Here is a 57130-nt window from a genome sequence, read left to right as displayed (position 1 = left end):
CCGACGATGAAGTAGGCGGCCTGGAGGGCGGCGTTCAGCACGGCGGACTGCTCGCGGACCGGGCGCTCCGAGAAGAACATGTCCTTGGCCTGCGGGAAGTGCGGGAGCAGGGCCGGGAGCTCCTCGTGGAACTCGTTGTCGGCGGAGAGGATCGCGACCAGCGGGGCGGTGGCGGTCTTCGCCTGGTTGCCCTCGGCCATGTGCTTGACCAGGCGCTCGCGGGCCTCGGGGGAGCGGACCAGGGTGATGCGCAGCGGGGTCTGGTTGAACGCGGTCGGACCGTACTGCACCAGGTCGTAGATCGCCTGAACCTGCTCGTCGGTCACCGGCTCGTCGGTGAACGTGTTGGCGGTGCGGGCCTCACGGAAAAGGAGGTCCTGGGCGGCGGGGTCAAGGGCGAGAGACATGCTGCGTACCTTCCGGACTGCGGATCAAGCGATGTCCTCGACAGTACGCGCATGATTGGTGAAACTTCAACTAATCCATCCGGATAGTGATCCGCTTCACTCCCGAGTCTACGCCAGGACCCGCAGGGCACCGGCAGGACCCGGCAGCACCGGCAGTGCCCGGCCGGCAGGACCCGGCAGGGCTACTCCTCTCCGCCCGAGCCCCCGCCCGCCGCCTCCGCCTCGGCCGCGCGCTCCGCCGCCAGGGAGGCGTCCAGTCGGGCCCGCGCGCCCTCGAGCCGCCGCCGGCAGACCTTCGCCAGCTCCTCGCCGCGCTCCCAGAGCGCGAGGGACTCCTCCAGGGACGTCCCGCCCGCCTCAAGCCGCCGTACGACCTCGATCAGCTCGTCCCGCGCCTGCTCGTACCCGAGCGCCGCCTCTTCCGTACCGGCTGCCATGTGTCCCGCCTTCCGTGTCGCGTGTCGCTTGTTGCTTCGCTCTCGATGATCTTCAAGCCCTGATCAGGGGGCCAGGGCGCAGGGTGGGGTCAGGCAGGGCCGGCCACGTCCCCGCCCACGCGTCGCACCGCGAACTCGCCCTCGGCGACCCGGGCCCGCAGCTCCTCGCCCTCCGCGACCTCCTCGGAGGAGCGGACCACCGCGCCGTCCGCCCGCTGGAGCACCGCGTACCCCCGCTCCATGGTCGCGGCGGGCGACAGTGCCCGGACCCGCGCCCGCGTGTGCGACAGCTCCGAGTCGGCCCGGTCCAGGAGGTGTCCCAGGACCCGCCGGCTCCGCGCGAGCAGCGCGTCGATCTCGTCCTCGCGGACCTCGACCATCCGCTGCGGATGCTCCATGACGGGCCGCGCGAGCGCGTGCGCGAGACCGCGCTCCTCCCGCTCCAGGAGCCCCCGCACAGTCCGCAGTGCCCGGTCCCGCAGCCCGCGCACCCGGTCGAGCTCCTCCCCGACGTCCGGTACGACCTTCTTGGCGGCGTCCGTGGGCGTCGAGGCCCGCAGGTCGGCCACCAGGTCGAGGAGAGGCGAGTCCGGCTCGTGCCCGATCGCGGAGACCACGGGCGTACGGCAGTCGGCGACGGCCCGCACGAGCCGCTCGTCCGAGAACGGCAGCAGGTCCTCGACGCTGCCGCCGCCCCGGGCGACGATGATCACGTCCACGTCCTCGTGGGCGTCGAGCTCCTTCACCGCCTGGACGACCTGCGGGACCGCCTTCACGCCCTGCACCGGGACGTTCCGCACCTCGAAGCGGACGGCCGGCCAGCGGCGCCGCGCGTTCTCCAGGACGTCCCGCTCCGCCGCCGAGGCGCGTCCGCAGACGAGCCCGATCAGATGGGGCAGGAACGGCAGCGGCTTCTTCCGGTCGAGCGCGAAGAGCCCCTCGGCCGCCAGGCTCCGCTTCAGCTGCTCGAGCCGGGCGAGCAGCTCGCCGATGCCGACCGGCTTGATCTCCACGGCCCGCAGCGACAGCTGCCCACGCGGTGCGTACCACTCGGGCTTGGCGTGCACGACGACCCGGGCGCCCTCGGACACCAGGTCCGCGACCGAGTCGAAGACCTGGCGGTAGCAGGTGACGCCGATGGAGATGTCGTGCGAGGGATCCCGCAGGGTCAGGAAGACGACCCCGGCGCCGGGGCGCCGCGACAGCTGCGTGATCTGCCCCTCGACCCAGATCGCTCCGAGCCGGTCGATCCAGCCCCCGATCAGCCGGGAGACCTCACCGACGGGAAGCGGTGCTTCGGCGGACGTAGTCAGAGCCATGGACCGAGCGTAACGGCGCGGTACGACAACGTGTACGACAACGGGGCGGCAGCGCGCACGAGAAGGAACAGGGCGCCGCCGCCGGCCACGCGCGCGCCCGGCGGCGTCAGCGCCGCGCGGGAGTCCGTGTCGTGCCCTGCACGGCCAGGACGATGAGCCCGACCCCCAGCCACACCACGCCCACCACCTGCGCGGCGACGGAGGCCTCCACGATCACCGCGATCAGGATCACCGCCCCCACGACCGGCATGACGACGTGCTTCAGCCAGTTCGGCGGCCCCTCCGCCCTCCGTACCGCGAACCACCCCACCACGCTCGCGTGCAGCAGCACGAACGCCGTCAGCGCGCCGACGTCGACCACCGACACCAGGTGGTCGAGCCCGTCGTCCCGCCGCGCCGCCCACACCGCCGCGACCATCGTCACCGTCGCCGCCACGAGCAGCGCCACCCTCGGCACGCCCGAGTCCGTACGGGCGAGCACGTGCGGCAGCCGCCGGTCGCGGCCCATCGCGAAGAGCAGCCGGGCGCCCGCGGCCTGCCCGGCGAGGGCGGCGAAGGCCGCGCCGATCGCCTTCGAGACGGCCACGAGATCGTGCAGCCAGCTGCCGACCGACACCTCCACGGCGTCGTAGAAGGCCGAGCCCTGCTTCACGGGATCCGCCGCGAGCTCGGCCGACGAGACCGGTTCGAGGAGGGCCACCAGCCAGGTCTGCGCCACGAACAGCGTGCCCGCGAGCGCCAGGCAGAACAGCACCGCCCGCGCGACCTTCGCCGAACCGCCCGTGACCTCCTCCGCGAAGGAGGCGATCGCGTCGAAGCCCAGATAGGACAGCACGGCCACCGACACCGCGCCGAGGACCGCGGCCGCCGAGAACGTGCCGTCGCCGGTCAGCGGCGACCACCAGTCGCGCTGCGCCCCGTCCCGTACGAGCACGACCACCGCCGACACGACGAAGACCAGGAGGACGACGATCTCCATCGCGAGCACGGCGAAGCCGACCCGGGCCGCGGCCCGGACGCCCCACAGGTTGAGCAGGGTGGTGACCACCACGGCGATCCCGGTCCACACCCACCGGTCCACCTCCGGGACCAGCGCCTCCATGGCGATGCCCGCGAAGAGATAGGCGACGGCGGGGATCAGCAGGTAGTCGAGGAGCGCCATCCATCCGGCGACGAAACCGGGCCCCTCGCCGAGCCCCTTGCGGGCGTACGTGAAGACGGAGCCGGCCTGCGGCGCGACCCGGATCATCTGGGCGTAGCTGAACGCCGTGAACGCCATGGCGACGGTGGCCACGACGTACACCAGTGCGACGGCCCCGTGGGACTTGGCGTCGAGCGTGCCGAAGACGCCGACGGGTGCCATCGGCGCGATGAAGAGGAGGCCGTAGACGACCAGGTCACGGAAGCCGAGGCTCCGACGGAGATCGGTGTGCTCGTCGCGGGCAGCCACCTGCGGTTCCTCGGCCATGCGGCCAGTCTCGGCCACGGTGCCGATCAAACCGCTCACCGACGCGGCCTTACGATGGGACGCATGACTGCAACGCCCGCGCCGACGCCCGAGTCCGCCTCCGCGACGAACCGCCCGAAGCGTGTCCTGCTCGCCGCTCCCCGCGGCTACTGCGCGGGCGTGGACCGTGCCGTGATCGCCGTGGAGAAGGCCCTGGAGCAGTACGGGGCGCCGATCTACGTACGCCACGAGATCGTCCACAACAAGTACGTGGTCCAGACGCTGGAGCGGAAGGGCGCGATCTTCGTCGACCAGGCGACCGAGGTGCCGCCGGGCAACATCGTGATGTTCTCCGCGCACGGCGTCGCCCCGACCGTCCACGAGGAGGCCCGCGAGGGCCGGCTCGCGACGATCGACGCGACCTGCCCGCTGGTCACCAAGGTCCACAAGGAAGCCGTCCGCTTCGCCAACGACGACTTCGACATCCTCCTCATCGGCCACGAGGGCCACGAGGAGGTCATCGGCACCTCCGGCGAGGCCCCCGACCACATCCAGCTGGTCGACGGCCCCGGGGACGTCGCCAAGATCGAGGTCCGCGACCCCTCCCGGGTCGTCTGGCTCTCCCAGACGACGCTCTCGGTCGACGAGACGATGGAAACGGTCGACGCGCTGAAGGAGAAGTTCCCGCAGCTGATCTCCCCGCCGTCCGACGACATCTGCTACGCCACGCAGAACCGCCAGATCGCGATCAAGGAGCTCGCCGGCCAGGCGGAGCTCGTGATCGTCGTCGGCTCGAAGAACTCCTCGAACTCGATCCGCATGGTCGAGGTCGCCAAGCAGGCCGGCGTCCCCGCCGCGTACCTGGTCGACTTCGCGAGCGAGATCGACGAGGCCTGGCTGGAGGGCGTGACCAGCGTCGGTCTCTCCTCCGGCGCCTCCGTCCCGGACATCCTGGTCCAGGAGGTCCTGGAGTGGCTCGGTGAGCGCGGCTACGCGGACGTCGAGATCGTCAAGACGGCGGACGAGTCCCTGACGTTCTCGCTGCCGAAGGAGCTCCGCAACAAGGACCTGCGGGCGGTGGCGGAGCAGCTCGGCAAGACGGAGCCGGTCGCCGCGGCCAAGGAGTGACTCCTTGTCACTCCACGAGGAGTAAGTCCCGGCCACAGCCCTTACCGTGGGTCCATGAACGTCTTCGGAGTGGACATCGGCGGCTCGGGCATCAAGGGCGCTCCTGTGGACCTTGAGCGCGGAGCGCTCGCCGAGGAGCGCCACAAGGTACTGACCCCGCAGCCCGCCACACCCGACGGTGTGGCGGGCTGCGTCGCGGAGGTCGTGGAGCACTTCGGCTGGACCGGACCGGTGGGGGTGACCTACCCGGGCGTGGTGACGGGCTCCACGATCCGTACGGCGGCGAACGTCGACAAATCGTGGATCGGCGTGGACGCGGGCACCCTGCTGAGCGAGCGCCTGGGCGGCCTCCCGGTGACCGTCCTGAACGACGCGGACGCGGCGGGAGTCGCGGAGATGACCTTCGGCGCGGGCCGGGGCCGCAAGGGCACGGTGATCCTCCTGACGCTCGGCACGGGCATCGGCTCGGCCCTCTTCGTCGACGGCCGGCTCGTCCCCAACACGGAGCTGGGCCACTTGGAGCTGAAGGGCCACGACGCGGAGACGCGGGCCTCGACGAAGGCCAAGGAGGACGAGGACCTCACCTGGGAACACTGGGCGAAGCGCCGGCTGACGAAGTACCTCGCGCACGTGGAGATGCTGTTCTCGCCGGAGCTGTTCATCATCGGCGGCGGGGTGAGCCGCAAGGCGGACAAGTTCCTCCCGCTCGTCGAGGGCATCCGCGCGGAGATCGTCCCCGCGGAGCTGCAGAACAATGCGGGGATCGTGGGCGCGGCGATGGCGACGGGCGGGTCCTGAGGGGTACGGATTCGGCGGGCGCCGCGGAATCCGCACGAGCGCGGCGAAGCGAGGGGGCTACGCGGCAGGGCTACGAGACACAGGGCTAGGCGACAGGGCGCCGGCCGGGCGCAGCAGGCCGCCCACCGGCCTTCTCACCCGCGGGGGCACCGCTGCCGCTGCCACTGCCACTGCCATGGCCACTGGCACTGGCGGCGCGCTGCTGGCGGCGCCCCATGTCCCGTACCTTGCGCACGCTCGTGATGAGCCCGGCGACGAGGGTGCCGCCGTACAGCCACCCGGCGTGCACGGCGAGCGCGGTCACGACGGCCATGGCCTGGCCGCCGAGCCCACCCGTACCGCCGGCGATGGGGACGACCCCGACGGCGAAGGCGATGGGCACGCTGATGGGGGCGGTGACGAGGTCGGCGGTACGGACCCACAGCGCGGTGAGGGCGCTGACCGGCAGGAACAGCAGCCCGAAGGCGATCGGGGAGCCGTCGAGGATCAGCCGGTCGAGGAAACCGATCACCAGCATGGCGGCGGCGGCGAAGAGCCCGGCGCCGAGGCCGGTGAGACGGGGAGAGGGGAGCCGCCGCAGGGCGAGGACGACGGGCGGCACCGGCCGTGTTCCGGGCGCCGTTCCCGGCCGCCCGGAACCGCGCCCGGGGACGGCGCCCGCCGCTCCCGCGGCCCCGGCCCGCTGCACGCGGGCGCCCCTGCCGGCCCTGCCGGTCACGCGGTAGACGGCCACGCCTTCCACGGCCACGCCTTCCACGGCCACGCCTTCCACGACAGCGCCCTCCACGAGCGCGCCGGGCGGCGTCACGGGCGGCGTGCCGGGCTTTTGCGGCCGTCGGCGGCCTTGCGGCTGACTTGTCCTGTGCTGCTCCACCCCACCAACGTAGGTCGGGAACGGGCGGGAACCGGGTCCGGGACACGCCCTTTGGGTGACCTTGCCCCCGAGATCGACCGAAGGTCGGCGTCACTGGCCGGTTCGCCCCGCCCGTAAACTGGGGGATCGGCCCACCATCCACACTTCAGGAAGTCGCCACCGTGTCGCTCACGATCGGAATCGTCGGTCTGCCGAATGTCGGCAAGTCGACCCTGTTCAACGCCCTGACCAAGAACGACGTGCTGGCGGCCAACTACCCGTTCGCCACGATCGAGCCCAACGTCGGAGTGGTCGGTGTCCCCGACGCCCGCCTGGCCGTCCTCGCGGGCATCTTCGGTTCGCAGAAGATCCTTCCCGCGACGGTGGACTTCGTCGACATCGCCGGCATCGTGCGCGGCGCCTCGGAGGGCGAGGGCCTCGGCAACAAGTTCCTCGCGAACATCCGCGAGTCGGACGCGATCTGCCAGGTCATCCGCGCCTTCAAGGACGAGAACGTCGTCCACGTCGACGGCAAGGTCTCGCCGAAGGACGACATCGAGACGATCAACACGGAGCTGATCCTCGCGGACCTCCAGTCGATCGAGAAGGCGGAGCCGCGCCTGACGAAGGAGTCCCGCCTCCAGAAGGAGAAGGTCGCGGTCCTCGCGGCCGTCCTCGAGGCCAAGAAGATCCTCGAAGCGGGCGACACCCTCTTCTCGAAGGGCATCGCCAAGGGCACGGAGCAGGGCGACCTCCTCCACGAGCTGCACCTCCTCACGACGAAGCCGTTCCTCTACGTCTTCAACGTGGACGAGGACGAGCTGACGGACGAGGCCTTCAAGGACGAGCAGCGCGCGCTGGTCGCCCCCGCCGAGGCGATCTTCCTGAACGCGAAGCTGGAGCAGGAGCTCATCGAGCTGGAGGACGACGAGGCCCTCGAACTCCTCCAGTCGGTCGGCCAGGAGGAGCCGGGCATGGCCACCCTGGGCCGCGTCGGCTTCGCGACCCTGGGCCTCCAGACCTACCTGACGGCAGGCCCCAAGGAAACCCGCGCCTGGACGATCAAGAAGGGCGCCACGGCCCCCGAGGCGGCCGGCGTCATCCACACCGACTTCCAGCGCGGCTTCATCAAGGCGGAGATCATCTCCTTCGCCGACCTGGTCGAATGCGGCTCGGTCGCAGAAGCCCGCGCGAAGGGCAAGGCCCGCATGGAGGGCAAGGAGTACGTGATGCAGGACGGCGACGTGGTGGAGTTCCGCTTCAACGTCTGATCGCAGCAGGAAGGGGCCGGACTCCGACGAGTCCGGCCCCTTCCGCGTGTCCGGGCGGGCCTTCAGGCAGTGCGGGGCGGCGTGAGACTGCCGAGGTCCAGGCTGATCGCGAAAGGCACCGGGCGCTGGAGGGTGCCCCGGAAGATACCCGCGGGCGCGTAGGCGCCAGTGGGTTCGTCGAGCTCGTAGACGTGGACGACGGGTGACCCGTCCTCATCTTCGATGCACCAGTAGTGCGGGATGCCGGCCTCTGCGTACTTGCGAAGCTTCACGGTGCGATCGCGGTGGGCGGACTCGGGGGAGACAGCTTCGACGACGAGTTTCACGTTCTCCGGGGCGTACCAGGTGCGGTCCGGGTCGTAGGGCAGGTCCGTCAGCAAGAGGTCCGGCTCGGGGCGGTTGCGGGCGTCGAGGCGGATCGTCATCTCCCGCTCGACCTCGAAGTCAGCTGGCGCCTGTGCCATGAGTGTGGTGGTCAGGGCGGTGACGAGGCGGCCGTGCCAGGCCCGCTGGGGCGACATCATGAAGACGAGTGCACCGTCGATGAGCTCGGTGTGGCGGGGTGCCTCGGGGAGGTGGTCCAAGTCCTCCGCGAACCAGCCCTCCGCGCGTGGCGGGCGCATCCAGTCGGGCAGTGCGGTCATGGGACAACCCTAGCGATCGTGGCTGTCATGGGGAGGTGTAGTACTGCTCATCGATGGCGACAGGTCCTGCCGGTGTGCCATGGATTTCTCCGCCTCGGCGTACCCAGGCCGGAAGCCCGGGGGCCGGCGTGGGTACGCCGAGGCGGCTCCTCGGGGTCTCCTGGGCGCCGGTCTCGGAGCGATCACGGGGGTGCGGGCTGACATACTTCGGCCGGATCGTCGTGACGGAGGTGCGGGACCTTGAAGCTTGCCGAGGCGTTGGCGTTGCGGGCGGACGCCGCTCGTCGGGTGGAGCAGTTGCGGGCCCGGGTCGTCAGTAGTGCCCGGTATCAGGAGGGCGAGGAGCCGGCCGAGAACGCCGGGAGTCTGCTCGCCGAGGCCGGCGAGGTGCTGGACGAGCTGGAGGGGTTGATCCGGCGGATCAACCGGACCAATGCCCACGTCGTCATCGACGGGGGCGGCACCCTCACGGACGCGCTCGCGCGCCGGGACGTGCTGCGGCTGCGGCACTCCGTGATCACCGACGCGGCCGACGCCGCCGCCGGACGGGACCGGCACGGCGGGGTGCGGCAGTTGCGGTCCGAGCTGAGGATGCTCGCGACGCTTCCGGTCGGCGAGCTGCGCGCGCAGGCGGACGTGCTCGCCCGGGAGATCCGGGAGACCGACGTACTGATCCAGCGGTCGAACTGGGAGGTCGATCTGCTGGACTGAGCCGGGTTCGGCGTGGAGTCGGTAGTCGTCACGAAGGCGTGCACAAGCCGCGGGCCGACGGTCAATTCGGTCCTACCTGGTGCGTGGAGAGCAGCGCAGGGGTTCGATTCCCCTTTTACACAGCAGCTCAGCACACCGCACAGGTGATGGTGCACAGCGCACAGTTCACCACCATGTGCAGATTCGGACGGCGAGGGCGGGATCGGGGATCTCCACGTCGCGGTTGACTCCCGCGGCCCACGTATCCTCGATTGCTGGGGATCGGGGGACGGGGGACAAGGGATCGCGGAGGTATCAGGTGGAGTTCCGGCTGCTCGGCTCCGTTGCGCTGGTGACGGAGGACGGCGACGTAGCCCTGGGGCCCGCCAAGCGGTCCAGTCTGCTCGCCATGCTCCTCCTGCGGCCCAACGGCGCGGTGAACGTGGGGCAGCTGATCGATGCCCTGTGGGAGGACGAGCCGCCTACGCACGCCAAGACCGTCCTCCAGGGGCACGTCTCGCGGCTGCGGGCGCTGCTCGCCGAGCACGGGGCGGAGGAGTACGGGGTCGAGCTCGCCACCCAGGGTTCGGCGTACGTGCTGCGCATCCCGGAGTCGCTCGTCGACGTCCACCGCTTCGAGGAGCTCGTCGCGCTCGCCGGGGTGCAGCGTCATCCCGGTGACGCCGTGCGGATGTTGCGCGAGGCGCTCGCGTACTGGCAGGGGCCCGCGCTCACCGGGACCGTGCACAGCAGGCCGCTGGAGGCGGCGGCCGGGGGGCTGGAGGAGCTTCGGCTGGCCTCCGTGGAGGCGCTGGCCGCGGCGTACGGGGCGCTCGGCGAGCACGGGCGGGCCGCCGCCGTCCTCCGTACCGAGGCCGTCGCCCACCCCCTGCGCGAGTCCCTGGCCGCCGCGCTGATGCTCGCGCTCGGCCGCGCCGGGCGTCAGTCGGACGCCATCGACTGGTACCACCGCACGCGGCGGCTGCTCGCGGAGGAGCTCGGGGTGGACCCCGGCGAGGCGCTCGCCGAGGCGTACGCGACGCTCCTCCGCTCCGCCGAGCCCGCCGCCCGCGTCCCCCGCCCGGCCCTGCCGGTCGAGGCGTCCGTCGCGTTCGCCGCGCCGGAGCAGCTGCCCCGCGCGCCGCGCGGCTTCACCGGCCGGGGCGCCGAGCTGGCCGCGCTCGACCGGGCCGTCGGCGGCGTCGTCGCGCCCCTCTGTCTCGTCACCGGACCCGCCGGCGTCGGCAAGTCGGCCTTCGCCGTCCACTGGGCGTACGAGCGGCGCGCCGGCTTCCCCGATGGTCGACTTTTCGCCGATCTGCGCGGCTTCAGCGACACCCCGGCGCCCGAGACCGCCGCCGTCCTCCGCGAGTTCCTCCTCGCGCTCGGCGTCCCGGCGCTGCGGATCCCGGAGGCCGCCGACGCGCGCGGCGCGCTCTTCCGCTCCCTCACCGCGGGCCGCCGGCTGCTCGTCGTCCTCGACAACGCACGCTCCTCCGAGCAGGTCAGGCCCCTGCTCCCCGGCGGCGACCTCTGCGCGACGGTCGTCACCAGCCGCGACCGGCTCAGCGGCCTCATCGCCTCCGACGCCGCCCGGCCCGTGCCGCTGGGCCATCTGCCGCCCGCCGACTCGGCGGCCCTGCTCGCCACCGTACTCGGCGAGGCGCGGGTCGCCGCCGAGCCCGCCGCCGCCGAGCGCCTCGCCGGACTCTGCGACGGACTGCCCCTCGCACTGCGCGTCACGGCGGCCCGCCTCGCCGAACGACCGCAGTGGACGCTCGACGTCATGGTCGGTGAACTCGCCGACGAACAGGTCCGGTTGACCCTCCTCGACGTGGAGGACGTCGGAGTGTCCGCCGCGCTGCGCCTCACCGTGCAGCAGCTGCCCGACTCCGCCGCCCGGATGTTCCGCGCGCTCGGCCTGCACACCGGCTCCGACCTGGACCGCTTCGCGGCGGGCGCGCTCGCCGGCACGTCCCCCGCGCACGCCTCCGGCGACCTGGACCGCCTCGCCGCCGCCCACCTCCTCGCCGAGGCCGTCCCCGGCCGCTGGACCCCGCACGACCTGGTGCGCCTCTACGCCCGCAGCGTCGCCCCGGAGGCCGACCCCGAGGGCCTGCCCCGCCTCCTCGACCACTACCTCTACACGGGTCTCGCCGCCGACGCCGCCGCCGAACCGGGCTCCCAGCCCTGCTACTCGCTGCCCGCCGACGCCCGACGGCCCGCCGCGACACGGGAGTTCGAGGACCGCGCGGCCGCGCTCGACTGGTACGCGGCCGAGCGCCCCGCCCTGGAGGGCGCGGTGGCCGCCGCCGCGGCCCTCGGCCTGCACGACCGGGCCTGGCGCCTCGCCCTCGTGCAGTGGCCGCTGATGCTCATGCGGATCGGGGACGGCTGGACGCCGCTCCTGGAGGCCGGGCTCGCCTCCGCCGAGCACGAGGGCGACCTCGACGCGCAGTCGCGGACGCGGGCGCTCCTCGGCTGGGTGCTGCACGAGGAAGGGCGGGACGCCGAGGCGCTCGTCCATCTGGAGAAGGCGCCGATCCTCGCCGCCCGCGCCGGGGACGCGGTCAGCGAGGCGATCGCGTACGTCAACTACGCCGCCGTCCTGGACGCGACCGGCGAGCACGAGCGGGCCGGACTGCTCATGGTCCACGCGGTCTCGCTCGCCGACCGCACCGGTCATCCGTCCACCCAGGTGCTGACCCTCCACCACCTGGCGACGCACTGTCTGAAGGCAGGGGAGTACGACGAGGCGCTCGCGCACACGGTTCGCGCGGGGGAACTGGTCACCCCCGACGCGGTGGTCGTCCTGGCGCAGTTGCAGATCGTCCGGGGTGAGGCACTGGCCGGCATAGGGCGCCTTGAGGAGGCTGCTGACCAGCTGAAACGGGCGATCGCGGCGGCCGACGCGGCCGGGTTCACGGAAGGTTCCGCGCGCGCTGCGGAGCGGCTTTCGCGGCTGTCAGCGGATCGTTAGCGGTACGCAAGCGGGACGGCAGCGCCGGGCCGGAAGCTGGATACAGCACGCGGACGTACCTGCGTACCGCGTCGACCAACGCTTCACGGGGGAGAACCATCATGCGCACCACCACGCGAACCACCCACTACAAGACCACCGTCCTGGCCGCCGCCGCCGTCACCGCCCTCTCGCTGGGCCTGACCGCCTGCGGCGGCGGCACCGCCACCGGCACCGGCGCCAAGGACGCGGGGAGCGCGAACAGCTCGCAGCAGGCCGCCGGTACGGCGGGCACCAGCACGGCGGACTCCGGTACGGGTGCGACCGGGGGCGGCGAGGCCGGCTCGGGCGACACCACCGGTACGGCGGGCCAGGCTTCGGTGAAGGGTTCCACCACCGGCGGAAACCCCACGAGCAAGTCCGACACCACCACCAGCACCACCGGCTCCACCAGCGGCAAGGCCTCCGCCAAGGCCCTCGCCTGCGCCCACGGCGACATCAAGATCACCGCGGCGAAGGCCGACGAGGTCCCGACCGAGCACATCGTCCTCACCGCCACCAACACCTCCGGCCGCTCCTGCACCCTCCTCAAGTACCCGCTGATCGCCTTCGGCGACATCCAGACGGCCAAGGACGTCCCGGCCGTCGCGAAGAGCAAGCCGGCCGCCCCGGTCGTCCTGAAGCCCGGTGCCCTCGCGTACGCCAATGTGCGGGTCGCGCTCGGCGGCGTCGATGAGGAGAACAAGGTCGTGAAGAGCTTCAACGTGAACCTCTTCGCCGCCGACGGCCCGGCCGAGGGCAGCGTCGTCGTCAACGCCCCCGCCGGCGGCATCGCGGTCGACGAGGCCGCCGCCAAGACGGGCTACTGGACGTACGAGCTGCGCAACGGCGCCGACGAGTTCTGATCGTTCAGCGGGCTCGTGGGTGCTTTTACCGCGCCAGACCGGTCTTCGCGCCCGCCCCGCACAGCGGCACCACGGTGAGGCCGGGGCGCGGCGGGGCGGCGCGGACCGCCGCCCAGCACGCCACGCCCGTGGCCTCGACGAAGAGGCCGCGGGCCGCCAGGTCTCTCTGTGCCTCGCGGATCCGGTCCTCCGTCACCGTCAGGAACGTCCCGCCCGTCTCGCGTACCGCCCGGAGGATCTGGCGGGCGCGGGGCGGCGCGGGGATCGCGATGCCCTCGGCGAGGGTGGGGAGGGCGGGGGCGGGGCCGTCGAGGTCGTCGGCGCCCGCGTGGAAGGCGGCAGCCAGGGGGGAGACGGCCTCGGCCTGGACGGCGACGAGTGCCGGCCGGGTGTCCGTGAGGCCCTGCCGGCGCAGTTCGTCGAGGGCGAGGGCGGCGCCGAGGAGCAGCGTGCCGTTGCCGACGGGGACGACGATCGTGTCGGGGAGCCGGCCGCCGAGCTCCTCCCAGAGCTCGTACACGTAGGTCTTGGTGCCGTGCAGGAAGTACGGGTTGTACACGTGCGAGGCGTAGAACGTGCCGGGCTCTTCGGCGGCCTCACGGGCCGCCCGGGCGGCGGCCTCGCGGTCGCCGGGCACTTCGACGACGCGGGCTCCGTGCGCCCGGATCTGCTCCAGCTTCTTCGGGGACGTCCCCTCGGGTACGTACACGAGGCTGTCGAGCCCCGCCCGCGCGCCGTACGCGGCGATCGCCGTGCCCGCGTTGCCGCTGCTGTCGGCCACGACCCGGTCGAGGCCCCCGGCGCGCGCCAGGCGCAGGGCGTGCGCGGCGAGCATCACCGCGCCCCGGTCCTTGAAGGACAGCGTCGGCATGAGGAAGTCGAGTTTGGCCGAAACCGACTCCGTGAGGGGGACGAGGGGCGTGCGGCCCTCCCCGAGGGTCACCTCGGGTCCGTACGGCATCGGTGGCAGTGCCTCCGCGTACCGCCACAAGGAATTCACACGTGACGCGAGGGACGCGAGTGGCGGGAGGGACGCGAGTGGCGGCGTGATCTCCAGGTCCCAGGGGCCTCGGCACTCCGGACAACACCAGGTGAGCGCGTCCGTGGGGGAGTGGACGTGGCACCGGGGGCACACGTAGGCGGTCATGGGGCCAGGATGTCAGCCGTGTGACACGTGCGTGTCGGGCACGGCATGACCCTTGTGTGATTCCTATGGATCCGTCAATCTTTCGCTCGGCAGCCGGACTTACAAAACGGCGCGGACGTCTCGCGTCGTCTTGTCATGTTCATGCCTTCCCCCACAGCAACGCACCACCAATGAGGAGGACCCCTCACATGTCAGTGATGCGTGACTCACGTCGCCGAATAGCCACCGCCGCGGCCATCGCCGTCGCCGCCCTCGCCCTCGGCTCCGCCTCCACCTTCCCGGCCGCCGCCTCGCCGGCCGCCGCGGAGGGCGTCATCGAGAACGCCGGAGCCGAAGGCACCATCGCGGGCAGCTACATCGTCACCCTCGACGAGTCCGCTCAGGCGGAGACCGCCGAGGGCCGGGCGGTCGCCGCCAAGTTCGGTGCGAAGATCAAGCGGACGTACACCTCGGCGATCAACGGCTACTCCGTCGAGCTCTCCGAGGCGCAGGCGAAGAAGCTCGCGGCCGACCCCGCCGTGAAGTCCGTCGTGCAGAACCGCGTCTTCACGATCGACGGTACGCAGCCCTCCCCGCCGTCCTGGGGCCTCGACCGGGTGGACCAGAAGGCCCTCCCGCTGAACCAGAGCTACAGCTACCCGGACAGCGCGGGCCAGGGCGTCACCGCGTACATCATCGACACCGGTGTCCGCATCAGCCACAGCGACTTCGGCGGCCGCGCCTTCAACGGCTTCGACGCCATCGACAACGACAACACCGCCCAGGACGGCCACGGCCACGGCACCCACGTCGCCGGGACCGTCGGCGGCACCTCCTACGGTGTCGCCAAGAAGGCCAAGATCGTCGGCGTCCGCGTCCTCGACAACTCCGGCTCCGGTACGACCGAGCAGGTCGTCGCGGGCATCGACTGGGTGACGCAGAACGCCGTCAAGCCGGCCGTCGCCAACATGAGCCTGGGCGGAGGTGTCGACACCGTCCTCGACGCCGCCGTCCGCAACTCGATCGCCTCCGGCGTCACGTACGCCGTCGCCGCGGGCAACGACAGCTCCAACGCCTCCAACTACTCGCCGGCGCGCGTCGCGGAGGCCATCACGGTCGGCTCCACGACCAGCACCGACGCCCGCTCCAGCTTCTCCAACTACGGCACGGTCCTGGACATCTTCGCCCCGGGCTCCTCCATCAAGTCGGCGTGGAACACGAACGACACCGCCACCAACACCATCTCCGGTACGTCGATGGCGACCCCGCACGTCGCGGGCGCCGCCGCCGTCTACCTCGCCGGCAACCCGACGGCGACCCCGGCGCAGGTCTCCACGGCCCTGACGACCGCCGCCACTCCGAACGTCGTCACCAGCCCCGGCACCGGCTCCCCGAACCGGCTGCTCTTCGTCGGCGGCGGCGGCACCACTCCGCCCACCGGCCCGAAGTTCGAGAACACCGCGGACTTCGCCATCGCCGACAACGCGACCGTGGAGTCCCCGGTCACCGTCAGCGGCGTCACGGGCAACGCCCCCGCCGCCCTCCAGGTGCCGGTGAACATCGTCCACACCTACATCGGTGACCTCCAGGTCCAGCTGATCGCCCCCGACGGCTCGGCGTACACCCTGAAGGCCTTCGGTACGGGCGGCAGTGCGGACAACATCAACACCACGTACAGCGTGAACGCCTCCTCGGAGGTCGCCAACGGCACGTGGAAGCTGCGGGTCACGGACAACGCGAACGCCGACATCGGCAAGATCGACTCGTGGGGCCTGCAGTTCTGACCCCGTCTCCGTAGCCGAACGGTGAGGGGCGGTCGCCTGCGGGCGGCCGCCCCTTCGGCGTACCCCCGGGTCGATGGATGCAGGGGCCGACCACGTACGATGCGCGCTCGTTCGTCTGTTCGCACCAGCCGCCCGAAGCCGCCCCAACAGGAGCACGTCAGCCGTGGAGCCGACCCAGCCGCCCCAGCAGCCCTCGTCGCCCCAAGGGGGCCCGCAGCAGCAGGGCTGGCCCGCCCCCGGCCCGTACACCTCCCCAGGAGGGCCGTACGCGACCGGTCCCTACGGCGGCCCGCCCGGCATGCCCGGCGTGCCCGGCGTGCCCGGCGTCGGGCCCTACGGGCAGCCCAGGCGCTCCACCAACGGGCTCGCGATCGGCTCCCTCGTCTCCGGCATCGTCTGCTGCCTTCCGCCCCTCGGACTGGTCCTCGGCCTGATCGCCCTCCCGCAGATCAGGAAGAAGGACCAGGCGGGCAAGGGGCTCGCGGTCGCCGGCATCATCCTCTCCGCCGTCAGCTGCCTGCTGCTCGTCGTCGGCCTCGTGACCGGTGCGATCGGCTCGGCCGTCGACAGCTTCGAGAAGGGCGTGGACGAGGCGTCGCGCACCAAGTCCCCGTTCGCGCTGCGCACCGGGCAGTGCTTCGGCGACGACGGCAAGCTGGAGGACTACGCGACGGACGTCGAGATCATCGACTGCGCGAAGCCGCACGACGGCGAGGTCACCGGCAGCTTCAAGCTCACCGGTTACGGCAAGAAGTGGCCCGGCGAGTCCGAGATCGAGGGGGTGGCGGAGAAGCGCTGCGACACGATCAACTCCGCCTACGCGCTGGACACCTGGGCCGTCCCCACGGACGTGCTGGTGTACTACTACATGCCGAGCGGTCAGAGCTGGCGCCTCGGCGACCGGACCGTGACCTGCGCGTTCGCGAGCGAGGAAGGGTCCTTCGCCGGTTCGGTGCGGTCCGACGCGAGCACCCTGACGGCCGACCAGGAGCACTTCCTGAAGTCCGTCAACCCGATCGACACGGTCGGCTACCGCGAGCCGGACGACGACCCCGACGAGGACTTCGCGGCCAACAAGGCATGGGCCGGGGAGATGCTGGCGGCGATCGACGGCGCGCGCGCCGGCCTGGCGAAGCACCACTGGCCCGGCGCCTCCACGGCCCCGGTCGCGGCGCTCGGCAAGGAGCTCGACGCGGCCGCTGAGCAGTGGCGGAAGCTGGCGGGGGCGGCCGACGCGGACGCCTACTGGGAGGCGTACGACACGGCCTGGGACGCCGTGCCCGCGGACCTCGGAGCGAAGGCGCGGACCGGGCTCGGCCTGACGGACACCCTGCCGGTGGAAGAGGGCCCGAGCAGCTCGGCCTGAGAGCCGGTGGAGCGCGTACGGGGACGAGTACGGGAGCCGCCGGGTACGGGTAGGGGTACGCGTACGGGACCGGGTCTCCTTCGAGAGGCCCGGCCCCGCGTGCGTCTCAGCGCCGGGTCAGACCCCGGTCGATCGCGGTGATCAGCTCACCGTCGGGGGTGTCGCCGTCCAGGGACCAGACCATGGCGCCGCCGAGGCCCCGCTGGCGGACGTAGGACGCCTTGGTGCGCAGCACGGTGGGGTCGTCGTAGGTCCAGAGGGTCGTGCCGTCGAAGAGCCAGGCGTGGCCGTTCCGGTAGCCGCGGTGGAGCGTGTACGTACCGGAGGCGGCGAGCGTCTTGAGGTGCTTGTAGTCCTCGGAGCCGGCGGCCCAGGTGGCGGGGGCGGGGCCGGTCGCCGGCCGGCCGAGGCCGTCGCCGCCTCCGGTGACGCCGGTCCAGCCCTGGCCGTAGAAGGGCATGCCGACCACGAGCTTGTGCGCCGGGGCCCCGCGCCGCAGCCAGGACTTCACGGTCCCGTCGACGCTCCAGTCGTTCTTGGCGAAGAGCGCGGACTGCTGGGCGGTCGTCGTCTCGCCGGAGACGTGGAAGTCGTAGCCCTGGAGGTTCACGAAGTCGAAGTCCCGCATGATCTTGGCGACTTCGAAGCCCGCGTCGATCTTGGCGGGGGCGGTGGGCACGTACGCGCTGAGGTCGTAGCGCTTGCGCTGGGGCAGCGAGCGTCCGTAGGCGTCGAGCTGGGTGCGGAACTCCCGTACGAGCTTGGTGAAGTTGGGCTTGTCCTCGGGGCGGATCACGTTCCCGGGGGCGCCGTCCGAGCCGGGCCACTCCCAGTCCAGGTCGATGCCGTCGAAGAGGCCCGCGGCCGCTCCGGCGCCGCCGCGGGCGCCGTCGGCGGGGAGGTTGCCCTTGATGTACGTGTCGATGCAGGAGGCGACCAGCGTCTTGCGGCCGGCGTCGGTGCGCACGGCGTCGGAGAAGTGGGCCGATCCGCTCCAACCGCCCAGCGAGATCATGACCTTGAGGCCGGGGTTCTTCGCCTTCAGCTCGCGCAGCTGGTGGAAGTTGCCGGCGAGGGGCTGCTCGGCGGTGTCGGCGACGCCGTCCACCGAGTCGGCCGCGTCGACGGGGCGCACGTAGTCGGCCCACGGGTCGGAGCCGGGCATGTTGCCCATGAGGCACTTGCCGTTCGAACCGACGACGCCGAAGGCGTAGTTGATGTGGCTGAGCTTTGCTGCGGTGCCGCTGGTCTCCAGGTCCTTGACCTGGAAGTCCCGTCCGTAGATGCCCCATTGGGTGAAGTACCCGATGCGCTTCAGCGCGTGGGTGCGGGTGGGGGAGGGCTGGTGCGCGTCGGCCGTGGGGGCCAGGGTGGCGAGGAGGCCGAGGGTGGCCGCGGCGGCGGTGCCGAAGGTCAGCTTGGTCAGGGCTCTGGGGCGCATGGGCTCGTTCCTGTGCGAGGCGGGATGGCGCGTGCGAGGTGGAGGGCCGTGCGTGATGGCGCGTGTGTGACGGCGTGTGCGAGGAGGTCCGTGCCGTGAGCGGTCGTGCAGGCAGGAACGTATTGGTCTGTACCAATAGAGGTCAAGGGGTGCGACATCGCTCGGCCGGCCACCTACTCCCGGTGACCGTGGGTAGCAAGGCCTGCGACCGGCGCGTCATCACTTCGAGTGAAACTTTGGCCCATGCTTGCGGATCGCGACCCTCGGTCGTCACTCTGTAGCTGTCAGTCAACCTGAGGGGAGTGTCCAGTGACATTCGGTGAGCAGCCCGCCTACTTGCGCGTGGCGAGCGATCTGCGGGAGAAGATCGCCAACGGCTCGCTTCCGCCGCACACCCGTCTCCCGTCGCAGGCGCGCATCCGCGAGGAGTACGGGGTGTCGGACACCGTCGCGCTGGAGGCCCGCAAGGTGCTCATGGCCGAGGGGCTCGTGGAGGGCCGGTCCGGCTCGGGGACGTACGTGCGGGAGCGCCCGGTGCCGCGCCGGATCGCCCGCTCCGGCTACCGCCCGGCGTCCGGCGCCACGCCGTTCCGGCAGGAGCAGGCGGCCGAAGGGGCCCGGGGGACCTGGGAGTCGAGCAGCGAGCAGGAGCCGGCGAGCGCCGAGGTGGCCGCCCGGCTCGACATCGAGCCGGGGGAGCGCGTGATGCGCACGCGGTACGTGTACCGGGACGGGGGCGAGCCCATGATGGTCTCCACCTCCTGGGAGCCCCTCGCGGTCACCGGCCGGTCGCCGGTGATGCTGCCCGAGGAGGGCCCGCTGGGCGGCTGCGGTGTCGTCGAGCGGATGGCGGCCATCGACGTGGTCGTGGACAACGTGGTGGAGGAGGTCGGCGCCCGCCCCGGCCTCGCCGAGGAGCTCCTCGCGCTCGGCGGGGTCCCGGGCCATGTGGTGATGGTCGTCGAGCGGACGTACTACGCGTCGGGGCGGGCCGTCGAGACGGCGGACGTCGTCGTGCCGGCCGACCGCTACCGCATCTCGTACCACCTGCCGGTCCGGTGAGCCGGCCCGTCGTGTTCCCGCCCCCGGGTCCCGGGGGCGCGCGCCGACCGATGAGCGGGTCCGGCTGTCCGGGCGGTGTGACCGGGAGTTAACGGCACGTCAGACCGTGTAACCGCCCGGCAATCGCGGACCGCGACAAGTCGTCACGCCCGGCTCCTACCTTCCTGCTCCGTACCCGCGAACCGGTCGGACGACAGGAACCCTCATGACGGACACGGTCACCACACCCACCCCGGAGCCGGGTGGGGGCACCTCCCCGGCGCTTCAGGCGCGGGGGGAGGTCGCGCCGCCGCAGGGGCCCCGCCGCAGCTACGCCAAGCTGGCCGCGGACGAGAGCCGCGAGGACTACTCGCTGCGCTACGCACCGCACTCCTTCCGGCGCTGGTCGCCCGCCACCGTGGCCGGTACCGCCCTCGGAGGCATCGCCTACCTCGCCGACTTCGCGATCGGTGCCTCGATCGTCTTCACCTACGGCTTCGGCAGCGGCCTCGCCTCGATCCTCACCGCCGCCGCGATCATCTTCCTCACCGGCATCCCCATCGCCCGCGCCTGCGCGAAGTACGGCCTGGACATGGACCTCATCACCCGAGGTGCCGGCTTCGGCTACTTCGGCTCCACCCTGACCTCCCTGATCTACGCCTCCTTCACCTTCATCTTCTTCGCACTCGAAGGCTCGATCATGGCCCAGGCCATGCACCAGGCCGTCGGCCTCCCGGTCGAGATCGGCTACCTGGTCACGACCCTGATCGTCATCCCGATCGTCTTCCGCGGGATGGGCGCGCTGGCCAAGGTGCAGGCCTGGACCCAGCCGATCTGGATCATCGGCATGGTGCTGCCCTTCGTCGTCCTGGCCTTCGAGGCCCCCGACGCCTGGGGCGCCTTCAGCTCCTTCGGCGGTACGGAGGGGGCCGGCGCGGGCTTCTCGTGGATCGGCTTCGGCCTCGGCACGGGCGTCGCGCTCTCCCTGATCGCCCAGATCGGCGAGCAGGCCGACTACCTGCGCTTCATGCCCGCGAAGACGGAGTCCAACAAGCGCCGGTGGAACCTCGCCGTGCTCGCCGCCGGACCCGGCTGGGTCCTCATCGGCGCGGCCAAGCAGCTCGGCGGCGCCTTCCTCGCCTTCGTCGCCCTGGAGGCCGTCGGCAAGACCCATGCCCTGGAGCCGATCGCCCCGCAGATCGAGGCGCTCAAGCCCTGGCTCGGCACGTTCGCCCTGCCCGCGGCGGCCCTCTTCGTGATCGTCTCCCAGATCAAGATCAACGTCACCAACGCCTACAGCGGCTCGCTGTCCTGGTCGAACTTCTTCTCCCGCGTCACCCACCGCCACCCCGGCCGTGTCTGGTACATCTTCCTGAACCTCGCCATCGCGCTGACGCTGATGGAGATGAGCATGTTCGCGGCCCTCAACAAGCTGCTCGGGTTCTACTCCAACGTCGGCATTGCCTGGATCGTGGCCGTCGCCGCCGACCTCGTCATCAACAAGCGGGCCGGCTGGAGCCCCCCGTACATCGAGTTCAAGCGCGCCTACCTGTACGCCGTGAACCCGGCCGGCTTCGGGGCCATGGTCATCGCCTCGGTCGTCTCGATCCTCGCCTTCTTCGGTCTCTTCGGTACGTACGCGGAGGCGTTCTCCACGTTCATCGCGGCCGGTCTCGCCCTCGTCCTCTGCCCGCTGATCGCCTGGGCGACCAAGGGCCGCTACTACCTGGCCCGCCCGAACCCGGTGAACGGACCGGGGGCCGCGGTGGCCGACGAGCGGGCGACCCACACGTGCGCGGAGTGCGAGACGGCGTACGAGCTGCCCGACATCGCCGACTGCCCGGTGCGGTCCGGACCCGTCTGCTCCCTCTGCTGCTCGCTCGACGCCGATTGCGGCGACGTCTGCCGCAAGGACCCCGGGGGCGCCGGCGCCCCCGTCCTGATGCCGCTGCCGACCGTTCCCCGGGCGGCCTCCGGGGCGTGAGCTTCGGCCTCCCTCCGTCGGTTACCGGCCGATCCGTATCTCTTTGTGAAAACTCATATCCGCTGTGTGAAGGTCAGGCGTAAGCTCCGGCATATGCGGATTGCGGTTTCCCGGAGATCGTTGGAGATGCCCGGACCGGCGGAGGGAGAAGCCTGATGAGCGACAGCGGCGCTGTTCTTCCCTGGCTTGTCATACGGCAGGACGACAACGGCAACCGCTACCGCGTGGGGCGGTATGCGACCAAGGACGAAGCCCAGAAGATCGCGGACAGTCTCGACGACCGCGGCCACAAGCAGCTGTACTGGGTCGAGCACATCGGCACCCCGGCTCTGTGAGCCCGGCGGGTGCCGCCCGCCCCGGGCTACGCTCGCGCCCATGACGGAACGCACCACCGACCCCACCGCTCCCCACGGGCACCACCACGGCACCGACCCCGGTGTCGTGGTCGTCGTCGCGGGGGCCGTGTACGACCGAGGGCGCCTGCTCGCCGCGCGCCGCAGCGCCCCCGCCGAGCTCGCCGGCCGCTGGGAACTCCCCGGCGGTAAGCTCGAACCGGGCGAGAGCCCCGAAGAAGCCCTGGTCAGGGAGTTGCGCGAGGAGCTCGGCGTCGAGACCGAACCGGGTGAGCGCATCCCCGGCGAGTGGCCGCTGAAGCCCGGATACGTCCTGCGGGTGTGGACCGCCCGGCTGCTCTCCGGTGAGCCCCGCCCGCTGGAGGACCATGACGAGCTGCGCTGGCTCGCCCGGCACGAGCTGGACTCGGTCGACTGGCTCGACCAGGACCGCCCGGCCGTCGCCGAGGCCGCGCTGCGGCTCCCGACGGCTCCCGCAGACGGAGCGCGCGACTGAGTCTCTACGCCGTTCGTGCCACCGTGCGCCCATGGCTGCGCCCGACACGATATCCCGCACCAAATAGCGGGTATGTCCTGATTGATCCCCTGGAAGGGGACGTGGGCCTTCCTGCTGACACACGGCTGGGGAAGTGATCGGGTGTGATCGACACCGACGGCGACTGTGCCGAGTGGTACTTCCCGGCAGAGGCCAATGCCGTGCGTACCGCCCGCCACGCGGTGCGCGAGACCCTGCGGGCCTGGGAGCTCGACGCGGCCCTCGGTGATGTGACCGTCCTGCTGGTCAGCGAGCTGGTGACCAACTCCCTGCGCTACGCCTCCGGCCCCATCGGTGTCCGTCTGGTCCGCCCCCGACTCGACGGAGCCGAACCCTCCCCGCACCCTGCGCTGCTCGTGGAGGTATCGGATCCACTTCCGGATCCCCCGACGGAACGACCCGCCGGACCGGAGGACGAGGGGGGCCGCGGACTCGGTCTGGTGGCCTGTTCCGCACGGCGCTGGGGGACCCGTAAAGGAAGGACGGGCAAAACCGTATGGTTCGAGCTGGCTCTCCCTGGTGAGTAAACAGGGTGGGACAACGATCACCTGCACTCGGTCCGAAGCGAACGAGACCACCCTGTGATCGTGAACGTCGTGCCGTCGGGGCCTGCCGTATTGAATACTGCGGGCATGGCCGGTCCGGTGCGGTGAGCTGGAGGGGACGGTCGCGTGAGCGAGATATCCGAGACGGCGAGCGGCTTCGTGTGGCAGAGCAGCCCGCCCGGCTCCATCTATGACTACATCCGGGTCGCGTCCTTCTCGATCGGGCCCGACGGCCTCGTCGAGCAGTGGAGCAGGCGAGCCGTGGACCTCTTCGGCGTGAGCGCCGAGGAGGCCAGGGGCAAGGACCCGGTCGAGGCCTTCATGCCCGCCGACCTGCGCGAGCGCGGTCATCGGCGGGTCAAGGAGATCCTCGACGGCAAGGAGTGGACGGGCCTCGTCCCCTTCCGCATGCCCGGCGAGGAGCACCCCCAGGGCATCGCCGAGATGTACGTCATGCCGAGCGAGACCGAGTCGGGGGAGCGGGCCGCGCTGTGCATCGTCGTCGATGTACGCGCCCTCCGCCGCATCGAGACGGACCTCGCCGCCTCCCAGGCGATTTTCGGCCAATCTCCCTTCGGTTTTCTCCTCTTCGGGACCGACCTCACCGTGAAGCGGGCCAACCAGCGCTTCGCCACGGTCTTCGGCGGCTCGGCCGACGACCACCGCGGCCGGACCGTCCACGACTACCTCGCCCGGTCCGAGGCCGACCGGATGACCAGCGCCCTCCGACGGGTCCTGGAGACCGGGGAGTCCGTCACCGACCTCCAGATCGTCGGCGCCGCCCCCGGCGCCCGCGACCGCCGCCACTGGTCCATCAACCTCTACCGCGTGCACAGCGGCTCGGGCCGGCCGATCGGCGTCGCCGGCCTCGGCATCGACGTCACCCGCCGCCACAACGCCGCCCGCGAGGCCGCCAGCGCCCGCCGCAACCTCGCCCTCCTCAACGAGGCCGGCGCCCGCATCGGCAACTCCCTCGACCTGGAGGCCACCGCCCGCGAACTCCTCGACGTCGCCGTCCCCGGCTTCTGCGACCTCGCCTCCGTCGACCTCTACCAGGGCCTGCTGACCGGAGACGAAGCACCGCCGGGCAGGTGGGGCAGCTCCCACGACGTCGGCTACGGCGCGGGCAGCGCCGAACTCCGCAGGGTCGCCTTCGCCAGCGCCGTCGCCGACACCCCCCTCAGAACCGACGAGGGGCACGGACCGGGCAGCGGCTGTTGCGGACCCGTACCGATCGAGGTCGGGGCCGTCCACCGCTACCCGTTCAACTCGCCGTGCGCCGGAGCGCTGCGGACCGGACGGATCCGGACCGTGCCGGGCACCGACGGCGAACTCGTCCAGTCCACGCTCGTCGTCCCGATGGTCGCCCACGACACCGTCGTCGGCCTCGTCCAGTTCTCCCGGACCAAGGGCAGCGAGCCCTTCGGGGAACGCGACCGGGCCCTCGCCGTCGAACTCGCGGCCCGCGCCGCCGTCTGCATCGACAACGCCCGCCTCTACCGCCGCGAACACGAGCGGGCCCTCATCCTCCAACGCAGCCTGCTCCCGCCCGGCGACCCCGAGGCCGCGGGACTCGACATCGCCTGCCGCTACCTCCCCGGCACCACCGCCACCGAGGTCGGCGGCGACTGGTTCGACGTCATCGAACTGCCCGGCCACCGCACCGCCCTCGTCATCGGCGACGTCATGGGCCGCGGCCTGCGCGCCGCCGTCGCCATGGGCGAACTGCGCACCGCCGTCCGAACCCTCGCCCAACTCGACCTGGAGCCCGCCGAGGTCCTCTCCCACCTCGACGAGATCGCCCGCGGCCTCGGCGCCCCCATCGGCACCCAGCAGTCCCGCACGCACAAGTCCCGGGGCCCCGAACTCTCCGAGGTCTACCTCGCCACCTGCGTCTACGCGGTGTACGACCCGGTCACCCGCCGCTGCACCTTCGCCAACGCCGGCCACCTCCCGCCCCTGCTCGTCGAACCCGGCGAGGAGGCCCTGCTGCTCGACGTACCCCCCGGGATGCCGCTCGGGGTCGGCGGCGAACCCTTCGAGGAGGTCGAGGTCGAACTGCCCGAGGGCGCCCTCCTCGCCCTCTACACCGACGGGCTCGTCGAGTCCCGCGACCATCCCCTGGACGAGGGACTCAGCGCCTTCCGGCGCGCCCTCACCGACGCGACCCGCCCGCTCGAGGACGTCTGCGACCGGGTCCTCACCAGCCTCGACACCGGGCACGGCGAGGACGACATCGCCCTCCTCATGGCCAGGATCCAGGGCATGCCCAGCGAGGCCGTGGGCGACTGGCGGCTGCCCCGGGAGCCCCGCTCGGTCGGCCGGGCCCGCGAACTGGCCCGCACCCAGCTGAAGGCCTGGGACCTCGAACCCCTCGTCGACACCGTCGAACTCCTCGTCAGCGAACTCGTCACCAACGCGCTGCGCTACGGCGAGGGAGAGATCCGGCTGCGCCTGCTGCGCGACCGTACCCTCGTCTGCGAGGTCTGGGACGCGGGCCTGGTCCAGCCGCGGCGCCGACGGGCCCGGGACACCGACGAGGGCGGTCGCGGCCTCCAGCTGGTCGGGCTGCTCAGCTCCTCCTGGGGATCCCGCCGCACCCCGCGCGGCAAGACCGTCTGGTTCGAACTGGCGCTGCCTGACGGCGAAGGGACGGCGGAACCCACGGTGGAACAGCTCCTCAGCATGTTCTGACCGACGCCGGCCACGGCGGGCGGCGCACCGCACCGCCCGACCGAGCCAGGACCGGATCAGCCCTTGAGCGCGGCCAGCCGGGCCTCGATCTCCGCGCTGTCGCCGAGCGCGTCCAACTGCTCGAACTGGGCGTCCAGCGAGGAGGCGGCGAGCTCCTGCTTGCCCATCGCCTTCGCCTCCTCCCGGCGCACCTTGTCCTCGAAGCGGCTCAGCTCGCTGGTCGGGTCGAGGACGTCGATGCTCTTCACCGCGTCCATCATGCGGTTCTGCGCCTGCGCGGACTTGGCCCGCGCGACCAGCTCGTCGCGCTTCGCCCGGAGCTCGCCGAGCTTGGCCTTCATCTGGTCGAGGCCCGTCCTGAGCTTGTCCACCACCTCGGTCTGCGAGGCGATCGTCGGCTCCGCCGTCCGCGCCTCCTTCTCCGACTGGAGCTGGCGGCCCAGCGCCACCTTCGCCAGATTGTCGAACCGGTCCGCCTCCGTCGCCTGCCCGCCGGCCCGCAGCTCGTCCGCCTTCCGGCTGGCGGCCAGCGCCTTGCCACCCCACTCCTTCGCCGCCTCCACGTCCTCCTGGTGGTCCTGCTCCATCAACCTGAGGTTGCCGATCGTCGCGGCCACCGCCTCCTCCGCCTCCGTGATGTTGCTCGAGTAGTCCCGGATCAGCTGGTCCAGCATCTTCTGCGGATCCTCCGCCTGGTCCAGCAGCGCGTTGATGTTGGCCTTCGCCAGCTGGGTGACCCGGCCGAGAACGGTCTGCTTGCTCATGGCTCTTCTCCTTGAGAGGGACAGAAAAGGGGACACGGAACGCGCGGTCCTCAGAACCGGCCGCCGCCGCCCCGCCGGCCGCGCGTGCCACTGCCGCCGAAGCTGCCGGGCCCGCCGCCGAAACCTCCGCCCCCGAAACCGCCACCCGAACCTCCACCGAACCCCCCATGTCCGCCTCCCCTTCCCCCGCCGAACAGTCCGCCGAGGATGATGCCGCCGAGCACCGCACCGCCGAGCCCGCCGCCACCGCTTCCTCCCACCCCTGTTACACCGCCCAAGCCGTTCGGGTTCCCATACGTCCGGACGTCCTGCTCGGCGAGGCCCTGCGCACGCCGGGCCAGCGCGTCCGCCTGCTGGGCCTCCGCGAGGGCGGCCTGCGGGTCCTCGGCATCGGCGAGGACCCGCGCCTTCTCCCAGCGCCGCTGGGCCTCGGCCAGGCGCGTACGGGCCTCGGAGCCCACGGCTCCCCGATGCGTGGTGATGTAGTCCGCGGCCGCTCCGATCGCCGAGCGGGCCGTCAACATCGCCTGATCGAGGAGCGCACGGGCGCGCCGAGTGCCCGACTCGCGCTCCCGTGCGCCCTCCAGTGCCTCGTCGAGCGCCGCGTCGGCCTCCTCGACCCGGCGCAGCGCGTCGATCGGGTCGTACCGGCCGGCCTCCACGCCACGCCGGACCTCCGCGACCACCGACTCGGCCCGGGCGATCCGGCCCTGGAGATCGGCGGTGGACACCCCTTCGGCCGTCCCCTTCAACAGGCCGCGGGCGTCCGCGAGGTCCGCGTCCGTCTCGGAGAGCGCGCCCGGCAGCTTGCCCACCGCCTCGGCCAGCTCCTGAGCCCGCCGGTCCACGGCCCCGACGAGCCGGGCCGCCTGGGCCACCGCACCCTCGGCCGCCCGGATGTGCACGGCGGCCCCACCGTTGTCCCCGGCGTCGATCTGCTGGCGGGCCTGGTTGATGTGCGTCGTCGCGAACACGAGCCGGTCCTTCGCCTGCTCGATGTCGCCCGCGACGGGGGACGCGGCGGAGTCCGCGTACCGCTCGCGCATCGCGGTCAGCGCCGCATCGGCCATACCCATGTGCCCGGTCTGCTCGCGGAAGGCGGCCTCGACCGAGGCCAGCGCCTCGGGAGCGTTCCGCTCCAGGGCCCGGAGCCGGTCGAAGTCCTCGCTCTCGGCATCGAGACGCGCGTCCGCCTCGGCGCAGCGCCGGAGGATCTCGTCGAGCATGCCCCGGCGGGTCGAGTCGTCCTCGGGAAAGGAGTCGTCGAGCTTCTGCCGCAGCCGGAACGAAGCCGTCAGCTGATCCGTGGCGAAGGCGACCGCCGCGGTGAAGGGCTTCACGGCCTCCTCGCCGAACTGGGCGGACGCGAAGCCGAGCTCCTCCTGGCTGGTGCGGACGGCGTCGTCGGTGGCGACCAGCGCCACCCGGGCCTGCCCGTCGAGCTCCTCCAGGGACGGCAGTGCGGGCTCCTTCGGCGCGCCCCAGCCCTGGCCGCCCTGCGGGGTGGTGCGGGTCTCGGTCCGCCGACGCCGCTTGGTGTACGCGTAGGCCGCGACGGCCCCCGCGCCGCCGACCAGCACCACCGGCAGGACCAGGTCGGTCGCCGAAGTGCCGTCGTCGGCCGGGGTGCCGGGGTCGGCGGGCCCGGGGGTGATCGCCGGGGTGGGGACGGGCAGTCCGGCGAGGACGGCGTCGTAGCCGTTCGCCGCGCCGATGGCGGCGCCCGCCCAGTCGTTCTGCCGCAGGGGCGGTTCGATCGCGGTCCGGGCCACGTCGTCCAGCTGTTCCTGGGTGAAGCGTGAGGCCGGGTCGGCGGAGTAGCCGTACTGCCGGTCGTGGGTGGCGACGGCGAGCAGCAGGTCCTCGACTCCGAGGCCGTTGCGCTCCGCGGTGGCGTCGGCCCAGCTCTGCGCCGAGCGCCCGGAGAAGTCCCGTACGTACACGACGAAGAGCTGCACCCGCCGGTCGTCGTAGAGCCGGTCGAGGGCCTGGGCCACGGAGGCGCGGCGGTCGCCGAGGGCTCCCACCCGGTCGGTGATCTGCCCCTCGCGGGACAGGACGACGGGGTCGTCGGCGTGGGCACCGTGAACGGCGGGCACGAGGAGCCACCACGCCGCCACCAGTACCGCGAGAAGGGTTCGGGTGGCTATTCGCGTCACAAATGGGAGGTTATGTCCGGGTATGCGGCTCCGCGACCGGACCGATGCCATCCGGAAACCGTTCGAGGCTGTCCGGCGTCACTGTCTGTGGCCGCCTCTACGGTGGCACCAGTGACACGACGGCTCTTGGGGGACTCGGGTGAACGGACGGTTGAGAGGCATATGGCGGCGGGGACGATGGTTCGTCCTCGGGCTGGTCCTGCTGCTCGTCGTGCCCCTGCTCACCGGCGCGGTCGCGCTGCGCCTCAACTACACCGGAGACGTCAGGGACGACGCGCGGACCCGGGGCAAGGACGCCATCTGGCTCGGCCACGCCTGGGTCGACGGGCGGAAGAAGGACGCCGACCTCGCGGCCTTCGCAGAGCGGATCAAGGGCACCGGGATCCGCGACCTGTACGTCCACGCCGGACCGCTGCGACACGACGGCACCCTGCCGGCGGCCAAGTACCCCCGGGCGAAGTGGCTGATCGACGCGGTCCACCGCACGATGCCCGGGATACGGGTGCAGGCGTGGCTGGGCGACGTCCTCGCCACGGAAGGACCCGACGGACTGCGCCTGGACAAGGCCGAATCCCGGGCGGCCGTGGTCACCTCGGCCCGGCAGATCCTGGACGCCGGCTTCGACGGGGTCCACTTCGACCTGGAGCCGCTGCTCTCCGACGACGGGAACTACCTCTCGCTCCTCGACGACCTGGGCGAGCTGACCCGGGCCCGGAAGGTGCCGCTCTCGGTCGCCGCCCACCAGATCGACCCGGTGCCGGCCGCGCACACCGTCAACGGCGCGCTCACCGGCAGGGAGAAGTGGTGGTCGCAGGAGTTCTTCGGGCAGGTCGCCCGGCGCGTCGACCAGATCGCGGTGATGTCGTACGACACGTGGATGCCGCTGGAGGGCCTGTACGGCGGCTACGTCGCCCAGCAGACGAGCCTCGCCCTCGAAGTGACACCCGAATCCACCGACCTGCTCATGGGGCTCCCCTTCTTCCACGAGGACGACCTCGGCCACCACGAGAACGCGGAGACCGTCGCCGCCGCGATCCGCGGCACGAGGCTCGGCCTCGGGCGCACGGACCACGACCGCGAGCGGTTCGGTGTCGCGCTGTACGTCGACTTCGCCGCGGAGGAAGGGGACTGGGCGGCCTACCGCGAGGGCTGGCACTGAGCCGGGCCTGATCGACAAGCCCCCTAGATGCTGAAGCGTTCCTTCCGGAGCAGCGGCCGCACCCGCGCGGCAAAGCCGCCCGTACGGAAGGGGCGCTGGAGCAGAGCCGTACCGCGCCTCGTCCAGACCGTGTTCGATCTGGGAGCGGACGTACCGCTGGTGCGTCCGTCCCCAGGAGCGCGGGGACCACTCGGTCTCCGGCACGAACAGCGGCACCATCAGCGCCTCGAACATCGAACCGCCCCAGCCCGGCACGAGCTAGCAGCCGCAGCTCTGCCGCTTCGCGAGCGTCACCGGCAGCATCAGGGACTCCGGGGTGCGTTCGCGGTCGTTTAGGCGCCGGACGAGGAGCTCGATGGCCTCCTCGCCCAGGCGGCGCGTCGGCTGGCGGACCGTGGTGAGCGTGGGGCGGACCAGGCGGCTCAGCGGGATGCCGTCGAAGCCGGTCACGGCGACGTCGGCGGGGACCCGCAGGCCACGCCGCTCCAGGGCCTGGAGCGCGCCGACCGCCATCTGGTCGTTGGCGAAGACCATCGCCTGCGGCGACTCGCCGCCCCGGTCGAGCAGGGCCTCGGCCGCGCGGGCGCCCTCGGCCTGGGTCATCAGGGGCGCCCGTACGTCAGGGGCGTCCGGCACCGGGAGCCCGGCGTCGCGGCAGGCGGCGGCGTACCCCGCGAACCGCGCCTCGACGTCCGGCGACTCCTCGGCCGTGCCGACGAAGACCAGGCGCCGCAGCCCGTGGTCCTCGATCAGGTGCCGGGTGAGGGCGCGCTGCCCGTCGGCGTTGGCGACCTCGATGTGGTCGAGGTGGTCGATCTCCCGGGGGCCCGCCAGCATGACGACCGGAAGGCGGCGCGAGATGACCTCCAACTCCTCGGTCGGCACGGTCCGCGCGAGGACGGCGAAGCCGTCTACCCGCCCCGCGACCTGGTTGACGAGGGTCTGCGGCCCGCCCTCCAGGGAGGCGGCGATCAGCAGCGCGTACCCGTGCCGCCGGGCCGCCCGCTCCATGCCCCGGATGATCTGGTCGCTGTAGAGCATGGCGGCGTCGTCGTCCTCGACGCCGTCCTCGATCCCGATCGTGTCCGGGTCGGAGTAGTCGGGGAAGCAGAGCCCGAGCACGCCCGTGGTCCGGCTGGCCAGGCCGCGCGCGCTGCCGCTCGGCACGTAGCCCAGGCCGCGGGCGGCTTCCAGGACCCGGTCGCGGGTCTGTTCGCGTACCGAGTCGGGGTTGCGGTACACCCGCGACACCGTGGCGATGGAGACGCCCGCGCGCTCGGCGACGTCGTACACCGTGGGGGCACTCACCGGCCGACCATCCGTCCTGTTCGAGTTGTGAAAGCGCATTCACAGTAGGGCGGGGCCCGTCCCGGCGGCAACTACGCCCCCGGGTGGCCGGAACTCCACCCCGCACTGGAGGATGAGGCCGTCGGCCCCAGGCGCCGGCACACCGAGGGGGAGTACGCCATGACCAGTCGTCTGCTGATGCCCGTCCGGACCGCAGGCAGGACCACAGCCAAGGCCACAGCCAAGGCCACAGCCAAGACCGCCGACAGGACCGCAGGCAATGCCGCCGCCGGGTCCACCCGCCCCACGCCGATCCTGGACCTGGAGCACCCGCGGGTCGTCGCGTTCGTGGCGGGGGTCCTGCGGGAGGCGGACGAGCGGGGCGCGGTGACGGCGCGCGACCGGCTCCGGACGGCCCACGGGATCATCGTCCCGACCGTCCGGCCGGTGTACTCGGTGGAGGACCGGCGCCGCGTGTCACGGACGCTGCGGCTCGGCCGAGGCTCGTGCAGCCAGCGCATGGCGGTCCTGGAGGCGGTGGCCCGGTCGATCGGAGTGCCGACCCGGGTGCGGGGCCTGCTGGTCGACGGCGCGTTCTGGTACCCGCGCTTCCCGAAGGTGCGCCCCTTCGTGCCCGAGGAAGTCCTGCTGGCCTGGCCGGAGTTCCTGCTCGACGGCGCCTGGATGCCGGTGGCGGAGCTCTTCGAGGCCCAGGGCGCGGTGACGACAGAGAGCTTCACCAACCACGGTCCGGAGACGCTCTTCGAGGCCGTGGCCCGGACCGCGGTGGACTGGGACGCGCCGGCCGCGTGCGCGGGCTCCACCGCCCCCTGCGACCTCTCCGCCCACCTCCGCACGGACCTCGGCCGCTTCGACTCGCGCGACGAGCTGTTCGCGCGCCACGGCCAGACGCTGTGCGGCCCCGCCCGCACCCTTGCCGAGCCCGTCCTCGGCCGGTGGAGCGCGGGCGCGGCACCGGCAGCGCCCACAGCGTCCGCTACCCCTTCCGCCGCCTGATCGTGTTGCCGAGCCACACCAGCGGGTCGTACTTCCGGTCCACGACCCGCTCCTTCAGCGGGATCAGCGCGTTGTCGGTGATCCGGATGGACTCCGGGCACACCTCCGTACAGCACTTGGTGATGTTGCAGTAGCCGAGCCCGTGCTCCTCCTGCGCGCTCCGCCGCCGGTCGATTCCGGCCTCCTCTGCCGCGTCCAGCGGGTGCATGTCGAGCTCCGCGACCCGCATGAGGAAGCGGGGCCCGGCGAAGGCCTCCTTGTTCTCCTCGTGGTCGCGCACCACATGGCAGGTGTCCTGGCACAGGAAGCACTCGATGCACTTCCTGAACTCCTGCGAGCGGTCCACGTCCTCCTGCCGCATCCGGTACTCGCCGGGGGCGACCCCGGGAGGCGGGACGAAGGCCGGGATCTCCCGGGCCTTCGCGTAGTTGAAGGAGACGTCCGTGACCAGGTCGCGGACGATCGGGAAGGCGCGCATCGGGGTCACGGTGATCACCTCGTCCCGCGCGAAGACCGACATCCGGGTCATGCAGAGCAGCCGGGGCCGTCCGTTGATCTCGGCCGAGCACGAACCGCACTTGCCCGCCTTGCAGTTCCAGCGCACGGCGAGGTCCGGTGCCTGGGTGGCCTGGAGCCGGTGGACGACGTCGAGGACGACCTCCCCGTCGTGCACCTCGACCGTGTAGTCGGTCAGTTCGCCGCCGTCGGTGTCGCCGCGCCACACCCGGAACCGCGCGTCGTACGTACTCATGCCCCCAGCTCCCCTTCCAGCTCACCGTCGGCGAGGTACTTGGCCAGTTCCTCCTGCTCGAAGAGGGCGAGCAGGTCCGGACGGATCGGCTCGGTACGGATCCGTTCGAGCCCGATGCCGTCACCGTCGGCGTGGCACAGCAGGTTCACGGGGCGCCACTCCCGCACCATCGCCGGGTGGTCCTCCCGGGTGTGCCCGCCCCGGGACTCGGTGCGCTCCAGAGCCGCCCGGGCCACGCACTCGCCGACGAGGAGCATGTTCCGCAGGTCGAGGGCGAGGTGCCAGCCCGGGTTGAACTGCCGGTGTCCCTCGACACCGATCCGGCGGGCCCGCTCCCGCAGGGCGGCGATCCGCTCCAGGGCCTCGGCCATCTCGCCCTCCCGCCGGATGATCCCGACGAGGTCGTTCATCGTCTGCTGGAGTTCCTGGTGGAGCGTGTACGGGTTCTCCGGCGCGCCTGCCGACGGCGCCCCCGCCGAAGGCCCCCCGCCCGACGCCCCGACGCCCGACGCTCCGACGCCCGAGGCCCCGACGCCCGACGCCCCGCCGAACGGCGCCAGCGCCTCCGCCTCCGCCGTCTCGATGTCGTCCGCCACGACCGTCCCGCCCGCCCCGGACATCGCGTACTGCGCCGCGTAGAGCCCGGCCCGCCGGCCGAAGACGAGCAGGTCGGAGAGGGAGTTTCCGCCGAGCCGGTTGGAGCCGTGCATGCCGCCCGCCACCTCGCCGGCCGCGAAGAGCCCCGGCACGCCGACCGTGGCGGCCGTCTCGGAGTCGACGGCCACGCCGCCCATCACGTAGTGGCAGGTCGGCCCGACCTCCATGGCCTCCGCCGTGATGTCGACGTCGGCCAGCTCCTTGAACTGGTGGTACATCGAGGGGAGCCGCCGCCGGATCACCTCCGCCGGCATCCGCGTCGACACGTCGAGGAACACCCCGCCGTGCGGGGAGCCGCGCCCCGCCTTCACCTCGGCGTTGATGGCCCGCGCCACCTCGTCGCGCGGCAGCAGCTCGGGCGGGCGCCGGTTGTGGTCGGGGTCCTCGTACCAGCGGTCGCCCTCCTCCTCCGTCTGCGCGTACTTCTCCTTGAAGACGTCGGGGACGTAGTCGAACATGAACCGCTCGCCCTCGGAGTTCCGCAGCACCCCGCCGTCGCCGCGCACGGACTCGGTGACGAGGATCCCCTTCACCGAGGGCGGCCAGACCATCCCGGTCGGATGGAACTGCACGAACTCCATGTTCACCAGCGGCGCGCCCGCGAGCAGGGCCAGCGCGTGCCCGTCGCCCGTGTACTCCCACGAGTTCGAGGTGACCTTGAAGGACTTGCCGATGCCGCCGGTCGCGAGGACGACCGCGGGCGCCTCCAGGACGAGGAAGCGCCCGCTCTCCCGCTCGTAGCAGAAGACCCCGGCGACCTGGCCGTTCGCGCCTTTCAGGACCCGGGTGACGGTGAACTCCTGGAAGACCTTCAGCCGTGCCTCGTGGTCGCCGGTCTCGCGGTGGTCCTCCTGCTGGAGGCCGACGATCCGCTGCTGGAGGGTCCGGATGAGTTCGAGCCCGGTCCGGTCGCCGACGTGAGCGAGGCGCGGGTACTCGTGCCCGCCGAAGTTGCGCTGCGAGATCCGGCCGTCCGCGGTCCGGTCGAAGAGGGCGCCCCAGGTCTCCAGTTCCCAGACCCGGTCCGGGGCCTCCTGGGCGTGCAGCTCGGCCATCCGCCACTGGTTGAGGAACTTGCCGCCCCGCATGGTGTCGCGGAAGTGCGTCTTCCAGTCGTCGTGCTCGTTGGCGTTGGCCATGGCGGCGGCGATTCCGCCCTCGGCCATGACGGTGTGGGCCTTGCCGAAGAGGGACTTGCAGATCACGGCGGTACGGGCGCCCGCCCGGCGCGCCTCGATCGCGGCCCGCAGTCCGGCCCCGCCGGCACCGACCACGATCACGTCCCACTGCTGTCGCTCCACCACTGCCATCTCAGAAGAACCTCACGTCAGAAGAACCTCGGGTCGTCGAAGGTGCCGGTCGCGAGCAGGTACACGTACAGGTCGCACACGGCGACGCTGATCAGCGAGGCCCACGCGAGCTGCATGTGCCACCGGTTCAGCCGCCCGGTCCAGGTCCACAGCCGGTACCGGACGGGGTGCTTCGAGAAGTGCCGCAGCCGGCCGCCGACGATGTGCCGGCAGGAGTGGCAGGACAGGGTGTACGCCCAGATGAGGGCGATGTTCACGAGGAAGACCAGCGTCCCGAGCCCCGCGTGCCCCCAGGCGTACGAGGCGTCGCGGAAGGTCAGCACGGTGTCGTACGTGAGGATGCCGGCGACCGGCAGCGCCGCGTAGAAGAAGTACCGGTGGACGTTCTGCAGGAGCAGCGGGAAGCGGGTCTCGCCCGTGTACGTACGGTGGGGCTCGGCGACCGCGCAGGCCGGGGGAGACGCCCAGAAGCCCCGGTAGTACGCCTTGCGGTAGTAGTAGCAGGTCAGCCGGAAACCGAGCGGGAAGATCAGGATCAGCAGGGCGGGGGAGAGGCCCCACCAGCTGCCGAAGATCTCCCAGTTCGGCCCGCCCTCCATGGGGACGCAGTTCGACGCCAGACAGGGCGAGTAGAACGGCGAGACGTAGGGGGCCGCGTAGTAGTCGGCGGCGGCGAACGCCCGCCAGGTCGAGTACACGACGAAGGCGAGCAGTCCGGCCGCGGTGGCGGCGGGGGAGAGCCACCACCGGTCGGTGCGCAGATGGCGGGCGGCGATGGCGGCGCGCCCCGGGGAGCGCACCCCCGTCGCGGCCCCGGGCGGTTCCGTACCTGTGGCCAACAGGCCCTCCTCCGGTCGGTTGCCGGTACGTCCTCAGGCGCGTGGCGGCCCGGGCGCGTGGCGGTCTAAGGCGCGTGGCGGTCGCGTGCTCCCAGGCCCTCGTCGTCCGTGTCCGTCCACAGCCCGCTGTCGTACGGGGCATCGGGGATGGTCACCAGGCTTTCGGCGCGGGCGGCCGGCGCCGGGCCCCGCTCCGCCGTGACGGAGCGCTCCAGCTGGCCGACGGTGCGGACCAGCTCTTCGAGGCAGCGCTTGACGGCCGCCAGATCGTCCTGAACGGACATGGGTTGCCCTCACTTCCGCGAGCGGCTTCCGCAGGAGTGTCGCGCGTCACATCCCGCTTGGGAAGCCATGTGCACGGGTTTCCACTCGTCCGGAGCGCCCCGGGTCGGGGGCGTTGGGCCGCACGAGTGGGGTTTCCCGGACGTGCCGCCGTGTCGCCGTGGCCGGATCCGCTCCGTCCTTTTCAGTGTATGAGCAATAGGTCTGATCATCTCCAAATGGCATAAATCTGGACGAAGGGGTACAAGTCATGTCCCAGTTCGGCGCCCCTCGCGGGAGGACATGCTCCAGGAGCCCCCGCTCCCGCACGCTCCGCTCCGTCGCCACCCTCACCAGTGCGGTCCTCGCCGTCACCGTGCTCGCCGGCTGCAGCTCCGGCGACGAAGCCGACGAGGCCCCGGCCGCCGCGCAGGACAACGCCCCCGCCGCGCGCGACAAGGTGGCCGACGGCGGCACCCTGCGCTGGGCCGTCGACGCGCTGCCCACCACCCTGAACAGCTTCCAGGCCGACGCCGACGGCACCACCGCCCGCATCGCCGGGGCCGTGCTCCCCTCCCTCTACACGATCGACGAGCGCGGCCGGCCGCGGCTGAATCCGGACTACCTGGAGTCCGCGCAGGTCGTCGAGACCGAGCCGAAGCAGGTCGTCCTCTACAAGCTCCACCAGCAGGCGGTCTGGAGCGACGGACGCGAGATCGGCGCCCCCGACTTCGTGGCCCAGTGGCGGGCGCTGAGCGGCCGTGACACCGCGTACTGGACCGCCCGCAACGCCGGCTACGAGCGGATCGAGAAGATCGAGAAGGGCAGGAACGACCTGGAGGTGCGGGTCACCTTCTCCAAGCCCTACGCCGACTGGCAGTCCCTCTTCACCCCGCTCTACCCGAAGCAGGTGATGGGGTCCCCGAACTCCTTCAACGACGGGGCGCGCACCACGCTCAAGGCCACTGCAGGACCGTTCCTGCTGAAGTCGATCGACCGCAAGAGCGGCGACGTCACCCTGGCCCGCAACCCCCGTTGGTGGGGGCAGTCCGCCAAGCTCGACAGCCTCGTCCTCAAGGCCGTCCCGCGGGCCGACCGCGCCGAATCCCTCGCCGCCGGCAAGCTCGACCTGGCCGAGATCGACCGCACCACGGCCGAACGGATCGCCCTCGCGCTCCGGGACGCCCGCGCCGGCCGGAACGGCGCGCAGGCGGCCCTCGCCCACGGCCCCGGCTCGGCGATCACCTCCTCCAAGGCCCTGAAGTCCTGGGCCCTCGCCTACGGCTCCGACGAGGAGAAGGCGGAGGAGGTCCAGGCGGCCCGCGAGAAGAACCAGACGGCCGTCGCCCGGTACGCGAACGAGCAGGACACCCTCGCCGGCTTCGTCGTCCGCAAGTCCCTGGAGCCCGCCTACACCCAGCTCTCGCTGAACGGCGAGTCCGGCGCGCTCGCCGACGAGCGGGTACGGCGGGCGGTGGCCCGCGCCATCAACCGCCAGGAACTGGCCGAATCCGTACTCAAGCCCCTCGGTCTCCCCGCGACGCCCCCCGGCAGCCATCTGGCCCTCGCCGGCCAGGCGGCGTACGCGGACAGCAGCGACGCCCTCGGCGACCAGGACACCAGCGAGGCGCGGGCGCTCCTCGCCGACGCGGGCTGGGTCCCGGGCGGCGCGGTCCGGAAGCCGGCCGCCGCGAAGGACGGCACCGAGGCGGGGAGCGAGGCCGACAAGAAGGCGAAGCAGGCCGAGGGGGAGAAGAAAGAGAAGGCCGGCGACAAGGCCGGCGACAAGGCCGCCACCTCCGACGCCGCCACCGCCACCGACGCCAAGAAGAAGGCGACCGACACCGCATCCGACGAGGGCCTCTACGTCGTCGGCGACGACAAGCCGGGCGACCCCAGGGCCCTCCCCGCCCCCGTCATCGGCGCCGCGGGCCCCGAGAACGGCACCAACGTCCTCGCACCGGCCGCCGCGGCCGCGCGCCAGCGCGCCGCGCTCCTCGCCCGGGCCGAGGCGCTCGACACCGGTACGGGCTCCGGCGCCCGGGCCGGGGTCCCGGTCGCCAAGCCGGACCGGGGAGTGGCCGGGGCCTACGCCCCGCGCGGCACCGCGGCCCCCGTGACCGCGCCCGAGGCCTCGAAGGTCCTCGGCAAGGACGGCAAGGCGCTCAGCCTCCGCTTCGTCCTGCCCTCCGGGCCCGGCTCGGAGTCGCTGCGCGCGGTCGGCGACCGGATCGTCCGGATGCTCGACGCGGTGGGGATCCGTACACAGGTCACCACGGTCTCGGACGACAGCTTCTTCAAGGACCACATCGCCGCGGGCGACTACGACCTGGCCCTCTACTCCTGGCCGGCCTCCGCCTTCCCGGCGACCGACGCCCGGCCCATCTTCGCCAAGCCCGAGCCCGCGTCGGACGGCTCGCTCCTGGTCGAGCAGAACTACTCGCGGGTCGGCACCGACCGCATCGACCAGCTCTTCGACCAGGCGGCCGGGACGCTCGACGAGGAGGAGGCCCGCGAGCTCGTCCGCCAGGCGGACGCCCGGATCTGGGCGGCGGCCGGTTCCATCCCCCTCTACCAGCGTCCGCAGCTGGTCGCGGCGAAGGCGGAGATCGTGAACGCGGGGGCCTGGGGCCTCGCCGCACCCCGCTACCAGGACATCGGCTTCAAGAAGCCCGAATCCTCCAACGGAGCAGAGCGAAACCGCTGAAAGCACCAAAGTCTACGAAACCGCTGGTCACAACCTCAGAAGCAGCTCAAGTTCCTTGCCCGCCGGTGACTCCGGCGGGCAGGATCGCGTCGGCCGCTTGACCCGGCCAGTCCGCTGTCACACCGCAGTCGCACCACAGCAGCACCGCATCTCCCGCGTGCCCGGAGCGTCCCCAGCGCGACCGGGCACACGCCGAAGCCGTCACCGGCTCGGTGGATCAAGGCCGAAACCCCCTAGTAGACCCTCTCGGATCCGGGCGGGGAAGCCCCTTGCGCGGCAGCCCCGTACCATAGGACATAGCCGTGGCGCGTCCGCCCGGCGGGCGTACGAGGAACTGACGCCAATCCCACGATCCGAGAGAAGCGCAAGCACCCATGCCCACGCGCCACGACATCCGTAACGTCGCCATCGTCGCCCACGTCGACCATGGCAAGACGACCATCGTCGACGCCATGCTCAAGCAGGCCGGTGCCTTCGCCGCCCACCAGCAGCTCGACGACCGCATGATGGACTCGAACGACCTGGAGCGTGAGAAGGGCATCACGATCCTCGCCAAGAACACGGCGGTGAAGTATCACCCCAAGGACGGCGGGGCCCCGATCACGATCAACATCATCGACACCCCCGGTCACGCCGACTTCGGTGGCGAGGTCGAGCGCGGTCTGTCGATGGTGGACGCGGTCGTCCTCCTCGTGGACGCCTCCGAGGGTCCGCTCCCGCAGACCCGCTTCGTGCTGCGCAAGGCCCTCCAGCAGCGCAAGCCCGTCATCCTCTGCATCAACAAGACGGACCGCCCGGACTCCCGGATCGACGAGGTCGTCAACGAGACCTACGACCTCTTCCTCGACCTGGACGCGGACGAGGACCAGATCGAGTTCCCGATCGTCTACGCCTGCGGCCGTGACGGCATCGCCTCGCTGACCAAGCCGGAGAACGGCACCGTTCCCGCGGACAGCGACAGCCTGGAGCCGTTCTTCTCCGCCATCCTGGAGCACGTCCCGGCCCCGGTGTACGACGAGGAGGCGCCCCTCCAGGCCCACGTCACCAACCTGGACGCCGACAACTTCCTCGGCCGTATCGCGCTCCTCCGCGTCGAGCAGGGCGAGCTGCGCAAGGGCCAGACGGTCGCGTGGATCAAGCGTGACGGCACGATCTCCAACGTCCGCATCACCGAGCTGATGATGACCGAGGCGCTCACCCGCAAGCCGGCCGAGGTCGCGGGCCCCGGTGACATCTGCGCCGTCGCCGGTATCCCGGACATCATGATCGGCGAGACCCTGGCCGACCCGGAGAACCCGATCGCGCTTCCGCTGATCACGGTCGACCAGCCGGCCATCTCCATGACCATCGGCACCAACACCTCGCCGCTCGTCGGCCGCGGTGGCACGGGCAAGGGCGCGGACGCCAAGTCCGCGGTCAAGCAGCGCAAGGTCACCGCCCGCCAGGTCAAGGACCGTCTGGACCGCGAGCTGATCGGTAACGTCTCGCTCCGCGTCCTCGACACCGAGCGCCCGGACGCCTGGGAGGTCCAGGGCCGTGGTGAGCTCGCGCTCGCCATCCTGGTCGAGCAGATGCGCCGCGAGGGCTTCGAGCTGACCATCGGCAAGCCGCAGGTCGTCACCAAGCAGGTCGACGGCAAGACCCACGAGCCCGTCGAGCGCCTCACGGTCGACGTGCCCGAGGAGCACATGGGCGCCGTCACGCAGCTCATGGGTGTCCGCAAGGGCCGCATGGACAACATGTCGAACCACGGCTCCGGCTGGGTCCGCATGGAGTTCGTCGTTCCGTCCCGTGGCCTCATCGGCTTCCGTACGGAGTTCCTGACCAACACCCGCGGTACGGGCATCGCCCACTCGATCCACGAGGGCCACGAGCCGTGGTTCGGCACGCTGACGACCCGTAACAACGGTTCGCTGGTCGCCGACCGCGCCGGCGCCGTCACCGCCTTCGCGATGACGAACCTCCAGGAGCGCGGCGTCCTGTTCACCGACCCCGGCACCGAGGTGTACGAGGGCATGATCGTCGGCGAGAACTCCCGCTCCGACGACATGGACGTGAACATCACGAAGGAGAAGAAGCTCACCAACATGCGCTCCTCCTCCGCCGACTCCTTCGAGGCGATCGTCCCGCCGCGGAAGCTGTCCCTGGAGCAGTCCCTGGAGTTCTGCCGCGACGACGAGTGCGTCGAGGTGACCCCGGAGGCCGTGCGTATCCGCAAGGTCATCCTGGACCAGAACGCGCGCGGGCGTGCGACTTCCCGCGCCAAGAACGGCTGAGTAAGGTCGCATACGGCCGAGGGTGGCGGGGTAGGTCATCGACCTGTGATCTTCGCCGCTCTCGACTGACATAGCGTCAGCACCGGAGCCCGGACCCCCACGGAAACGTGTGGGGGTCCGGGCTTTTCGTCAAGTTCAGTCAACTTCATTTCGACGGCCAAGTGTCCGCATATCGGCCATCGCTCTCCGGTACGTGTGTTAACGGTCCGTTTCGGGGGTGTCTGTCTGTGCTCAGTTTGTCCGGATTTCGGTATCCGGACCCTTGGTGATGTTGTCAAAACGAGACCACTTAAGTGTGGTTTACAGCCCGGGCGTACTTAATAGTTGGCGTCATTGAGCTCGGGTCAATGGGTCACGCACTGTGGGGAGTGCCGACTCACGAGCACACTCGGGGTACTTGAGTGCAACGCCGTCAGGGGTGTCGGCGAACTCGGAGTACCCCTCTTGTAGTGACAAAAGTGGACTCATGAGGAGGAACCCATGCGCGGTGCCAAGAGCGCCAAGTGGGTAACGGGCGCGATCATCGTTGCCCTTGCTGCGACCGCCTGTGGCGGGGGTAAGAGCGACGGCGGCAGCGACGCCAAGGGCGCTGTTGACCCGAACGGAATTTTCTCCATCGAGCTGGGCGAGCCTGAGAAGCCCCTGCTCACCGGCGACACGATGGAGTCCAACGGCTCCGCCGTCATGGCCGGCCTGTTCTCGACCCTGGTCGACTACAAGGCCGACGGCTCGCTGGAGATGATCAACGCCGAGTCGGTCACCACGACGGACTCGAAGACCTGGACCGTCAAGCTCAAGCCGGGCTGGACCTTCCACGACGGCACCCCGGTGACCTCCAAGTCCTACGTGGACGCGTGGAACTGGAACGCCAGCCTGAAGAACGCCCAGGGCCTCGCGTCCTGGTTCGCGGACATCAAGGGCTACGACAAGGTCCACCCGGACGCCGAGGGCGCCAAGCAGACCGCCGACAAGCTCGAGGGTCTGAAGGTCGTCGACGAGAACACCTTCAAGATCGAGCTCTCGAAGGCCGTCCCGTACTTCGGTCACAAGCTCGCCTACATCGTCTTCGCGCCGATGGCCGAGTCCTTCTACAAGGACCCGACCGCGGGCGGCCTGAAGCCGGTCGGCAACGGTCCCTACAAGTTCAAGAACTGGGACCGCAAGAAGAAGATCGAGATCGTCCGCTACGACGACTACAAGGGCCCGAACAAGGCGAAGAACGGCGGTGTGGTCTTCAAGAACTACACCACCCTCGAGGCCGCGTACGAGGACCTGAAGTCCGGCAACGTCGACGTCCTGCGTCAGATCGCGCCGAAGGACCTCCCGGTCTACCGCCAGGACCTCGGCGACCGCGCCGTGGACCAGCCGTACTCCGCGATCCAGACCATCGCCATCGCCTTCTACGCCGACCAGTGGAAGAAGCCGAAGCAGATCGACCCGAAGGTCATCCAGGGTCTGTCCATGGCGATCGACCGTGCCACCATCACCAAGACGGTGCTGCAGGGTACGCGTGAGCCCGCGACCGGCTGGGTCGCTCAGGGTGTCCTGGGCTTCCAGGAGGACGGTGGCGCCGGCGTCACCAAGTTCGACCCGGCGAAGGCCAAGGAGCTCATCAAGGCCGGCGGCGGCGTCCCCGGCAACAAGATCTCCATCCAGTTCAACGCCGACGGTGGCCACAAGGAGTGGGTGGACGCTGTCTGCAACTCCATCACCCAGGCCACGACCGTCCAGTGTGTCGGCGACGGCAAGCCGGACTTCCAGGCCGACCTGACCGCTCGCAAGACCAAGCAGGTCAAGTCGATCTACCGCTCCGGCTGGGTGCTCGACTACCCGGTGAACGCCAACTTCATCTCGGACCTGTTCCGCACGGGTGCGGCGGGCAACCAGGGCGACTTCTCCAACAAGGCGCTTGACGCGAAGATCGCCAAGGCCGACTCGGCCGCGACGCTCGACGAGTCCGTCAAGCAGTTCCAGGCCATCGAGAAGGACCTGGTCAACTACATGCCGTCGATCCCGCTCTGGTACTACAAGGTCAACGCGGGCTACTCCGAGAAGGTTTCGGGCGTGGCTTACGGTCAGGACGGCGACCCGATCCTGACCGGCGTCGAGGTCAAGAAGTAATCACCCAAGCGTAGTCCGCACGCCGTCACGGGACTTGACGGACAGTCAAGTCCCGTCTCGGTGCCTTACGCAGTGGCTGGGGGGCCCTTCCACGACATAGCTGTGCCCGAATCCGGGCATAGCTGTGCCATGGGGGGGCCCGTCGGTTGCCGCTGTCACATCTCAACGGAGGCATGATGGGGCGTTATGTCGCACGACGACTGCTCCAGATGATCCCGGTTTTCCTCGGGACGACCCTGCTGATCTTTGCCATGGTGCACGCCCTGCCCGGTGACCCCGTGCTGGCGATGTTCGGTGACAAGGGCGCCGACCCGGCGACGCTCGCCGCGAAGCGCCATGAGCTCGGTCTCGACAAGCCGGCATGGCAGCAGTACTTGTTCTATATGCGGGACATGATCCTGCACCTGGACTTCGGTACCCAGCTCCGTAACGGACGGCCGGTCACCGAGGTGCTGGGCGACGCGTTCCCCATCACGCTCCAGCTGGCCGCCCTGGCGTTCGCCATCGAGCTGATCTTCGGCATCGGCCTGGGCATCATCGGTGGTCTGCGCGCCGGCCGGCTGGCCGACAACGCGATCCTGATCTTCACCCTGCTGATCATCTCGATCCCGGTGTTCGTCCTCGGCTACATCATCAAGATGGTCTTCGCCTTCAACCTGGGCTGGATCGACCCGAACGTCAGCACCGAGCCCCAGCTGAGCGAGATGCTCGCTCCGGCCATCGTGCTCGGTGGTCTCTCCCTTGCCTATGTGGCGCGGCTCACCCGCACCTCGATGGCGGAGAACCTGCGGGCCGACTACATGCGTACGGCCGTCGCCAAGGGTCTGCCGCGGCGTCGGGTCATCGGCGTCCACCTGATGCGTAACTCGATGATCCCCGTGGTCACCTTCCTCGGCACCGACATCGGCGCCCTGATGGGCGGCGCGGTCGTCACCGAGGCGATCTTCAACATCAAGGGAATCGGCGGCGTCATCGCCGAATCGATCTCCCGGCGTGAAGGTTCGACCCTGGTGGGCCTCGTCACCATCCTGGTGATCGTCTACCTCGTCACCAGCCTGCTCATCGACCTGCTGTACGCGGTCCTGGACCCGAGGATCCGGTATGCCTGACGTGACCAAGACCGCCACCGCAGTCGAAGACGCCGTCACCACCCCCTCGGTGGACGCGTCGGCGCCGGCGGCGAAGCAGGAGAAGGCCCGCAGCCTCTGGGGCGACGCCTGGGCCGATCTCCGCCGCAACCCGTACTTCATCGTCTCGTCGGTGCTGATCGCGCTGCTGCTGCTGATCTCGGTGTGGCCGACCCTCTTCACCAGCGCGTCCCCGACCGCCGGTGACCTGGTCCACCACTTCCTGAGCAAGCCCGAACTGGGCAACATCGGCTCGCCGGAGTGGCTGGGCTACGACCAGCAGGGCCGCTCCGTCTACGCCCGACTGATCCACGGCACCCGTGCCTCGATCATCGTCGGTGTCTGTGTCACCGCCATCGTCACCATCGTGGGCGGCGTCATGGGCATGATCGCCGGTTACTTCGGCGGCATCGTCGACGCGATCCTCTCCCGGATCACCGACGTCTTCTTCGGCATCCCGTTCCTGCTCGGCGCCATGGTCGTCCTGCAGTCGTTCGTCGAGCGGACCGTCTGGGTCGTCGTCTTCGCCCTCGCGTTCCTCGGCTGGACCCAGATCACCCGCGTCATGCGCGGTGCCGTGATCACCGTCAAGCAGGCCGACTACGTCCACGCGGCCAAGGCCCTCGGCGCCGGCACGGTCCGGATCCTCTTCCGGCACATCCTGCCGAACGCCATGGCCCCCGTGATCGTCGTCGCGACCATCGCGCTCGGCGGCTACATCTCGGCCGAGGCCACCCTGTCGTTCCTCGGCCTGGGCCTCGCGGCCCCGACCGTCTCGTGGGGTGTCGACATCTCCGCGGGTGTCGCCCAGATCCGAGTGGCCCCGCACGTCCTGCTCTGGCCCTCGATCATGCTGAGCCTCACCGTTCTGGCGTTCATCATGCTCGGCGAAGCCGTCCGCAACGCCCTCGACCCCAAGCTGCGCTGAGGAGGGCGTAAAAGATGAGCATCATCGACAAGACCGCGGCCGTCCCCGCGCCGCGCGCCGGTGCCGACTACAACGGTCCGCTGCTCGAAGTCCGCGACCTGCACGTCGAGTTCCACACCCGTGACGGTGTGGCCAAGGCGGTCAACGGTGTCAACTACTCGGTGAACGCCGGCGAGACCCTCGCCGTCCTCGGCGAGTCCGGCTCCGGCAAGTCCGTCACCGCCCAGGCCATCATGGGCATCCTCGACATGCCGCCGGGCAAGATCCCGCAGGGCGAGATCCTGTTCCGCGGCGAGGACATGCTGAAGATGTCCGAGGAGGAGCGCCGCAAGGTCCGCGGCCGGAAGATCGCCATGATCTTCCAGGACGCGCTGTCCTCCCTCAACCCGGTCCTCTCCGTCGGCTACCAGCTCGGCGAGATGTTCCGCGTGCACCACGGCATGTCCAAGAAGGACGCCAAGGTCAAGGCCATCGAGCTGATGGACAAGGTCAAGATCCCCGCCGCCAAGGCGCGGGTCTCCGACTACCCCCACCAGTTCTCCGGCGGTATGCGCCAGCGCATCATGATCGCCATGGCGCTCGCCCTGGAGCCGGACCTGATCATCGCCGACGAGCCCACCACGGCTCTCGACGTGACCGTCCAGGCCCAGGTCATGGACCTCCTCGCGGAGCTCCAGCAGGAATACAACATGGGCCTGATCCTGATCACCCACGACCTCGGCGTCGTCGCCGACGTCGCGGACAAGATCGCCGTGATGTACGCCGGCCGGATCGTCGAGCAGGCACCGGTGCACGAGCTGTACGGGCGCCCCGCGCACCCGTACACCCGCGGCCTCCTGGACTCGATCCCGCGCCTGGACCAGAAGGGCCAGGAGCTCTACGCGATCAAGGGCCTGCCGCCCAACCTGCTCCGCGTGCCCACCGGCTGTGCCTTCAACCCGCGCTGCCCCAAGGCCGACGACATCTGCCGTACGGAGATCCCGGCCCTGGCGCCGGTCACCGAGCAGGACGGCGCGGATCTTCCGGGCCGTAAGAGCGCCTGCCACTTCTGGAAGGAGACGATCCATGGCTGACCTCAGCAAGAACGACGAGGCCGTGGCCGCCGCCATCGAGGCTCCCGTGGGCCGCGGCGAGCCGATCCTCCAGGTGCGCAACCTGAAGAAGCACTTCCCGCTGACGCAGGGCATCCTCTTCAAGAAGCAGGTCGGCGCGGTCAAGGCCGTGGACGGGGTCTCCTTCGACCTCTACCAGGGCGAGACCCTCGGCATCGTGGGCGAGTCCGGCTGTGGCAAGTCCACGGTCGCCAAGCTCCTGATGAACCTGGAGCGGGCCACCGCCGGCGAGGTCTTCTACAAGGGCCAGGACATCACCAAGCTGTCCGGGCGCGCGCTGAAGGCCGTCCGCCGCAACATCCAGATGGTGTTCCAGGACCCGTACACCTCGCTCAACCCGCGTATGACGGTCGGCGACATCATCGGCGAGCCGTACGACATCCACCCCGAGGTGGCCCCGAAGGGCGACCGGCGCCGCAAGGTGCAGGAGCTCCTCGACGTCGTCGGTCTGAACCCGGAGTACATCAACCGGTACCCGCACCAGTTCTCCGGCGGTCAGCGCCAGCGCATCGGCATCGCCCGCGGCCTCGCGCTCAACCCGGAGATCATCATCTGCGACGAGCCGGTCTCGGCCCTGGACGTCTCCGTCCAGGCGCAGGTCATCAACCTGATGGGGAAGCTGCAGGAGGAGTTCAACCTCTCCTACCTCTTCATCGCGCACGACCTGTCGATCGTCCGGCACATCTCGGACCGCGTCGGCGTCATGTACCTCGGCAAGATGGCCGAGATCGGTACGGACGAGCAGATCTACGAGCACCCGACGCACCCGTACACGCAGGCGCTGCTCTCCGCGGTGCCCGTGCCGGACCCGCAGGCCCGCGCCCACCGCGAGCGGATCATCCTCACCGGTGACGTCCCCTCGCCGGCGAACCCGCCGTCGGGCTGCAGCTTCCGCACCCGTTGCTGGAAGGCGCAGGAGAGGTGCTCCCAGGAGACTCCGCTCCTCGCGATCCCGACGGTCTTCCAGGGCCAGGACACCCCGGCCGCCCACTTCTCGGCGTGCCACTTCGCCGAGGAGAAGCAGGTCGTCCCGGTGCTCTGACACCCTCACGCTCCACCCGGCCGACCCCCGGCGCCACCAGGCGCCGGGGGTCGGCCGTTTCGCGTGCGCCGTACGAGGCGGGGGCAGCCCCCGTTGCTCGCGACCTCCCTGGCGTCCGCACGGTACGGACCGCCGACCGGGGGGTTGAGCTGCGCTACAGCCCCACCTGCCGGGCCGCCTGGGCCCGCAAGACCTCCGGCGCCTCCTTCGACACGGTCATCCGGGTGCACACTCCCAAGGGGCCTCACCGGGTGTTTATTACGGGGGCAACGGGACGGCGTACACCGCGATGGTCAATGACAAGGACATCCTCGCCTGGGCGTGCGAGGTGCGTGCCTACGAGACCCTCCAGACCCACTGCACCGGCAGTCACTAAGGACGAGCGCCCATGACCACGGTCACCGGACCGAACCCCCGTCGTCGCACCCTCCTCACCGGCGCCTTCGCCCTCGGCGCCGCCACCGTCCTGCCCGTGGGCCTCGCCGACCGGGCACGGGCCGCGGACGGCGTCCCCGCCATCGCGTACTGCGCCGCCTGGGGCGCCCGCCCCGCGAGCGGCCCCCTCACCGTCCTGCCCACCCCGCCGGTCAAGATCATCGTGCACCACACGGCGACGCCCAACGTCACCGACTACTCCCAGGAACAGGCCTTCCGGCTCGCCCGGTCCATGCAGAACTGGGCGATGGACGACCGGGGTTGGAGTGACACCGGGCAGCACTTCACCATCAGCCGCGGCGCCCACGTCACCGAGGGCCGCCACAGCAGCCTGGCCGAGCTCCAGCGCGGTACCCGGACCGTCGAGTCCGCGCACTGCACCGGACAGAACACCAGCGCCATCGGCATCGAGAACGAAGGCACCTACACCTCGGTCGACCCGCGCGGCACGCAGTACGCGGCGCTGGTCGACCTCTGCGCCCACATCTGCCGCCAGTACGGGCTGCGCGCCTACCAGATCTACGGACACCGGGACTTCAACGCCACCGAATGCCCCGGCGACCGCCTCTACGCCCTGCTGCCGCAGCTGCGGCGGGACGTCGCCGCACAGATCGGCGGCGACCCGGCGGCGCCGGTCTGGCCGCTGCTGCGCGCCGGCGACACGGGCGACCGGGTGCGGGCGCTCCAGCACCTGCTGGCCGGGCGAGGGGCCGTTCTCACCGCCGACGGGTCGTTCGGCCCGGCCACCGAGAAGGCGGTACGCGACTTCCAGGGCGTGACGCGTGCGACCGCCGACGGCCTGGCCGGCAACCAGATCTGGCACCAACTCGCTGCCCCCGTACGGCGGGACGCGTCGGGCGAGGCCGTGCGGGCGGTCCAGGTCCTGCTGGGTGCCCGCGGCGTCCCCGTCACGGTGGACGGGGTCTTCGGAGCCGGCACCCAGGCAGCGGTCACCACGGTCCAGACGGGCGCGGGCCTTCCCGCCGACGGCCTCGTCGACGCCCGCACCTTCGGCCGCCTGCTCGGCTGACCCGAGCACCCAAGCGCCCGAGCACCCGAGCACCGGACTTCCCACCTCAGAGGAGGAGCACTCAACCATGCCCCGCCTCAGAGCAAGGGCAACCGGGGGGCGGACGTCGCCGCCCTCCAGTACCTGCTCAACGCGCAGGGCGCCGGGCTCACCGCGGACGGCGTCTTCGGCGCCGGCACCGACTCGGCGGTCCGCTCCTTCCAGACCGCCAAGAGCCTGGACTCCGACGGCATCGTCGGCCCGGACACCTGGCGCGCCCTGGTCACCGGCACCTCCGGCGGCAGCGGCGGCATGCTGACCCCTTCCGAGGCCGCCTCGATCCTCAACTCGGCCGGCGGCGTCACCTGGACCGGGCCCGTACAGCCACTGAAACGGCTACAAGCTGGACTTCAGCCCGTCCTCCTGCGTGAGCAACTACATCACCGGCACCTGCCCGCGGGCGGGGACCCGCGCCGACGTGACCTTCCTCGACTCAGACCGACGACTCGGATCGACATCCGAGATCGATTCCGGCGACGCGGCCGGCCGCGGCGAAGCATGCCGCGGCCGGCCGCCGTCGTGCCGGCTCCAGCGCACCAATGGCTGCCGACAACATGCATATCTCCTGATTTCGAGTCATATTGAGCCCTAAGTCACACTTAGGGACATATGGGAGGCACTCCATGCGCGGAGCCACGCACGCCAAGTGGGCCGCTCTGGCCACCGCAGTCGCCCTCGCGGCGACCGCTTGTGGCGGCGGCGACGACAGCGGCGGCGGAGGGGCCGACGGCATCGTGTCCTCATCGTGGGGAGACCCGCAGAACCCACTGGAGCCCGCCAACACCAACGAGGTGCAGGGCGGCAAGGTCCTGTCCATGATCTTCCGGGGCCTCAAGCAGTACGACCCGAAGACCGGCGAGGCCAAGGACATGCTGGCCGAGAAGATCGATACCACCGACTCGACCAACTTCACCATCACGGTCAAGGACGGCTGGACCTTCTCCAACGGCGAGGCGGTCACCGCCGAGTCCTTCGTCGACGCCTGGAACTACGGCGCCCATCTGAAGAACAACCAGAAGAACGCCTACTTCTTCGGCCAGATCGAGGGATACGACCAGGTCCATCCCGAGAAGGGCGAGCCGACGGCCGAGACCATGTCCGGCCTCAAGGTCACCGGCCCCCAGACCTTCACGGTCAAGCTCACCCAGAAGTTCTCCACCTGGCCCATCACCCTCGGCTACGCCGCCTTCGCGCCGCTCCCCAAGGCCTTCTTCGACGACCACGCGGCCTGGCTCTCGAAGCCGGTCGGCAACGGCCCGTACACCGTCGACTCGTACACCAAGGGCTCCGAGATGGCCCTCAAGCGCTGGGACGGCTACCCCGGCACCGACAAGGCCCAGAACGGCGGCATCACCCTCAAGGTCTACACCGACAACAACACCGCCTACACCGACCTGACGGCCGGAAACCTCGACCTCGTCGACGACGTCCCCGCCGCCCAGCTCAAGAACGTCTCGGCCGACCTCGGCGACCGGTACATCAACGTCCCCGCCGGCATCATCCAGACCCTGTCCTTCCCGTTCTACGACCCGGCCTGGAACAAGCCCGGACAGGAGAAGCTCCGCCAGGGCCTCTCCATGGCGATCGACCGCGACCAGATCACCGACACGATCTTCCAGAAGACCCGCACCCCCGCCGTCGACTGGACCTCCCCGGTCCTCGGCGAGGACGGCGGCTTCAAGGACATCTGCGGCGACTTCTGCAAGTACGACGCGGCCGAGGCGAAGAAGCTCGTCGCCGAGGGCGGCGGCATCCCCGGCGGCACCATGAAGATCTCGTACAACGCCGACACCGGCTCCCACAAGGAATGGGTCGACGCGGTCTGCAACTCCATCAACCGCGCCCTCGGCAACGACACGGCCTGCGTCGGCAACCCGGTCGGCACCTTCGCCGACTACCGCAACCAGGTCACCTCGCAGAAGCTCACGGGCCCCTTCCGGGCCGGCTGGCAGATGGACTACCCGCTCATCCAGAACTTCCTCCAGCCGCTGTACTACACGAACGCCTCGTCCAACGACGGCAAGTGGACCGACCCCGAGTTCGACAAGCTGGTCGACCAGGCCAACGCCGAGACCGACATCGCCAAGGCCGTCGGACTCTTCCAGCAGGCCGAGGAAGTCCTCCGCGACGACATGGGCGCCATCCCGCTCTGGTACCAGAACGGCAGCGCCGGCTACTCGGAGCGCGTCTCCAACGTGACGCTGAACCCGTTCAGCGTCCCGGTCTACGACCAGATCAAGGTCAACTGACGTCGTAGCAGGTCGGCGGCGTACGGCCCGGCCCGCGGACCCCCGCGCCGGGCCGTACGCCTTCCCCACACCCCTACCCGGAGCCAACCCCCGGAGTCCCCCCATGGGTCGTTATGTGATCCGGCGACTGCTGCAGATGATCCCGGTCTTCTTCGGCGCCACGCTGCTGATCTTCCTGATGGTGAACGTGATGGGCGACCCCATCGCCGGTCTGTGCGGCGACCGCCAGTGCGACCCGGCGACCGCGGCCCAGCTCGAGAAGGAATTCGGACTCGACAAGCCCGTCTGGCAGCAATACCTGACCTACATGGGCAACGTCTTCACCGGCGACTTCGGCACGGCCTTCAACGGCCAGGAAGTCACCGAGCTGATGGCCAGCGCCTTCCCGGTCACCATCCGCCTCACCCTCGTCGCCATCTTCTTCGAGATCGTCATCGGCATCAGCCTCGGCGTCCTCACCGGCCTCAAGCGCGGCCGCCCCATCGACACCACCGTGCTGTTGCTGACCCTGGTCGTCATCTCCATCCCGACCTTCGTCACCGGCCTCCTCCTCCAGCTCCTCCTGGGCGTGAAGTGGGGCTGGATCAAGCCGGCCGTCTCCAGCGACGCCCCGCTGAACGAGCTGATCGTCCCGGGCCTCGTCCTCGCCTCGGTCTCCCTCGCCTACGTCACCCGGCTCACCCGGACCTCGATCGCCGAGAACAAGCGGGCCGACTACGTCCGCACCGCCGTCGCCAAGGGCCTGCCCCGCCACCGGGTCATCAGCCGCCACCTGCTGCGCAACAGCCTCATCCCGGTGGTGACCTTCATCGGCACCGACATCGGCGCGCTCATGGGCGGAGCCATCGTCACCGAGCGGATCTTCAACATCCACGGTGTCGGCTACCAGCTCTACCAGGGCATCCTCCGCCAGAACACCCAGACCGTGGTCGGCTTCGTGACCGTCCTCGTCCTGGTCTTCCTGGTGGCGAACCTGCTCGTCGACCTCCTGTACGCCGTCCTTGACCCGAGGATCCGCTATGCCTGAGCAGCCTCAGCCGTTCGACGACGGCCGCGCGATCAACCACACCGGCGCCGGCGGCGGCACGGACCTCGCGATGGACGAGGGCGAGACGCTGGAGAAGACGCCCGGCGGTCCCCAGGGCACCGGACCCGACAAGAAGCCCCGCTCCCTCTGGTCCGACGCCTGGCACGACCTGCGCCGCAACCCGATCTTCATCATCTCCGGGCTGATCATCGTCTTCCTGGTGATCATCTCGATCTGGCCCCAGCTCATCGCCAGCGGCAACCCCCTCGACTGCGACCTCTCCAAGGCCCAGGAGGGCTCCCAGCCCGGCCACCCCTTCGGCTTCAACGGCCAGGGCTGCGACGTCTACACCCGTACCGTCTACGGGGCCAGGGCCTCCCTCCAGGTCGGCCTCTTCGCCACCCTGGGTGTGACCCTCCTCGGCTCCGTCCTCGGCGGACTCGCCGGCTTCTACGGCGGCGCCTGGGACGGCTTCCTCTCCCGTGTCACCGACGTCTTCTTCGCGATCCCCGTCGTCCTCGGCGGTCTCGTCCTGCTCTCCGTCGTCAGCAGCAACACCGTCTGGCCCGTCATCGGCTTCATGGTGCTCCTCGGCTGGCCGCAGCTCTCCCGCATCGCCCGCGGCTCCGTCATCACCGCCAAGCAGAACGACTACGTCCACGCCGCCCGCGCGCTCGGCGCCTCCAACAACCGGATGCTGCTCCGGCACATCGCGCCCAACGCCCTCGCGCCCGTCATCGTCGTCGCGACCATCGCCCTCGGCACGTACATCTCCCTCGAGGCGACGCTCTCCTTCCTCGGCGTCGGCCTCAAGCCCCCGACCGTCTCCTGGGGCATCGACATCTCCTCGGCCGCCCCCTACGTGCGCAACGCACCGCAGATGCTGCTCTGGCCCTCCGGCGCGCTCGCCGTCACGGTGCTCGCCTTCATCATGCTCGGCGACGCCGTCCGCGACGCCCTCGACCCCAAGCTGAGGTAGGGACCCATGCTGCTCGAAGTGCGCGACCTGCACGTGGAGTTCCACACCAGGGAAGGGGTGGCCAAGGCGGTCAACGGCGTCGACTACTCCGTCGACGCGGGGGAGACCCTCGCCGTCCTCGGCGAGTCCGGCTCCGGCAAGTCCGTCACCGCCCAGGCCGTCATGGGCATCCTCGACATCCCGCCGGGAAAGATCACCCAGGGCGAGATCCTCTTCCAGGGCCAGGACCTCCTGAAGCTCTCGGAGGCCGAGCGGCGCAAGATCCGCGGCGCCAAGATGGCGATGGTCTTCCAGGACGCGCTGTCCTCGCTCAACCCCGTCCTCAGCGTCGGCGACCAGCTCGGCGAGATGTTCCAGGTCCACAAGGGGATGTCGAGGAAGGACTCCAAGACCAAGGCCGTCGAGCTGATGGACCGGGTCCGCATCCCCGCCGCCAAGGAACGCGTCGGCCAGTACCCCCACCAGTTCTCCGGCGGCATGCGCCAGCGCATCATGATCGCGATGGCGCTCGCCCTCGAACCCGAACTGATCATCGCCGACGAGCCGACCACCGCCCTCGACGTCACCGTCCAGGCCCAGGTCATGGACCTGCTCGCCGAGCTCCAGCGCGAACTCAACATGGGCCTGATCCTCATCACCCACGACCTCGGCGTCGTCGCCGACGTCGCCGACAAGATCGCGGTCATGTACGCGGGCCGGATCGTCGAACAGGCCCCCGTCCACGAGATCTACAAGGCCCCCGCCCACCCCTACACCAAGGGCCTCCTCGAATCGATCCCGCGCCTGGACCAGAAGGGCCAGGAGCTGTACGCGATCAAGGGCCTGCCACCCAACCTCCTGAACATCCCGCCCGGCTGCGCCTTCAACCCCCGCTGCCCCATGGCCCAGGACATCTGCCGGACCGACGTACCCCCGCTGTACGACGTGACCGACTCCCCGGTGCCCCGCGCCAGCGCCTGCCACTTCTGGAAGGAGTGCCTCCATGGCTGAGGCGATTCTCGAAGTCCGGGACCTCCACAAGCACTACCCGCTGACCCAGGGCATCCTCTTCAAGAAGCAGGTCGGCGCGGTCAAGGCCGTCGACGGCGTCGACTTCGACCTCGCCGCCGGCGAGACCCTCGGCATCGTCGGCGAGTCCGGCTGCGGCAAGTCGACCGTCGCGAAGATGCTGGTCAACCTGGAGCGGCCGACGTCCGGCTCGATCCGCTACAAGGGCGACGACATCACCAAACTGTCGCCCCGCGCCCTCAAGGCCGTCCGCCGCAACATCCAGATGGTCTTCCAGGACCCGTACACCTCGCTCAACCCGCGCATGACGGTCGGCGACATCATCGGCGAGCCGTACGAGATCCACCCCGAGGTCGCCCCCAAGGGCTCCCGCCGCCAGAAGGTCCAGGACCTCCTGGACGTCGTCGGCCTCAACCCCGAGTACATCAACCGCTACCCGCACCAGTTCTCCGGCGGCCAGCGCCAGCGCATCGGCATCGCCCGCGGCCTCGCGCTCCAGCCCGAGATCATCGTGGCCGACGAACCGGTCTCCGCCCTCGACGTCTCCGTCCAGGCGCAGGTCGTCAACCTCCTGGAGAACCTCCAGACCGAATTCTCCCTCTCGTACGTCTTCATCGCCCACGACCTCTCGATCGTGCGGCACATCTCCGACCGGGTCGGCGTCATGTACCTCGGCCGGATCGTCGAGATCGGCAGCGACGCCCAGATCTACGACCACCCGACCCACCCGTACACGCAGGCCCTGCTCTCGGCCGTCCCGGTCCCGGACCCGGAGGCGCGCGCCCACCGCGAGCGCATCATCCTCACCGGCGACGTCCCCTCCCCGGCCAACATCCCCTCCGGCTGCCGCTTCCGCACCCGCTGCTGGAAGGCCCAGGAACGCTGCACGCTGGAAGTCCCCCTCCTCGCCGTCCCGGCGGTCTTCCGCCTCACGGACAGCCCGGCGAAGCACGACTCGGCCTGCCACTTCGCGGAGGAGAAGCAGGTGGTGCCACCGGAGAGCGGCAACGGGAACGACAACGTCGACGGGAACGGCGGGGAAGAGCCCAAGTCTCTTTAACCCGCAGGCAACTCGACCGACTCGGGTCCGATATACGGACACGTCAGGATCGTCCACGTACGGCCGTGCGGGTGCCGTGAGCCGGCCGGGGCGCGCCATGTCGCCCCGGCCGGGTTTTCACGCCCCCCTCGTCACCACCGTCCATGCGGAACCGCTTGTTTCGGCGGGTCGCGACCGTGAGTATCGGATCCGTGACTGTGACACGACCGGCACGTCTCACGGGCGCCGCGCTCTGCGCCGCGCTCGCCCTCTTAGCCGCCGTGTGGATCCTCAAGGACCTCGCCGTGGTCGGCTCGCCCGCCGACCTCGCCCTGTCCTGGACCGGGGACCACCTCTTCCTGGCGAGGGGACGGACCGCCACGTCGTTCGTCGACCCCCTGCTCCTCGCCGTCTACGTCGCCACCGCCGTCGCCGCCCTGCGCTCCCGCCACGCGGCCTCCGCGCTCGTCGCCGCGGGCGCCGTCACCCTCGCCCTGCGCCTGCCCGGCCTCTGGGCGCCCGGCAGCGGCGCGCTCGTCACCGCCCTCCTCGAACTCGCCCTCGCCACCGGCCTCGTCGCCATCGCTGCCGCGGGCCGCCGCCGGGCCGAAGGACCGCACGAGCGGCTGCCCACCCGCCCCCGCACGGGCCAGGCCGTCGCCGCGGCGATCCTCCTCACCCTCGGCGCCCTCACCGTCGTCCTGTGGGAGGCGTACTGGGCCGTCGAACTGCCCCTGGAGATCACCGTCGACCGGTTCCTCGGCGGCCGGTCCCTCGTCATCCCGGTCCTCGCGCCCCCGCCCGGCTGGCTCGCGGCGATCCTCGTCGCGCTGTACGGGACCGCCGCCGTCTCCGCCTTCGCCCGCGCCCGCCACACCCGCGCCTTCGGGCTGCTCGCCGGGGCGTTCCTCGCGGCCGACGGCCTCGTCGAGTGCGTACGGATCGTCAGGCTCGATCTGCTCACGCACCTCATGGACCTCCCCACCGTCCAGCAGGCGCACGTCCTCAGCTCCGTCATCGGGCTGCTCGGCGGCCTCGCCGTGCTCGTCCTCCTGGCCGGGCGCGGCGCCCCGGCCGCCGAGCCCGTCTCCCACGGTCCGTACGGCGCGTACGGACCGCCCCCGGCCCCGCCGTACCCGCCGCCGCCCCACTGGTGACTCACCCGACGATGCCGAGCGACCTCCTCAGGAAGTCCACCTGGAGCAGGAGCAGGTTCTCCGCCACCTGCTCCTGCGGCGTCATGTGCGTGACCCCGGACAGCGGCAGCACCTCGTGCGGCCGGCCCGCCGCGAGCAGGGCCGAGGAGAGCCGCAGCGCGTGCGCGAACACCACGTTGTCGTCGGCGAGCCCGTGCACGACCATCATCGGCCGCGCGGGCTCCTCCGGCGCCGTCAGACCGTCGTCGGCGAGCAGCGACTGCGCCGCGTACACCTCCGGATCGTCCTGCGGGGTGCCGAGGTACCGCTCCGTGTAGTGCGTGTCGTACAGCCGCCAGTCCGTCACCGGCGCCCCGACGACGGCCGCGTGGAAGACGTCCGGCCGCTGGAGCACCGCCCGGGCGGCGAGGTAGCCGCCGTAGGACCAGCCGCGGATCGCCACCCGCCCCAGGTCCAGCGGGAAGCTCCCGGCCAGCGCGTGCAGCGCGTCCACCTGGTCGTCGAGCGTCGGCGTCAGATCGCGCAGGATCGCCTTCTCCCAGGCGGGGGAGCGGCCCGGCATGCCGCGCCCGTCCGCGACGATCACCGCGAAGCCCTGGTCGGCGAACCACTGGGACGTCAGATACGGGTTGTACGCGGCGAGCACGCGCTGCCCGTGCGGACCGCCGTACGGATCCATCAGGACCGGAAGCGGCCCGTCCCCCTCCGCGTACCCCGTGGGCAGCAGCACCGCGCACGGGATCCGCCGGTGCCCCGCCTCCGTGAGCCGTACCCCGACGGAGATCATCGGCTCCTGTGCGTACGAGCCCACCACCGCGACGTCCCGGCCGTCCCGCAGCACCCGCGCCACGCTCCCGGGCGCGCCCGGCCGCGCCGAGACGAGGACCGTCACCGGCCCCGAACGCACGGCCCCGTGCACCCCG

At 70.9% G+C, this 57130-nt stretch carries 47 protein-coding genes and 2 pseudogenes (2 of these 49 cut by a window edge); 32 read left to right on the top strand and 17 right to left on the bottom strand.

Annotated features, from left to right (window positions below):
- The 4 genes from ACIBG6_RS16280 to ACIBG6_RS16265 form a co-directional block, all read right to left on the bottom strand.
- Positions 1-407, bottom strand: partial view of a malonic semialdehyde reductase gene (locus ACIBG6_RS16280; protein WP_329621386.1) — the 5' portion only. The gene continues 184 nt to the left of window position 1, outside the view; the window shows 407 of its 591 coding nt (coding positions 1-407); the start codon lies at positions 405-407; the stop codon falls past the left edge of the window.
- Positions 408-589: 182 nt separating this feature from the next.
- Complete coding sequence (locus ACIBG6_RS16275; protein ID WP_399223228.1) at positions 590-844, bottom strand: exodeoxyribonuclease VII small subunit; 255 nt, start codon at positions 842-844, stop codon at positions 590-592.
- A gap of 89 nt (positions 845-933) precedes the next feature.
- Positions 934-2163: an exodeoxyribonuclease VII large subunit gene (gene xseA / locus ACIBG6_RS16270; protein ID WP_399223227.1), complete on the bottom strand. Its 1230-nt coding sequence runs from the start codon at positions 2161-2163 to the stop codon at positions 934-936.
- A gap of 106 nt (positions 2164-2269) precedes the next feature.
- Positions 2270-3631: an APC family permease gene (locus ACIBG6_RS16265; RefSeq protein WP_399223226.1), complete on the bottom strand. Its 1362-nt coding sequence runs from the start codon at positions 3629-3631 to the stop codon at positions 2270-2272.
- 54 nt (positions 3632-3685) lie between these two features.
- Between ACIBG6_RS16265 and ACIBG6_RS16260 the strand changes: the two genes are divergently transcribed.
- A complete protein-coding gene (locus ACIBG6_RS16260; protein ID WP_399223225.1) occupies positions 3686-4738 on the top strand; it encodes a 4-hydroxy-3-methylbut-2-enyl diphosphate reductase in 1053 nt (350 codons plus the stop codon).
- 54 nt (positions 4739-4792) lie between these two features.
- Positions 4793-5536 carry a polyphosphate--glucose phosphotransferase gene (ppgK, locus tag ACIBG6_RS16255; RefSeq protein ID WP_399223224.1) on the top strand — a complete coding sequence of 248 codons (744 nt, stop codon included), beginning with the start codon at positions 4793-4795 and terminating at the stop codon, positions 5534-5536.
- 85 nt (positions 5537-5621) lie between these two features.
- Here ppgK and ACIBG6_RS16250 read toward each other — a convergent pair whose 3' ends face one another.
- On the bottom strand, positions 5622-6299 hold the full coding sequence (locus tag ACIBG6_RS16250; protein ID WP_399223374.1) for a DUF6542 domain-containing protein: 678 nt from the start codon (positions 6297-6299) through the stop codon (positions 5622-5624).
- A gap of 272 nt (positions 6300-6571) precedes the next feature.
- Here ACIBG6_RS16250 and ychF point away from each other — a divergent pair, with 272 nt between their 5' ends.
- The gene (gene ychF / locus ACIBG6_RS16245) at positions 6572-7660 is read left to right on the top strand and encodes a redox-regulated ATPase YchF (RefSeq protein ID WP_329621380.1); all 1089 of its coding nucleotides are present in this window, start codon (positions 6572-6574) and stop codon (positions 7658-7660) included.
- A 62-nt stretch (positions 7661-7722) separates the two neighbouring features.
- Here the strand turns inward: ychF and ACIBG6_RS16240 are convergent, their stop codons facing one another.
- Entirely contained in the window at positions 7723-8304 is a 582-nt protein-coding gene (locus ACIBG6_RS16240; RefSeq protein ID WP_399223223.1) for a Uma2 family endonuclease, read from the bottom strand.
- A gap of 240 nt (positions 8305-8544) precedes the next feature.
- Here ACIBG6_RS16240 and ACIBG6_RS16235 point away from each other — a divergent pair, with 240 nt between their 5' ends.
- The 3 genes from ACIBG6_RS16235 (at position 8545) to ACIBG6_RS16225 (ending at position 12858) form a co-directional block, all read left to right on the top strand.
- Positions 8545-9015 carry a DIP1984 family protein gene (locus ACIBG6_RS16235; protein WP_399223222.1) on the top strand — a complete coding sequence of 157 codons (471 nt, stop codon included), beginning with the start codon at positions 8545-8547 and terminating at the stop codon, positions 9013-9015.
- Between the two features lie 298 nt (positions 9016-9313).
- On the top strand, positions 9314-11974 hold the full coding sequence (locus tag ACIBG6_RS16230) for a BTAD domain-containing putative transcriptional regulator (protein WP_399223221.1): 2661 nt from the start codon (positions 9314-9316) through the stop codon (positions 11972-11974).
- Between the two features lie 101 nt (positions 11975-12075).
- The gene (locus tag ACIBG6_RS16225) at positions 12076-12858 is read left to right on the top strand and encodes a DUF4232 domain-containing protein (protein WP_399223220.1); all 783 of its coding nucleotides are present in this window, start codon (positions 12076-12078) and stop codon (positions 12856-12858) included.
- 25 nt (positions 12859-12883) lie between these two features.
- Here the strand turns inward: ACIBG6_RS16225 and ACIBG6_RS16220 are convergent, their stop codons facing one another.
- On the bottom strand, positions 12884-14005 hold the full coding sequence (locus ACIBG6_RS16220) for a threonine synthase (protein WP_399223219.1): 1122 nt from the start codon (positions 14003-14005) through the stop codon (positions 12884-12886).
- Positions 14006-14193: 188 nt separating this feature from the next.
- On the opposite strand from ACIBG6_RS16220, the gene ACIBG6_RS16215 reads away from it, so the two are divergent.
- Positions 14194-15768, top strand: coding sequence for a S8 family peptidase (locus ACIBG6_RS16215; RefSeq protein ID WP_399223218.1), 1575 nt, complete (start codon positions 14194-14196; stop codon positions 15766-15768).
- A 163-nt stretch (positions 15769-15931) separates the two neighbouring features.
- A complete protein-coding gene (locus ACIBG6_RS16210; RefSeq protein ID WP_399223217.1) occupies positions 15932-17134 on the top strand; it encodes a DUF4190 domain-containing protein in 1203 nt (400 codons plus the stop codon).
- Positions 17135-17240: 106 nt separating this feature from the next.
- Here ACIBG6_RS16210 and ACIBG6_RS16205 read toward each other — a convergent pair whose 3' ends face one another.
- Positions 17241-18575, bottom strand: a complete 1335-nt coding sequence (locus ACIBG6_RS16205) for a glycoside hydrolase family 18 protein (RefSeq protein ID WP_399223216.1) — start codon at positions 18573-18575, stop codon at positions 17241-17243.
- 309 nt (positions 18576-18884) lie between these two features.
- Here ACIBG6_RS16205 and ACIBG6_RS16200 point away from each other — a divergent pair, with 309 nt between their 5' ends.
- The 6 genes from ACIBG6_RS16200 to ACIBG6_RS16175 all read left to right on the top strand — a co-directional run bounded on the left by ACIBG6_RS16200 (position 18885) and on the right by ACIBG6_RS16175 (position 25727).
- Positions 18885-19637 carry a GntR family transcriptional regulator gene (locus ACIBG6_RS16200; protein ID WP_317598772.1) on the top strand — a complete coding sequence of 251 codons (753 nt, stop codon included), beginning with the start codon at positions 18885-18887 and terminating at the stop codon, positions 19635-19637.
- A 205-nt stretch (positions 19638-19842) separates the two neighbouring features.
- Positions 19843-21600, top strand: coding sequence for a purine-cytosine permease family protein (locus ACIBG6_RS16195; protein WP_399223214.1), 1758 nt, complete (start codon positions 19843-19845; stop codon positions 21598-21600).
- Between the two features lie 155 nt (positions 21601-21755).
- Positions 21756-21935 carry an SPOR domain-containing protein gene (locus tag ACIBG6_RS16190; RefSeq protein ID WP_399223212.1) on the top strand — a complete coding sequence of 60 codons (180 nt, stop codon included), beginning with the start codon at positions 21756-21758 and terminating at the stop codon, positions 21933-21935.
- A 40-nt stretch (positions 21936-21975) separates the two neighbouring features.
- Positions 21976-22449 (top strand): (deoxy)nucleoside triphosphate pyrophosphohydrolase, encoded by a 474-nt coding sequence (locus tag ACIBG6_RS16185; RefSeq protein ID WP_399223211.1) that lies wholly within the window; start codon positions 21976-21978, stop codon positions 22447-22449.
- Positions 22450-22592: 143 nt separating this feature from the next.
- The gene (locus ACIBG6_RS16180) at positions 22593-23015 is read left to right on the top strand and encodes an ATP-binding protein (protein ID WP_399223210.1); all 423 of its coding nucleotides are present in this window, start codon (positions 22593-22595) and stop codon (positions 23013-23015) included.
- A 144-nt stretch (positions 23016-23159) separates the two neighbouring features.
- Positions 23160-25727, top strand: a complete 2568-nt coding sequence (locus ACIBG6_RS16175; protein ID WP_399223209.1) for a SpoIIE family protein phosphatase — start codon at positions 23160-23162, stop codon at positions 25725-25727.
- 56 nt (positions 25728-25783) lie between these two features.
- On the opposite strand, the gene ACIBG6_RS16170 is transcribed toward ACIBG6_RS16175, so the two are convergent.
- Both ACIBG6_RS16170 and ACIBG6_RS16165 read right to left on the bottom strand, forming a co-directional pair.
- Entirely contained in the window at positions 25784-26491 is a 708-nt protein-coding gene (locus tag ACIBG6_RS16170) for a PspA/IM30 family protein (protein WP_399223208.1), read from the bottom strand.
- Positions 26492-26541: 50 nt separating this feature from the next.
- Positions 26542-28650, bottom strand: coding sequence for a TPM domain-containing protein (locus ACIBG6_RS16165; protein ID WP_399223207.1), 2109 nt, complete (start codon positions 28648-28650; stop codon positions 26542-26544).
- A gap of 151 nt (positions 28651-28801) precedes the next feature.
- On the opposite strand from ACIBG6_RS16165, the gene ACIBG6_RS16160 reads away from it, so the two are divergent.
- Positions 28802-29809, top strand: coding sequence for a hypothetical protein (locus ACIBG6_RS16160; protein WP_399223206.1), 1008 nt, complete (start codon positions 28802-28804; stop codon positions 29807-29809).
- 78 nt (positions 29810-29887) lie between these two features.
- Here the strand turns inward: ACIBG6_RS16160 and ACIBG6_RS16155 are convergent.
- Both ACIBG6_RS16155 and ACIBG6_RS16150 read right to left on the bottom strand, forming a co-directional pair.
- Positions 29888-30067: pseudogene (locus ACIBG6_RS16155) on the bottom strand (hypothetical protein); the annotation flags it as partial.
- On the bottom strand, positions 30068-31156 hold the full coding sequence (locus ACIBG6_RS16150; RefSeq protein WP_399223205.1) for a LacI family DNA-binding transcriptional regulator: 1089 nt from the start codon (positions 31154-31156) through the stop codon (positions 30068-30070).
- A gap of 120 nt (positions 31157-31276) precedes the next feature.
- On the opposite strand from ACIBG6_RS16150, the gene ACIBG6_RS16145 reads away from it, so the two are divergent.
- Complete coding sequence (locus tag ACIBG6_RS16145) at positions 31277-32113, top strand: transglutaminase domain-containing protein (protein WP_399223204.1); 837 nt, start codon at positions 31277-31279, stop codon at positions 32111-32113.
- On the opposite strand, the gene ACIBG6_RS16140 is transcribed toward ACIBG6_RS16145, so the two are convergent.
- From ACIBG6_RS16140 to ACIBG6_RS16125, 4 genes are all read right to left on the bottom strand, one after another.
- Positions 32094-32864, bottom strand: coding sequence for a succinate dehydrogenase/fumarate reductase iron-sulfur subunit (locus ACIBG6_RS16140; RefSeq protein WP_399223203.1), 771 nt, complete (start codon positions 32862-32864; stop codon positions 32094-32096). The two genes, ACIBG6_RS16145 and ACIBG6_RS16140, sit on opposite strands and share 20 nt — an antisense overlap.
- A complete protein-coding gene (locus ACIBG6_RS16135; protein ID WP_399223202.1) occupies positions 32861-34831 on the bottom strand; it encodes a fumarate reductase/succinate dehydrogenase flavoprotein subunit in 1971 nt (656 codons plus the stop codon). Before ACIBG6_RS16135 ends, ACIBG6_RS16140 begins: the two co-directional genes overlap by 4 nt.
- Before the next feature lie 17 nt (positions 34832-34848).
- Positions 34849-35670: a hypothetical protein gene (locus ACIBG6_RS16130; protein ID WP_399223201.1), complete on the bottom strand. Its 822-nt coding sequence runs from the start codon at positions 35668-35670 to the stop codon at positions 34849-34851.
- A 65-nt stretch (positions 35671-35735) separates the two neighbouring features.
- The gene (locus tag ACIBG6_RS16125; protein WP_399223200.1) at positions 35736-35954 is read right to left on the bottom strand and encodes a hypothetical protein; all 219 of its coding nucleotides are present in this window, start codon (positions 35952-35954) and stop codon (positions 35736-35738) included.
- Between the two features lie 248 nt (positions 35955-36202).
- Here ACIBG6_RS16125 and ACIBG6_RS16120 point away from each other — a divergent pair, with 248 nt between their 5' ends.
- From ACIBG6_RS16120 to ACIBG6_RS16045, 16 genes and pseudogenes are all read left to right on the top strand, one after another.
- On the top strand, positions 36203-38638 hold the full coding sequence (locus tag ACIBG6_RS16120) for an ABC transporter family substrate-binding protein (protein WP_399223199.1): 2436 nt from the start codon (positions 36203-36205) through the stop codon (positions 38636-38638).
- 374 nt (positions 38639-39012) lie between these two features.
- On the top strand, positions 39013-40914 hold the full coding sequence (typA, locus tag ACIBG6_RS16115) for a translational GTPase TypA (RefSeq protein WP_329621344.1): 1902 nt from the start codon (positions 39013-39015) through the stop codon (positions 40912-40914).
- A 480-nt stretch (positions 40915-41394) separates the two neighbouring features.
- Positions 41395-43035 carry an ABC transporter substrate-binding protein gene (locus tag ACIBG6_RS16110; RefSeq protein ID WP_399223198.1) on the top strand — a complete coding sequence of 547 codons (1641 nt, stop codon included), beginning with the start codon at positions 41395-41397 and terminating at the stop codon, positions 43033-43035.
- Between the two features lie 176 nt (positions 43036-43211).
- Positions 43212-44144 carry an ABC transporter permease gene (locus ACIBG6_RS16105; RefSeq protein WP_399223373.1) on the top strand — a complete coding sequence of 311 codons (933 nt, stop codon included), beginning with the start codon at positions 43212-43214 and terminating at the stop codon, positions 44142-44144.
- Positions 44137-45090 carry an ABC transporter permease gene (locus ACIBG6_RS16100; RefSeq protein WP_399223197.1) on the top strand — a complete coding sequence of 318 codons (954 nt, stop codon included), beginning with the start codon at positions 44137-44139 and terminating at the stop codon, positions 45088-45090. The genes ACIBG6_RS16105 and ACIBG6_RS16100 overlap by 8 nt, the downstream gene beginning before the upstream one ends.
- Before the next feature lie 14 nt (positions 45091-45104).
- Complete coding sequence (locus ACIBG6_RS16095) at positions 45105-46163, top strand: ABC transporter ATP-binding protein (protein ID WP_399223196.1); 1059 nt, start codon at positions 45105-45107, stop codon at positions 46161-46163.
- Positions 46156-47244, top strand: coding sequence for an ABC transporter ATP-binding protein (locus tag ACIBG6_RS16090; protein WP_399223195.1), 1089 nt, complete (start codon positions 46156-46158; stop codon positions 47242-47244). Before ACIBG6_RS16095 ends, ACIBG6_RS16090 begins: the two co-directional genes overlap by 8 nt.
- Positions 47202-47636, top strand: coding sequence for a DUF2690 domain-containing protein (locus ACIBG6_RS16085; protein WP_399223194.1), 435 nt, complete (start codon positions 47202-47204; stop codon positions 47634-47636). Before ACIBG6_RS16090 ends, ACIBG6_RS16085 begins: the two co-directional genes overlap by 43 nt.
- Positions 47633-48709, top strand: a complete 1077-nt coding sequence (locus ACIBG6_RS16080) for an N-acetylmuramoyl-L-alanine amidase (protein WP_399223193.1) — start codon at positions 47633-47635, stop codon at positions 48707-48709. Before ACIBG6_RS16085 ends, ACIBG6_RS16080 begins: the two co-directional genes overlap by 4 nt.
- Before the next feature lie 105 nt (positions 48710-48814).
- Positions 48815-49333: pseudogene (locus ACIBG6_RS16075) on the top strand (peptidoglycan-binding protein); the annotation flags it as partial.
- 38 nt (positions 49334-49371) lie between these two features.
- On the top strand, positions 49372-50997 hold the full coding sequence (locus ACIBG6_RS16070) for an ABC transporter substrate-binding protein (RefSeq protein ID WP_399223192.1): 1626 nt from the start codon (positions 49372-49374) through the stop codon (positions 50995-50997).
- 103 nt (positions 50998-51100) lie between these two features.
- Positions 51101-52024: an ABC transporter permease gene (locus tag ACIBG6_RS16065; RefSeq protein ID WP_399223191.1), complete on the top strand. Its 924-nt coding sequence runs from the start codon at positions 51101-51103 to the stop codon at positions 52022-52024.
- Entirely contained in the window at positions 52017-53003 is a 987-nt protein-coding gene (locus ACIBG6_RS16060) for an ABC transporter permease (RefSeq protein ID WP_399223190.1), read from the top strand. The genes ACIBG6_RS16065 and ACIBG6_RS16060 overlap by 8 nt, the downstream gene beginning before the upstream one ends.
- Before the next feature lie 6 nt (positions 53004-53009).
- Positions 53010-53993, top strand: a complete 984-nt coding sequence (locus tag ACIBG6_RS16055; protein WP_399223188.1) for an ABC transporter ATP-binding protein — start codon at positions 53010-53012, stop codon at positions 53991-53993.
- A complete protein-coding gene (locus ACIBG6_RS16050) occupies positions 53986-55071 on the top strand; it encodes an ABC transporter ATP-binding protein (protein WP_399223187.1) in 1086 nt (361 codons plus the stop codon). The genes ACIBG6_RS16055 and ACIBG6_RS16050 overlap by 8 nt, the downstream gene beginning before the upstream one ends.
- A 191-nt stretch (positions 55072-55262) precedes the next feature.
- Positions 55263-56207 carry a hypothetical protein gene (locus tag ACIBG6_RS16045; protein ID WP_399223186.1) on the top strand — a complete coding sequence of 315 codons (945 nt, stop codon included), beginning with the start codon at positions 55263-55265 and terminating at the stop codon, positions 56205-56207.
- Position 56208: 1 nt separating this feature from the next.
- Here ACIBG6_RS16045 and ACIBG6_RS16040 read toward each other — a convergent pair whose 3' ends face one another.
- Positions 56209-57130 carry the 3' end of a prolyl oligopeptidase family serine peptidase gene (locus ACIBG6_RS16040; RefSeq protein WP_399223185.1) on the bottom strand. 1262 nt of this gene lie beyond the right edge of the window, so the window shows 922 of its 2184 coding nt (coding positions 1263-2184); its start codon lies beyond the right edge, outside the window — the gene reads right to left on this strand; the stop codon is at positions 56209-56211.

Origin of the sequence: Streptomyces sp. NPDC050842 (genome assembly GCF_044456565.1) — a bacterium.
Taxonomy (GTDB): domain Bacteria; phylum Actinomycetota; class Actinomycetes; order Streptomycetales; family Streptomycetaceae; genus Streptomyces.
This window is presented reverse-complemented; position numbering and strand designations above follow the sequence as displayed.

What these genes read in the sequence shown, in the direction of transcription:
- ACIBG6_RS16090 (WP_399223195.1), top strand. Translation starts at nt 46,156, where the DNA reads ATGGCTGACCTCAGCAAGAACGACGAGGCCGTGGCCGCCGCCATCGAG.
- ACIBG6_RS16260 (WP_399223225.1), top strand. Translation starts at nt 3,686, where the DNA reads ATGGGACGCATGACTGCAACGCCCGCGCCGACGCCCGAGTCCGCCTCC.
- ACIBG6_RS16105 (WP_399223373.1), top strand. Translation starts at nt 43,212, where the DNA reads ATGGGGCGTTATGTCGCACGACGACTGCTCCAGATGATCCCGGTTTTC.
- ACIBG6_RS16060 (WP_399223190.1), top strand. Translation starts at nt 52,017, where the DNA reads ATGCCTGAGCAGCCTCAGCCGTTCGACGACGGCCGCGCGATCAACCAC.
- xseA (WP_399223227.1), bottom strand. Translation starts at nt 2,163, where the DNA reads ATGGCTCTGACTACGTCCGCCGAAGCACCGCTTCCCGTCGGTGAGGTC.
- ACIBG6_RS16185 (WP_399223211.1), top strand. Translation starts at nt 21,976, where the DNA reads ATGACGGAACGCACCACCGACCCCACCGCTCCCCACGGGCACCACCAC.
- ACIBG6_RS16065 (WP_399223191.1), top strand. Translation starts at nt 51,101, where the DNA reads ATGGGTCGTTATGTGATCCGGCGACTGCTGCAGATGATCCCGGTCTTC.
- typA (WP_329621344.1), top strand. Translation starts at nt 39,013, where the DNA reads ATGCCCACGCGCCACGACATCCGTAACGTCGCCATCGTCGCCCACGTC.
- ACIBG6_RS16135 (WP_399223202.1), bottom strand. Translation starts at nt 34,831, where the DNA reads ATGGCAGTGGTGGAGCGACAGCAGTGGGACGTGATCGTGGTCGGTGCC.
- ACIBG6_RS16195 (WP_399223214.1), top strand. Translation starts at nt 19,843, where the DNA reads ATGACGGACACGGTCACCACACCCACCCCGGAGCCGGGTGGGGGCACC.
- ACIBG6_RS16120 (WP_399223199.1), top strand. Translation starts at nt 36,203, where the DNA reads ATGTCCCAGTTCGGCGCCCCTCGCGGGAGGACATGCTCCAGGAGCCCC.
- ACIBG6_RS16265 (WP_399223226.1), bottom strand. Translation starts at nt 3,631, where the DNA reads ATGGCCGAGGAACCGCAGGTGGCTGCCCGCGACGAGCACACCGATCTC.
- ACIBG6_RS16055 (WP_399223188.1), top strand. Translation starts at nt 53,010, where the DNA reads ATGCTGCTCGAAGTGCGCGACCTGCACGTGGAGTTCCACACCAGGGAA.
- ACIBG6_RS16070 (WP_399223192.1), top strand. Translation starts at nt 49,372, where the DNA reads ATGCGCGGAGCCACGCACGCCAAGTGGGCCGCTCTGGCCACCGCAGTC.
- ACIBG6_RS16110 (WP_399223198.1), top strand. Translation starts at nt 41,395, where the DNA reads ATGCGCGGTGCCAAGAGCGCCAAGTGGGTAACGGGCGCGATCATCGTT.
- ACIBG6_RS16140 (WP_399223203.1), bottom strand. Translation starts at nt 32,864, where the DNA reads ATGAGTACGTACGACGCGCGGTTCCGGGTGTGGCGCGGCGACACCGAC.
- ACIBG6_RS16225 (WP_399223220.1), top strand. Translation starts at nt 12,076, where the DNA reads ATGCGCACCACCACGCGAACCACCCACTACAAGACCACCGTCCTGGCC.
- ACIBG6_RS16100 (WP_399223197.1), top strand. Translation starts at nt 44,137, where the DNA reads ATGCCTGACGTGACCAAGACCGCCACCGCAGTCGAAGACGCCGTCACC.
- ACIBG6_RS16080 (WP_399223193.1), top strand. Translation starts at nt 47,633, where the DNA reads ATGACCACGGTCACCGGACCGAACCCCCGTCGTCGCACCCTCCTCACC.
- ppgK (WP_399223224.1), top strand. Translation starts at nt 4,793, where the DNA reads ATGAACGTCTTCGGAGTGGACATCGGCGGCTCGGGCATCAAGGGCGCT.
- ACIBG6_RS16190 (WP_399223212.1), top strand. Translation starts at nt 21,756, where the DNA reads ATGAGCGACAGCGGCGCTGTTCTTCCCTGGCTTGTCATACGGCAGGAC.
- ACIBG6_RS16125 (WP_399223200.1), bottom strand. Translation starts at nt 35,954, where the DNA reads ATGTCCGTTCAGGACGATCTGGCGGCCGTCAAGCGCTGCCTCGAAGAG.
- ACIBG6_RS16205 (WP_399223216.1), bottom strand. Translation starts at nt 18,575, where the DNA reads ATGCGCCCCAGAGCCCTGACCAAGCTGACCTTCGGCACCGCCGCCGCG.
- ACIBG6_RS16240 (WP_399223223.1), bottom strand. Translation starts at nt 8,304, where the DNA reads ATGACCGCACTGCCCGACTGGATGCGCCCGCCACGCGCGGAGGGCTGG.
- ACIBG6_RS16215 (WP_399223218.1), top strand. Translation starts at nt 14,194, where the DNA reads ATGTCAGTGATGCGTGACTCACGTCGCCGAATAGCCACCGCCGCGGCC.
- ACIBG6_RS16145 (WP_399223204.1), top strand. Translation starts at nt 31,277, where the DNA reads ATGACCAGTCGTCTGCTGATGCCCGTCCGGACCGCAGGCAGGACCACA.
- ACIBG6_RS16150 (WP_399223205.1), bottom strand. Translation starts at nt 31,156, where the DNA reads ATGCGCTTTCACAACTCGAACAGGACGGATGGTCGGCCGGTGAGTGCC.
- ACIBG6_RS16170 (WP_399223208.1), bottom strand. Translation starts at nt 26,491, where the DNA reads ATGAGCAAGCAGACCGTTCTCGGCCGGGTCACCCAGCTGGCGAAGGCC.
- ACIBG6_RS16095 (WP_399223196.1), top strand. Translation starts at nt 45,105, where the DNA reads ATGAGCATCATCGACAAGACCGCGGCCGTCCCCGCGCCGCGCGCCGGT.
- ACIBG6_RS16220 (WP_399223219.1), bottom strand. Translation starts at nt 14,005, where the DNA reads ATGACCGCCTACGTGTGCCCCCGGTGCCACGTCCACTCCCCCACGGAC.
- ACIBG6_RS16050 (WP_399223187.1), top strand. Translation starts at nt 53,986, where the DNA reads ATGGCTGAGGCGATTCTCGAAGTCCGGGACCTCCACAAGCACTACCCG.
- ACIBG6_RS16275 (WP_399223228.1), bottom strand. Translation starts at nt 844, where the DNA reads ATGGCAGCCGGTACGGAAGAGGCGGCGCTCGGGTACGAGCAGGCGCGG.